At 69.8% G+C, this 47505-nt stretch carries 34 protein-coding genes, 1 tRNA gene and 6 pseudogenes (1 of these 41 running past the window's edge); 22 read left to right on the top strand and 19 right to left on the bottom strand.

Annotated elements, in window-relative coordinates; translation table 11 throughout:
• Nucleotides 1-96: 96 nt before the first annotated feature.
• Nucleotides 97-798: a DUF461 domain-containing protein gene (locus tag AB0O07_RS18200; RefSeq protein ID WP_365633976.1), complete on the bottom strand. Its 702-nt coding sequence runs from the start codon at nucleotides 796-798 to the stop codon at nucleotides 97-99.
• 713 nt (nucleotides 799-1511) lie between these two features.
• Here AB0O07_RS18200 and AB0O07_RS18195 point away from each other — a divergent pair.
• The 7 genes from AB0O07_RS18195 to AB0O07_RS18165 all read left to right on the top strand — a co-directional run bounded on the left by AB0O07_RS18195 (nucleotide 1512) and on the right by AB0O07_RS18165 (nucleotide 8949).
• Complete coding sequence (locus AB0O07_RS18195) at nucleotides 1512-1994, top strand: CarD family transcriptional regulator (protein WP_003953493.1); 483 nt, start codon at nucleotides 1512-1514, stop codon at nucleotides 1992-1994.
• 380 nt (nucleotides 1995-2374) lie between these two features.
• A complete protein-coding gene (gene ispD / locus AB0O07_RS18190; RefSeq protein WP_365633973.1) occupies nucleotides 2375-3121 on the top strand; it encodes a 2-C-methyl-D-erythritol 4-phosphate cytidylyltransferase in 747 nt (248 codons plus the stop codon).
• Nucleotides 3111-3668 carry a 2-C-methyl-D-erythritol 2,4-cyclodiphosphate synthase gene (gene ispF / locus AB0O07_RS18185; protein WP_365633970.1) on the top strand — a complete coding sequence of 186 codons (558 nt, stop codon included), beginning with the start codon at nucleotides 3111-3113 and terminating at the stop codon, nucleotides 3666-3668. Before ispD ends, ispF begins: the two co-directional genes overlap by 11 nt.
• 186 nt (nucleotides 3669-3854) lie before the next feature.
• Nucleotides 3855-4259: a PPOX class F420-dependent oxidoreductase gene (locus AB0O07_RS18180; protein WP_365633967.1), complete on the top strand. Its 405-nt coding sequence runs from the start codon at nucleotides 3855-3857 to the stop codon at nucleotides 4257-4259.
• Between the two features lie 113 nt (nucleotides 4260-4372).
• Nucleotides 4373-5773 carry a cysteine--tRNA ligase gene (gene cysS, locus AB0O07_RS18175; RefSeq protein WP_365633964.1) on the top strand — a complete coding sequence of 467 codons (1401 nt, stop codon included), beginning with the start codon at nucleotides 4373-4375 and terminating at the stop codon, nucleotides 5771-5773.
• Nucleotides 5774-5991: 218 nt separating this feature from the next.
• Nucleotides 5992-6942, top strand: coding sequence for a 23S rRNA (guanosine(2251)-2'-O)-methyltransferase RlmB (gene rlmB, locus AB0O07_RS18170; protein WP_365633961.1), 951 nt, complete (start codon nucleotides 5992-5994; stop codon nucleotides 6940-6942).
• 120 nt (nucleotides 6943-7062) lie between these two features.
• A complete protein-coding gene (locus AB0O07_RS18165) occupies nucleotides 7063-8949 on the top strand; it encodes a DoxX family protein (RefSeq protein ID WP_365633958.1) in 1887 nt (628 codons plus the stop codon).
• A gap of 244 nt (nucleotides 8950-9193) precedes the next feature.
• Here AB0O07_RS18165 and AB0O07_RS18160 read toward each other — a convergent pair whose 3' ends face one another.
• From AB0O07_RS18160 to ugpC, 3 genes are all read right to left on the bottom strand, one after another.
• Nucleotides 9194-9916: a nucleotidyltransferase family protein gene (locus AB0O07_RS18160; protein WP_365633955.1), complete on the bottom strand. Its 723-nt coding sequence runs from the start codon at nucleotides 9914-9916 to the stop codon at nucleotides 9194-9196.
• A 56-nt stretch (nucleotides 9917-9972) separates the two neighbouring features.
• Nucleotides 9973-10395: a hypothetical protein gene (locus AB0O07_RS18155; protein ID WP_365633953.1), complete on the bottom strand. Its 423-nt coding sequence runs from the start codon at nucleotides 10393-10395 to the stop codon at nucleotides 9973-9975.
• Between the two features lie 374 nt (nucleotides 10396-10769).
• Nucleotides 10770-11894: a sn-glycerol-3-phosphate ABC transporter ATP-binding protein UgpC gene (gene ugpC, locus AB0O07_RS18150; protein ID WP_365633950.1), complete on the bottom strand. Its 1125-nt coding sequence runs from the start codon at nucleotides 11892-11894 to the stop codon at nucleotides 10770-10772.
• 203 nt (nucleotides 11895-12097) lie between these two features.
• Between ugpC and AB0O07_RS18145 the strand changes: the two genes are divergently transcribed.
• Nucleotides 12098-12171 (top strand) — tRNA-Thr (locus tag AB0O07_RS18145).
• Nucleotides 12172-12422: 251 nt separating this feature from the next.
• Here AB0O07_RS18145 and AB0O07_RS18140 read toward each other — a convergent pair.
• From AB0O07_RS18140 to AB0O07_RS18125, 4 genes are all read right to left on the bottom strand, one after another.
• Entirely contained in the window at nucleotides 12423-13211 is a 789-nt protein-coding gene (locus AB0O07_RS18140) for a phosphotransferase (protein WP_365633947.1), read from the bottom strand.
• Nucleotides 13212-13575: 364 nt separating this feature from the next.
• The gene (locus AB0O07_RS18135; RefSeq protein ID WP_365633944.1) at nucleotides 13576-13875 is read right to left on the bottom strand and encodes an HAD-IA family hydrolase; all 300 of its coding nucleotides are present in this window, start codon (nucleotides 13873-13875) and stop codon (nucleotides 13576-13578) included.
• A gap of 159 nt (nucleotides 13876-14034) precedes the next feature.
• Nucleotides 14035-14325, bottom strand: a complete 291-nt coding sequence (locus AB0O07_RS18130) for a hypothetical protein (protein WP_365633941.1) — start codon at nucleotides 14323-14325, stop codon at nucleotides 14035-14037.
• Nucleotides 14326-14344: 19 nt separating this feature from the next.
• The gene (locus AB0O07_RS18125) at nucleotides 14345-20470 is read right to left on the bottom strand and encodes a DNRLRE domain-containing protein (protein ID WP_365633939.1); all 6126 of its coding nucleotides are present in this window, start codon (nucleotides 20468-20470) and stop codon (nucleotides 14345-14347) included.
• Nucleotides 20471-20905: 435 nt separating this feature from the next.
• Here AB0O07_RS18125 and AB0O07_RS18120 point away from each other — a divergent pair.
• A pseudogene (locus AB0O07_RS18120) lies at nucleotides 20906-23209 on the top strand (N-acetylmuramoyl-L-alanine amidase).
• A gap of 180 nt (nucleotides 23210-23389) precedes the next feature.
• Here the strand turns inward: AB0O07_RS18120 and AB0O07_RS18115 are convergent.
• On the bottom strand, nucleotides 23390-23617 hold the full coding sequence (locus AB0O07_RS18115; protein ID WP_365634328.1) for a hypothetical protein: 228 nt from the start codon (nucleotides 23615-23617) through the stop codon (nucleotides 23390-23392).
• 198 nt (nucleotides 23618-23815) lie between these two features.
• Here AB0O07_RS18115 and AB0O07_RS18110 point away from each other — a divergent pair, with 198 nt between their 5' ends.
• Nucleotides 23816-24643 carry a glycoside hydrolase domain-containing protein gene (locus AB0O07_RS18110; RefSeq protein ID WP_365633936.1) on the top strand — a complete coding sequence of 276 codons (828 nt, stop codon included), beginning with the start codon at nucleotides 23816-23818 and terminating at the stop codon, nucleotides 24641-24643.
• A 907-nt stretch (nucleotides 24644-25550) separates the two neighbouring features.
• On the opposite strand, the gene AB0O07_RS18105 is transcribed toward AB0O07_RS18110, so the two are convergent.
• Nucleotides 25551-27527 (bottom strand): hypothetical protein, encoded by a 1977-nt coding sequence (locus tag AB0O07_RS18105; RefSeq protein WP_365633933.1) that lies wholly within the window; start codon nucleotides 27525-27527, stop codon nucleotides 25551-25553.
• 232 nt (nucleotides 27528-27759) lie between these two features.
• Between AB0O07_RS18105 and AB0O07_RS18100 the strand changes: the two genes are divergently transcribed.
• The 3 genes from AB0O07_RS18100 to AB0O07_RS18090 all read left to right on the top strand — a co-directional run bounded on the left by AB0O07_RS18100 (nucleotide 27760) and on the right by AB0O07_RS18090 (nucleotide 31420).
• Nucleotides 27760-28788 (top strand): tyrosine-type recombinase/integrase, encoded by a 1029-nt coding sequence (locus AB0O07_RS18100; RefSeq protein WP_365634282.1) that lies wholly within the window; start codon nucleotides 27760-27762, stop codon nucleotides 28786-28788.
• Nucleotides 28785-29108: a helix-turn-helix transcriptional regulator gene (locus AB0O07_RS18095; protein ID WP_365633930.1), complete on the top strand. Its 324-nt coding sequence runs from the start codon at nucleotides 28785-28787 to the stop codon at nucleotides 29106-29108. Before AB0O07_RS18100 ends, AB0O07_RS18095 begins: the two co-directional genes overlap by 4 nt.
• A gap of 878 nt (nucleotides 29109-29986) precedes the next feature.
• Nucleotides 29987-31420: a hypothetical protein gene (locus tag AB0O07_RS18090; protein WP_365633927.1), complete on the top strand. Its 1434-nt coding sequence runs from the start codon at nucleotides 29987-29989 to the stop codon at nucleotides 31418-31420.
• Nucleotides 31421-31595: 175 nt separating this feature from the next.
• On the opposite strand, the gene AB0O07_RS18085 is transcribed toward AB0O07_RS18090, so the two are convergent.
• Nucleotides 31596-32213, bottom strand: a complete 618-nt coding sequence (locus AB0O07_RS18085; protein ID WP_365633924.1) for a TetR/AcrR family transcriptional regulator C-terminal domain-containing protein — start codon at nucleotides 32211-32213, stop codon at nucleotides 31596-31598.
• Between the two features lie 67 nt (nucleotides 32214-32280).
• Between AB0O07_RS18085 and AB0O07_RS18080 the strand changes: the two genes are divergently transcribed.
• The 4 genes and pseudogenes from AB0O07_RS18080 (at nucleotide 32281) to AB0O07_RS18065 (ending at nucleotide 34962) form a co-directional block, all read left to right on the top strand.
• Nucleotides 32281-33543 (top strand): beta-ketoacyl-[acyl-carrier-protein] synthase family protein, encoded by a 1263-nt coding sequence (locus tag AB0O07_RS18080; RefSeq protein ID WP_365633921.1) that lies wholly within the window; start codon nucleotides 32281-32283, stop codon nucleotides 33541-33543.
• Nucleotides 33540-33790 (top strand): annotated as a pseudogene (locus tag AB0O07_RS18075) (hypothetical protein); the annotation flags it as partial. The gene AB0O07_RS18080 and the pseudogene AB0O07_RS18075, both read left to right, overlap by 4 nt.
• A gap of 332 nt (nucleotides 33791-34122) precedes the next feature.
• The gene (locus AB0O07_RS18070) at nucleotides 34123-34410 is read left to right on the top strand and encodes a hypothetical protein (protein ID WP_365633918.1); all 288 of its coding nucleotides are present in this window, start codon (nucleotides 34123-34125) and stop codon (nucleotides 34408-34410) included.
• 123 nt (nucleotides 34411-34533) lie between these two features.
• Nucleotides 34534-34962: a hypothetical protein gene (locus tag AB0O07_RS18065; protein ID WP_365633915.1), complete on the top strand. Its 429-nt coding sequence runs from the start codon at nucleotides 34534-34536 to the stop codon at nucleotides 34960-34962.
• 117 nt (nucleotides 34963-35079) lie between these two features.
• On the opposite strand, the pseudogene AB0O07_RS18060 reads toward AB0O07_RS18065, so the two are convergent.
• The 5 genes and pseudogenes from AB0O07_RS18060 to AB0O07_RS18040 all read right to left on the bottom strand — a co-directional run.
• Nucleotides 35080-35421 (bottom strand): annotated as a pseudogene (locus tag AB0O07_RS18060) (ATP-binding protein); the annotation flags it as partial.
• Between the two features lie 31 nt (nucleotides 35422-35452).
• Nucleotides 35453-35737, bottom strand: a pseudogene (locus AB0O07_RS18055) (DUF6238 family protein); the annotation flags it as partial.
• Nucleotides 35731-36105: pseudogene (locus AB0O07_RS18050) on the bottom strand (SCO6880 family protein); the annotation flags it as partial. The pseudogenes AB0O07_RS18055 and AB0O07_RS18050, both read right to left, overlap by 7 nt.
• Nucleotides 36106-36437: 332 nt before the next feature.
• Nucleotides 36438-36830 carry a hypothetical protein gene (locus AB0O07_RS18045; RefSeq protein ID WP_365633912.1) on the bottom strand — a complete coding sequence of 131 codons (393 nt, stop codon included), beginning with the start codon at nucleotides 36828-36830 and terminating at the stop codon, nucleotides 36438-36440.
• 103 nt (nucleotides 36831-36933) lie between these two features.
• A pseudogene (locus tag AB0O07_RS18040) lies at nucleotides 36934-37206 on the bottom strand (transposase); the annotation flags it as partial.
• 329 nt (nucleotides 37207-37535) lie between these two features.
• Between AB0O07_RS18040 and AB0O07_RS18035 the strand changes: the two are divergent.
• The gene (locus AB0O07_RS18035) at nucleotides 37536-38162 is read left to right on the top strand and encodes a hypothetical protein (protein WP_365633910.1); all 627 of its coding nucleotides are present in this window, start codon (nucleotides 37536-37538) and stop codon (nucleotides 38160-38162) included.
• Nucleotides 38163-38432: 270 nt separating this feature from the next.
• Here the strand turns inward: AB0O07_RS18035 and AB0O07_RS18030 are convergent, their stop codons facing one another.
• Both AB0O07_RS18030 and AB0O07_RS18025 read right to left on the bottom strand, forming a co-directional pair.
• The gene (locus AB0O07_RS18030) at nucleotides 38433-39896 is read right to left on the bottom strand and encodes a HAMP domain-containing sensor histidine kinase (protein WP_365633907.1); all 1464 of its coding nucleotides are present in this window, start codon (nucleotides 39894-39896) and stop codon (nucleotides 38433-38435) included.
• Nucleotides 39897-39931: 35 nt separating this feature from the next.
• Nucleotides 39932-40822, bottom strand: a complete 891-nt coding sequence (locus tag AB0O07_RS18025) for a response regulator transcription factor (protein ID WP_365633904.1) — start codon at nucleotides 40820-40822, stop codon at nucleotides 39932-39934.
• A 247-nt stretch (nucleotides 40823-41069) separates the two neighbouring features.
• On the opposite strand from AB0O07_RS18025, the gene AB0O07_RS18020 reads away from it, so the two are divergent.
• The 3 genes from AB0O07_RS18020 to AB0O07_RS18010 all read left to right on the top strand — a co-directional run bounded on the left by AB0O07_RS18020 (nucleotide 41070) and on the right by AB0O07_RS18010 (nucleotide 43901).
• Nucleotides 41070-42458 carry a ferredoxin reductase family protein gene (locus AB0O07_RS18020; RefSeq protein WP_365633901.1) on the top strand — a complete coding sequence of 463 codons (1389 nt, stop codon included), beginning with the start codon at nucleotides 41070-41072 and terminating at the stop codon, nucleotides 42456-42458.
• A gap of 65 nt (nucleotides 42459-42523) precedes the next feature.
• On the top strand, nucleotides 42524-42973 hold the full coding sequence (locus tag AB0O07_RS18015; RefSeq protein ID WP_365633898.1) for an FMN-binding protein: 450 nt from the start codon (nucleotides 42524-42526) through the stop codon (nucleotides 42971-42973).
• Between the two features lie 178 nt (nucleotides 42974-43151).
• Nucleotides 43152-43901: an FAD:protein FMN transferase gene (locus AB0O07_RS18010; RefSeq protein WP_365634279.1), complete on the top strand. Its 750-nt coding sequence runs from the start codon at nucleotides 43152-43154 to the stop codon at nucleotides 43899-43901.
• 59 nt (nucleotides 43902-43960) lie between these two features.
• Here AB0O07_RS18010 and AB0O07_RS18005 read toward each other — a convergent pair whose 3' ends face one another.
• Nucleotides 43961-45478 (bottom strand): glycoside hydrolase family 76 protein, encoded by a 1518-nt coding sequence (locus tag AB0O07_RS18005; protein ID WP_365633896.1) that lies wholly within the window; start codon nucleotides 45476-45478, stop codon nucleotides 43961-43963.
• 593 nt (nucleotides 45479-46071) lie between these two features.
• Between AB0O07_RS18005 and AB0O07_RS18000 the strand changes: the two genes are divergently transcribed.
• On the top strand, nucleotides 46072-47505 hold the 5' portion of the coding sequence (locus tag AB0O07_RS18000) for an ADP-ribosyltransferase (protein ID WP_365633893.1). The gene runs 1401 nt beyond the window's last position; only the first 1434 of its 2835 coding nucleotides appear in the window; the start codon lies at nucleotides 46072-46074; the stop codon falls past the right edge of the window.

The raw sequence follows: 47505 nt of genomic DNA, 5'->3' as shown, positions 1-47505 counted from the left end.
GTCCCCCCTTCGTCCCGATCGGCGCGGGGGCCCCGGGGGGGGCCGCCCCCCCCCCCCCCCCCGCCCCCCCCCCCAACGCCGTATCCGTGTCCGGCCTCAGTGCGAGGCGGCCTCGCCCGACGCCGAGCCGGACGACGCCGGGGACTCCGGCGTGCCCGTACCCGCGTCCGTACCCGCGTCCGTGCCCTCGCCCGCCGTACCGGCCTCCGGGGAGCCCGAGTCCGACGGGGAGGTGCCGGGCGCGCCGGCCGCCGGGGCCGACGGGGAGGCGGGCGCGGACGGCCGGGAGCTGGGGCCGACGCTCTTGTAGTAGTTGTTCGACGGGAAGACGAACGCGCGCAGCCCGACCTCACCCGTCTTGCTGAACGAGAACACGACCTGCTGCGCGTCGCCGTTCTTCGCCGCCTCGTGGCCGTTCTCCACCACGGCCGAGGCGTTGCCCTCGCCGCCGAGCTGCACGGAGCCCTGCGCGGGCACGGTGATCGGCCCCGAGCCCTTGGCGGGGGAGAGCTTCACCGTGGCATTGGTGCCCGGGAGCTTCACCGAGTCGAGGGTCTGCGGAGCCGTGTCGTTGTTGAAGACGGTGCCGGTGACGACCGCGGGGCCCTCGGCGTCGGCCTCGGGCTGGGTGATCACGGTGATGTTCTGGAGCGTGATCTCGTCGAGGGTGGTGGCGGCGTTGTCCGGCTTGACGCCGAGCGTCTGCGCGTTGTTGCCGGCCCCGCAGGCGGAGAGCGTGGCAAGCGAGAACACGAGGGCAGTGGCGGCGAGGGTGCCGCGTCGAAGGCTGCGGCTCACGGCGGCGGCAACTCCTAGGACGTTCGGACGGAGGAGGGCGGGGCAGGTGGTGCGGGTGGTGCGCGTGCGAGGTGGTGCGAGGTGGTGCGCGTACGAGATGGTGCGAGGTGGTACGTGGTGGTGCGAGGTGGTACGTGGTGGTGCGGGTACGAAGCGATACGTGCCGGATGTCTCGGGACGGGCCAAAGACGCCTCGGCGCCCCCAGGTTACCGAGCCCCCCTCGCCACCCCGCACCCGACCCGCCTCCCGCGCCGTCCGCGCCCCCGGCCCGTCATGTCCCGTGTCGTTTTGCATGCCGTTCACATAAATCGCGTGATCAATTTCCCGCGCCGTCCCGCATTCCTTACGAATACCGTGGGAGTGCGTGCCGGTGATCGAATTCGGATTCCCTCGCACTTCTGTCGTACCGGCGCCACTCTTCTGTTCGTACGGATGATCTACGGTCGAACGCGGTACGGGAAGTTCCGCTCGCCGAATCCGGCAAAACGGGACGTTAGCCCTCGGTTGAGGGGGTCGCCCGGTGCGTAACGTGGGTGTTTCCGTGCCCCCGCGCAGCGGCTCCGACCTGCGAATACCCCCTTCCGGAAGCCGCTCGAAGCACGTTCCTGGCGCTGTTGTCAAGCCCCGAGATGCGCCCTGACCTGCGAAAACGCCATTCAGAAGAAGCCATTCTCGTGTTACCCTGGATAGCCACGGAAGGGGTACCTGTCACATGACGTTCAAGGTTGGCGACACCGTGGTCTATCCCCATCACGGGGCCGCGCTGATCGAGGCCATCGAAACTCGCCAGATCAAAGGCGTGGACAAGACCTACTTGGTGCTCAAGGTCGCCCAGGGCGACTTGACGGTGCGTGTACCGGCGGACAATGCGGAGTTCGTCGGCGTACGCGATGTGGTTGGTCAGGACGGGCTGGACCGGGTCTTCGAGGTGCTCAGGGCGCCGTACGCGGAAGAGCCGACGAACTGGTCCCGTCGCTACAAGGCAAATCTGGAGAAGCTCGCCTCCGGTGACGTCATCAAGGTCGCCGAAGTGGTCCGTGACCTGTGGCGCCGGGAGCGCGAGCGTGGACTCTCCGCAGGTGAGAAGCGCATGCTCGCCAAGGCGCGGCAGATTCTCGTCAGCGAGCTGGCCCTCGCGGAGAACACGAACGAAGACAAGGCCGAGGCTCTGCTCGACGAGGTCCTCGCGTCCTGAACGCACGTAGTCACGTAGACACGTAGAACGCACGTGGACACGGTGGAAACGCACGCACGTGGCGCCCACGTGAAGCGTGGAGCACACGTGAAGCGTGAAGCAGTGAGCTGTGAATGCCGTGGTGCCCGTTGGCCGGCTTCGGGGGAGAGCCGAGCCGTCGGGCGCTGCGGCATGTCGCGTGTCCGGGGCGGTGCCGGTGCCGGGATGCCCCGGTGTGCCCGGATCGGGGTGTCCGGGGCCGGTGCGCCGACTGCCTCGACCATGGTCACGGAAGGGTCCGGTCAAGGCATCGCGCCCGGCTTCTGAGCCCCTACCCATGTCGGCCGCGGAAACAAACCTGCCGGAACCAAGCCCGAACAAACCCGCCGGAGTGCAGAGCGATGTCTGAGGAACCCCGCCCCCACCGCACCGCTGCGGTGATCCCCGCCGCAGGCCGGGGCGTACGGCTCGGTCCGGGCGCCCCCAAAGCGCTCCGCGCGCTGGGCGGCACGCCGATGCTGGTGCACGCCATCCGCGCCATGGCCGCCTCCCGCGCCGTCTCCCTGGTCGTCGTGGTCGCCCCGCCGGACGGTGCCGCCGAGGTGAAGAACCTCCTCGACGCCCATGCCCTGCCCGAGCGCACCGACTACCTCGTCGTCCCCGGCGGCGAGACCCGCCAGGAGTCCGTACGGCTCGGCCTCGACGCCCTTCCCGAGGCCGTGACCAGCGTGCTCGTCCATGACGCCGCCCGCCCGCTGGTCCCCGTCGAGACCGTCGACGCGGTCGCCGAAGCGGTACGGGACGGGGCGCCCGCCGTCGTACCCGCCCTGCCGCTCGCCGACACCGTCAAGCAGGTCGAGCCGCGTGCGAAGGGCGAGCCGGAGCCGGTCGTCGCCACGCCCGAGCGGGCGCTGCTCCGCGCCGTACAGACCCCGCAGGGCTTCGATCGCGCCACGCTGGAGCGGGCCCACCGGACCGTCGAGCAGGTGGGCGAGGGGGCCACGGACTGCGCCGGTATGGTCGAGCGGCTCGGCGCGCCCGTGGTGGTCGTGCCAGGACACGAGGAGGCGTTCAAGGTGACCAGGCCGCTGGATCTGGTGCTGGCCGAGGCGGTTCTCGCCCGCAGGAGGCTCACCGATGGCTTCTGAGCGCCTCTCCGGGGGGCCGGGGGAGCCGTCCCCGTCGTCCCCGTCACCCCTGCCCCCGTCGTCCCCGTACCCGCTTCCGCAGGTGGGCATCGGCACCGACATCCACGCCTTCGAGGAGGGCCGCGAGCTGTGGTGCGCCGGCCTGCTCTGGGAGGGCGAGGGGCCGGGGCTCGCGGGCCACTCCGACGCGGATGTCGTCGCGCACGCCGCCTGCAACGCGCTCTTCTCCGCCGCGGGCCTCGGCGACCTCGGCGCCCACTTCGGCACCGGCCGCCCCGAGTGGTCGGGCGCGCCCGGCATCACCCTCCTCAAAGAGGCGGCGAGGATCGTCCGCGCCGAGGGGTTCACCATCGGCAATGTCGCGGTCCAGGTCGTCGGCAACCGCCCGAAGATCGGCAAGCGCCGGGACGAGGCCCAGCGGGTCCTCTCCGAGGCGGCCGGCGCCCCGGTGGCGGTCTCCGCCGCCACCTCCGACGCCCTCGGCTTCACGGGCCGCGGGGAGGGCCTGGCGGCCATCGCCACGGCGCTGGTGGTCCGTACGGGGTGAGGTGGGCCGGGTCCGTCCGGGCCGGGTCCTGTCCGCGCCGGGTCCCGTCCGGGCCCCGGTCCTGTCCGCGCCGGGTCCCGTCCGTACGGGCCGGACGCCGGCGCGGCGGGCCGGGCCCGGTTGCGCGATCATCGTCGGGTATCAGCCGGTAACAGTCCGCTGACGGCCGCAGCAGGAGGCAGAGCCATGACCGCCGTACTCTCCGATGCCATCAAGCAGCTCCTCGACACCCCCGTCTTCGTCACCCTCGCCACCATCCAGCCCGACGGCAGCCCCCAGGTTTCACCCGTGTGGGTGAAGAGGGACGGGAACGACGTCCTGATCTCCACCATTGAGGGCCGCCGCAAGACGCTCAACCTCCACCGCGACCCCCGGGTCAGCGTCGTCGCCCAGCCCGCCGGTGACCCGTACCTCTACGCCGAGATCCGGGGCACCGCGACGCTCACCACCGAGGGCGGCCAGGAACTGATCGACGAACTGTCGCGGAAGTACACGGGGAAGCCGTACGCCGAGTTCAACCCCGGTTCGGTGACGGAGGCCGAGCGGGTCGTCGTCCGGATCACCCCGGACCGGGTCGTCGGCCGGCTCTGAGCACCACCATGGGCGGTCCCCGCGTCACCCCGAGCCCATGAATTGTCACGCTTCTGTGTCCCCGTGGCCCAAAGGGTCGCGGGGCACTGCCCCGGGCGCACTACCCTTGTCGAGTGACTATTCGGCTGTACGACACCGGCGCCCGGCAGATCCGTGACTTCACCCCGCTCGTCCCGGGCTGCGTCTCGATCTACCTGTGCGGCGCCACCGTGCAGGCGGCCCCGCACATCGGCCACATCAGGTCGGGCCTGAACTTCGACATCATGCGCCGCTGGTTCGAGTACCGCGGCTACGACGTGACGTTCATCCGCAATGTCACGGACATCGACGACAAGATCATCGCCAAGTCGGCGGACCAGGGCCGCCCGTGGTGGTCCATCGGTTACGAGAACGAGCGCGCCTTCAACTCCGGTTACGACGTGCTCGGTTGCCTGCCGCCCAGCTACGAGCCGCGCGCGACCGGTCATATCACCGAGATGATCGAAATGATGCGCGGTCTGATCGAGCGCGGTCACGCGTATGCGGCGGACGGCAATGTCTACTTCGACGTGCGCTCCTTCCCCGGCTATCTGGAGCTCTCCAACCAGGACCTGGACGACCTGCGCCAGCCCTCCGGCGAGGGCGAGACCGGCAAGCGCGACCCGCGCGACTTCGCGATGTGGAAGGCCGCCAAGCCCGGCGAGCCCTCCTGGGAGACGCCCTGGGGCCGCGGCAGGCCCGGCTGGCACCTGGAGTGCTCGGCGATGGCCCACAAGTACCTGGGCCCCGCCTTCGACATCCACGGCGGCGGCCTCGATCTGATCTTCCCGCACCACGAGAACGAGATCGCCCAGGCCAAGGGGTACGGCGACGAGTTCGCCCGGTACTGGGTGCACAACGCGTGGGTCACCATGAGCGGCGAGAAGATGTCGAAGTCGCTCGGCAACTCGGTGCTGGTCTCCGAGATGGTCAAGCACTGGCGCCCCATCGTGCTCCGCTACTACCTCGGCACCCCGCACTACCGCTCGATGATCGAGTACAGCGAGGAGGCCCTGCGCGAGGCCGAGTCGGCGTTCGCGCGCATCGAGGGCTTCGTCCAGCGGGTCACCGAGAAGGCGGGCAAGACGGTCGCCGCCGCCGACGAGGTGCCGCCCGCCTTCGCCGAGGCCATGGACGACGACCTGGGCGTCCCGCAGGCCCTCGCGATCGTCCACACCGCCGTCCGCCAGGGCAACTCCGCGCTCGCCGCCGACGACAAGGAGACGGCCGTCGCCCGGCTCGCCGAGGTACGGGCCATGCTGGGTGTCCTCGGCCTCGACCCGCTCGACCCGCACTGGGCGGGCGAGAGCGACCGGGGCGCGGATCTCCACGGGGTGGTCGATACGCTCGTACGACTGGTCCTGGAGCAGCGTGAGTCGGCGCGGGCCCGCAAGGACTGGGCCACGGCGGACGCGATCCGCGACCAGCTCCAGCAGACCGGGCTGGTCGTCGAGGACGGGGCCTCGGGGCCCCGGTGGACGCTGGGACCGCGCTGACCCGCTGAAGGGTGCCGCCCGGAGATCCGGGCGGCACACGTGCGTACCCTGACACAAAACGCAGGAACACAAAACGCCGGAACACATGCGTGGACCAGCGCAGGAACACATGCGTGGACACATGCATGGACGAAACGCAGAACAGACGCATGAGCACATGCGTGAAGACGAGCGCGCCAACGGGCGCGTGCATGAGCGCGTGAGGAAACCGATAGGTCATGGCCGGGAACAGCCAGCGCAGGAACCGCCGTACGTCCAACAAGAAGGGCGCGCAGGTCGGCAGCGGTGGCAAGCGGCGCCGCGGCCTGGAGGGGAAGGGCCCGACGCCGCCCGCTTCCGCGCGCAAGGGCCATGTCAAGAACCGCGTCGCCAACGCCAAGGCCAAGCAGACGGCCCGGCGCCAGGTCGCCCGGCGCGGCGGCAAGGGCTCCAGCGAGATGGTCGTCGGCCGTAACCCGGTCTTCGAGGCGCTGCGGGACGGCGTGCCCGCCACGACCCTCTACGTACAGCAGTTCATCGACAACGACGAGCGGGTCCGCGAGGCGCTCCAGCTCGCGGCGGACCGGGGCGGCATCCACCTCATGGAGGCCCCCAAGCCCGAGCTGGACCGGCTCACCAACGGCCTCAACCACCAGGGGCTCGTCCTCCAGGTGCCGCCGTACGAGTACGCGCACCCCGACGACCTCGCCGCCGCCGCCTTCGACGAGGGCGAGGAGCCGCTGATCGTCGCGCTCGACGGGGTGACCGACCCGCGGAACCTGGGCGCCGTCGTCCGCTCCGTCTCCGCCTTCGGCGGCCACGGCGTGGTCGTACCGGAGCGCCGCGCCGCCGGGATGACGGCCGGGGCGTGGAAGTCCTCGGCGGGCACGGCGGCCCGTACGCCCGTGGCCCGCTGCACCAACCTCACCCGCACGCTGGAGGCGTACCAGAAGGCGGGGCTGACGGTCGTCGGCCTCGCGGCGGACGGCGAGGCGGAGGTCGGCGACCTCGACGCGCTCGGCGGCCCGGTGGTGATCGTGGTCGGCAGCGAGGGCAAGGGCCTCTCCCGGCTGGTCGGCGAGACCTGCGACTTCCGGGTGCGGATCCCGATGCCGGGCGGCGCGGAGTCGCTGAACGCGGGGGTCGCGGCCGGTGTGGTGCTCTACGAGGCGTCGCGCCGCCGGGTCTGAGGGCGCGGTCCTGGGGAGGGCTGTCCGGAGGCCCCGGACGGCCCCGCCCGATGATCTTGACGGGTCTCGGACACATCGCGGGCGTCAAGGCAGTGTCCTAAACACAAGTCACTCGGTTAGATGAGTGTGGACACCAGAACGCCCCGGCCCGGGTTCGACGATCAGCCCCCGCTGAGCATGCTCAAGGTGGACTGCGATCCCGCGCAGGTCATCGTGAACCACGCCAGCTTCCGGGTGAAGCTCGCAACGCCCCAGCGCCCCAGCCCCCTCCGCATCCCCGCCCGGTCCGGTGGACGCGGCGCCCCTGGACCCGCCGGCGGCCTCGCCGGTGCCGGCGGCCTCGGCGCCGTCGGCGGGGCCGGGGGCGCGGGCGGCGCCGGGGGTCGGCCGGTGGGTGCCCGGGCGCCCCGGCGGCGCGCCCCCGTCGTCTGGAGCGGCAAGTCGGCGCCGGGCGACCCCGGTGCGACCGGGCTCCTCCAGGCCGTACGGAACTCCGCCCTGGCCCCGCCGCCGGTACGGTACGAGGCGGGCGCGACGCAGGTCATCCCCCGGCTCGGCGGCGGCGTCGCCGACACCGAGACGACGCTGCCCACCCCCGTCGTCGGCGCCCCCCGTACCGCCGCCGACACCGCCCCCGGGCCGTACGCGACGACCGCGACGCCGCTGCTGCCCCCCATGCGGCAGGCGGTCGGCGCGTACGACCTGCCGGAGCGCGGCGGGGCGCGGGGCGGCCCGTACGACGGCGGGGACGGCTACGGCGGCCACCCGGGCGGGGCCCCGGAGAACGACCTCGGCTACGACCCCGACGGCTACGACGACCGCGAGGGCCCCGACGGCCTCGACGACTTCGAAGGGCGCGTCGGCCCCGACGGCCGCCCGCGCGAGCGGCGCAGCGGCAACGACGCCGTGCGGCACGCCTACTACCCCGGCCGCCGGATGAACCTCGGGGTGGTGCTGCTGCCGCTCCGGGTCTTCCTCGGCTTCATCACCATCTACGCGGGCATGGGCAAGCTCTGCGACCCCGTCTACTTCGACGGCGGCGAGCGCGGCTCCATGGTCAAGTGGCTCAGCTCGCTCCACCCGTGGGCGCTGGCGGAGCCGCTGCGGGACTTCGCGCTCTCGCACCCGGTCGGGGCGGGGCTCAGCGTCGCCTTCCTCCAGATCGTGGTCGGCGTCCTGACCGTGCTCGGCCTCTGGCAGCGGCTCGCCGCCTCGGTCGGGACGCTGCTGTCGGCGGCGCTCCTGCTGACGGTGAGCTGGCGGACCGTACCGGCGTACGACGCGCCCGACATCATCTACCTGGCCGCCTGGTCCCCGCTGATCATCGCGGGCGCCCCGGTCTACTCCGTCGACGGGCGGCTGGCGAGCGACGCGTGGCGCACGCTGGGGCCGCGCTCGGAACTCTGGGAGCTGCGGCGGCGCGTGCTGCGCAGGGGCACGATCGTGGCGACCGTCGTCATCGGGCTGACGCTGCTCATCGGCTCCATGCTCGGCGGCGCGGTGCGCTCCTCGGAGCTGGTGCGGGTGCCGGGCCCGGGCGTCGACCCGGTCAACCAGCTCCCCGGCATGCCGCTGCCGCGCCACCGGAGCGGCGGCCCGGACGGCGCCTCCGGGAGCCCGTCCAGTGCGGGCGCCACCAGCGGTACGTCCTCGGCGCCCTCCGCGACCAGCTCGGGCTCCCCGTCGGCCCGGCAGTCGGCCCCGGTCGGCGGCACGACCCCGTCGAGCGGCGGCGCGTCCACCGGGTCGGCCGGTACGGGCCCCGGCGCGGGCCAGTCGCAGCAACAGCAGCAGGCGCCCAGCCAGACCCAGGGCACCGTCCAGCAGCCGCCCCAGCAGGCCGAACAGGCCCCGCCGCCCGCGCCGTCCTCCAGCGGGGGCGCGGGGGACGGCAGCGGCGGAGGCGGCGGAGGCGGCGGCACGGGCGCGGCGGACGGCGGCGCCCCGGCCACATCCGGCACCTCGGGCGGCGGGAACCGCAACCCGCTGGGCGGCCTGCTGGGCTGACCGCCCGGCCCGTACGACACCTGCCGTACGACCCGCCGCGTACGACTCCTGCCCTACGGACGACCCTGCCCTACGACACCTGCTCACGCGTGAGGGGCGCTCCCCGGAGACCGGGGGCGCCCCTCACGCCGTACGTCCTCGACCGGTAGTCCCGCCGTACGGCCTCGACCGGTAGTGCCGTACGGCCTCGACCGGTAGTGCCGTACGGCCTCGACCGGTTGTGCCGTACGTCCTCGACCGGTTCTCAGCGCGGGAGGGCTCCGCCGGCCAGTTCCTTCGCGGCCTCCGTGAGGTCCTTCGCGGTGTCGATGGCGCGCCAGTAGGCCCCCTGGGGCAGCGGGAAGCCCGCCAGGCGGCGTTCGCGGGCGAGCCGGGGGAAGGTGGTCCGCTCATGGTCGCCGCGGTCCGGGAGCAGCCCGTGGAAGCCCGCGGAGAAGACGTACACCCCCGCGTTGATCAGATAGGGCGACGGCGGGGACTCGATGAAGTCGAGGACATGCCCGAACTCGTCGGTCTCGACGGCCCCCCAGGGGATCCGGGGCCGGGCGAGGGCGAGGGTGGCGGTGGCGTCGCGCTCGAAGTGGAAGGCGGCCATCTCGCGGAGCGAGAAGCGCGTCCAGATGTCGCCGTTGGTGGCGTACCAGGGCTGCCCGGGGTCGGGCAGCGCGGCGGCGGCGTGCTTGAGCCCGCCGCCGCGCCCGAGGGGCTCCTCCTCCACCACGGTGGTGACCCGCAGGGGGAGTTCGGCCGCGTCCAGCCACTCCTGGAGGACCTCGGCGAGATGGCCGCAGGACACGACGGCGTCGGTCACGCCCTCGGCGGCGAGCCAGGAGAGCTGATGGCCGATGATCGGGGTCCCCGTTCCGGGGATCTCGACCATCGGCTTGGGGCGGTCGTCGGTGTACGGCCGCAGCCGCGACCCCTGGCCGCCCGCGAGTACCACGGCCTGTGTCGGAAACGTATGCATACCGTGCACGATAGGCGGGCGGGGTAGGCGTGGACGGCCGTGGGGTGGCCGGTGGGTCAGCTTCCGGTGGCCTGCTCGGAGACGCCGTACGCGAAGGACGTGTCGCACACCGGCCGGGAGAACGACTGCGCGCGGCTCGGGCCGTACACGGCGACCGCCGCGCGCCCCAGCGAGCGGGCGATCTCCATGCAGTGGCGCGCGAGCGAGGGGCGCTCCTCGACCTGCCGCTGGAGGTGCGTCAGGGCGATCCCGGGATCCTTCTCCTGGAGTTCCCGCAGCAGTTGGTCGCGGAGCACGTCCTGAGGCGCGCGGGGCGTGGCGCGTTCGGAGGCGGTGTCCGAGGAGGCCGTCAGGACCTGCGACTCGGTGGAACCGGTCGCCCACGGAACACGGGCGACCGCGAGGGTCCCGGAGAGCACCAGGACGACGGGCAGTACGAAGGCGAGAGTTCGGCCGATACGGCGGGCTGTGTGGGTCACGCAGGCGAGCGTAGCGGTCAGTGATGATTTGGCGACATTTAGTCACTCACTTGAGGGACGGTTCGATCGGTTTTTTCGAATCGAAGGTTGACGGTCGCCGCCCCAAATGGCAGGGATGGAAGGAAACTTACCGCAGCCGGCCCCGGGACGCGCCGGACATGCCCGAAGGCCCCGTAAGACCCACAAGGAAGCCCGCGAGGCCGACAGGGCCGCAAGGAAGACCCGTAAGGCCCGCAGGGAGACCCGCGAGGAAGCCCGCAAGGCCGATAAGTCCGACAAGGCCCCGTACCGCGCTGGTACGGGGCCTTACGGATAGCACTCTGACCGGTGGCTTCGTGCCGGTGCCGGTGCCGGTGCCGGTGCCCGTGCCGGTGTCAGTCGGTGAGGCGTTCGCCCGTGGAGGTGGAGAAGACGTGCGTCTCGCCCGCGCGCGGTACGACGTGGAGCGTGGCGCCCTTGTCCGGTACGGAGCGGCCGTTGACGCGGACGACGATCTCCTTGGACTCGCCGCCGACCTCGGCGGTGCCGTACACGTAGCCGTCGGCGCCGAGTTCCTCGACGACGTTGACGCTGACGGCGAGACCGGCGGGGGTGTCCTTGGCGAGCTTCTCCGCCTTGCCGCCCTCCTCGACGATGTCGAAGTGCTCGGGCCGGACGCCGACCGTGACGGTCTTGTCGCCCTTCTCCGACGCGGCGGAGAGCGCCTCGCGGGAGACCGGGACGACGCTGTTGCCGAACTTGACGCCGCCGTCGGTGATCGGCACCTCGACCAGGTTCATGGCGGGGGAGCCGATGAAGCCGGCGACGAAGAGGTTGTTGGGCCGGTCGTACATGTTGCGCGGCGAGTCGACCTGCTGGAGCAGCCCGTCCTTGAGCACGGCGACGCGGTCGCCCATGGTCATGGCCTCGACCTGGTCGTGGGTGACGTACACGGTGGTGATGCCCAGGCGCCGCTGGAGCGAGGCGATCTGCGTACGCGTCGACACACGGAGCTTGGCGTCGAGGTTGGACAGCGGCTCGTCCATGAGGAAGACCTGCGGCTCACGCACGATCGCGCGCCCCATCGCGACACGCTGCCGCTGACCACCGGAGAGCGCCTTCGGCTTGCGGTCCAGGTAGTCGGTGAGGTCGAGGATCTTCGCGGCCTCCTCGACCTTCTTGCGGATGTCCGCCTTGTTCACGCCCGCGATCTTGAGGGCGAAGCCCATGTTGTCGGCGACCGTCATGTGCGGGTAGAGCGCGTAGTTCTGGAACACCATCGCGATGTCCCGGTCCTTGGGCGGCAGGTGCGTGACGTCCCGGTCCCCGATGCGGATGGCGCCGCCGTTGACGTCCTCCAGACCCGCGAGCATGCGCAGCGAGGTCGACTTGCCGCAGCCGGAGGGGCCGACGAGGACGAGGAACTCGCCGTCCTCGATCTCGATCTCCAGCTGGTCGACGGCGGGCTTCGTGGAGCCCGGGTAGACGCGGGTCGCCTTGTCGAATGTGACGGTAGCCATGGCGGTGTATCCCTTCACCGGCAGGAACGTGCCGGACGATCCGAGTAAAGGAGTGGTTCTCCCGCCGGCCGGCGGGAGATGGGTCTAGTCCACCTGGGTGAACTGAGCCGACGCTACCTTCCCGTTCCCGCTCTGTCAGCACTCCGGCCGCCACCAAATTTCCGGCGGACGGGTGATCGGCTCCGGTTACACTTCTCGGACACGCCTCCTTAGCTCAGTTGGCCAGAGCAACGCACTTGTAATGCGTAGGTCGTCGGTTCGAATCCGACAGGGGGCTCCGGTGAACCCCAGGTCACATAGCCCGTGACCTGGGGTTTTTCCTTTCTGTGGCTTTAGATTTGTCGGTGTGTCCGGAGGCTCCGGAACATGGTCTGCGGTGGCCGACCGGTGGCCACGCGTGCAAACGGCGTGCAGCGGCGGTGGCCGAGAGCGTTACCGGGGGCGGATGGACGGCGGTCTGGTTGTTGTTCCATCTCTACAACCGGTCAGATATCGGCGGTCGATGCATCCGCCCGGGCTCCGACGTCGTCAAGGCCGAAGGCGGTAGCCGACGAGTGCGAGACCAGCAGCCGCCGCACGGTGCTGGTAGGCGCGCAGTCCGGGGGCGCCAGGTGGCGCGGGCCGGCGGGCGTTGCGGTGCCAGTGGCCGGTGAGCGCGACGAGGAACGCTGTGGTGGTCTCAGGGCTGTCGGCGGTGGCGGGATGCTCTTGGAGCAGGCGGGCGACGTCTGCGGGTGTGTGTCCGGCGAGGATGAGCTGCGGGGCGAGAGAGGCCGCGTCGATGCAGGCCGGCCCGGTGGTGGCGTGGGCCCAGTCGACGAAGGTGACGCCGAGGGTGTGATCGCGGACCATGTTGTCGGCCCGCAGGTCGCCGTGGACGATGCGGTCGCCGTGGGCGAGGGCGGGCCAGGCGGCTTCCAGTTCGGCGAGCTGCGGCAGGTGGGCACGGGCGCTGGGGTCGAGGTCGGCCGACGGGTCGGCGGCGAGGTCGGTCCAGCCGTGCAGGGTGGCCGCCGTGGACGGCGTGGTGCTGACCGCCGTGGTGTACGCCGGAGGTGCGGGGCTGGAGGTGAGCTTGTCCAGCAGGGCCCAGGTCTGCCCGGCGTCGCCGGAGACCGGGGAGAGGTCGGGGTGGGGGCCGTCGAGGTGGGCGATGACGACGGCGGTCCAGTCGGCCGCGCGGTGGATGCCCAGGAGGTCCGGGGCCGGGGCAGTGGGCGGCAGCGAGCCGAGGACGGTGGCCTCGCGGAGGTTGGCGTCGGTCAGCGGGTCGTCGTCGGCAGCGGCCTTGACGAAGACCCGTCGGCCGTCGTCCATGGTGAGCGCGGCGGCGAGCTGGTGGCCGAAGGCCGCCGCTGGGGGTGACGGCGGCGGTGACGGCCGCGTCGAGGGCGTCTTCGAGGCGGGTGCGCAGTGGCGCGGGGACGTCGGTCCATCGCAGACGGCCGCTGGTGGGGAGTACAGGCATTGGGGCAGCTCTCAGAGGTCCGGGAAACGGGTGGCGAGGGTGATGTGCGCGCCGAGCCGGACCGCGAGTCGGGGCTGAGGAACGGTCCTCAGTGCTCCAGCTCGGCGCTGGGCGCTCGTCGCGGCATCACGTGCATTCGCCTGTGTCCTCTGAGTGCAGATGTGCAAAGGGGCGCCCGCAGGGGCGCCCCTCCACTGTAGTGGCGGCGTGGGGTCACGCGCCGTCGATTAGGGACAGGTGGCGCAGCAGGGTCGGCCCGATGCTGCTGGAGGTGTGCAGGAGGTGATCGGCTCCAGCCGCGCGCAGGGCGCCGGGAGGGTGCCAGCCCCAGACCGCTCCGAGGGCGACGACGCCGGCGGCGCGGGCCGCGGTCATGTCGGAGGGGCTGTCGCCGATGAACACTGCACGCTCAGGGGTGACGTTTACCCGGCTCAGGGCCAGGTGCAGCCCGTCGGGAGCCGGTTTCGGCGGAGCGTCCTGCCGGGTGACGACGACGTCCAGCAGTTCGGCCACGGCAGGGGCGGGCAGCGCCTCTGAGCTGGCGGGGATCAATGGGGCATGACGGTCCAAGGTGCTCTGCCCGGGGTGTAAGGGCCGCCCTCTCTGTAAGCCTGCAGTGGGACGGGAGACGGCCTGCCAGGCAGTCCTGGCAGGCCGTCACTGAGCGACAGATCAGTCCGTTATATAGCCTTCAGTCCATTCGTCCTTGTCCACCACTGATTCGTCTACGTAGAAACAGTTCGGCTCCTCACGGAAGCCGGACAGTTTCCGGGCTCGTTCGATACGATCCCGGGCCGCCTCCCGGCTTGAGTAGGTACCGAGCAGTTTCACGTCGTCTCCGGCCTCTTCATCGGCCCAGAAGTCATCGGGCTCCACGAAGTGCCTGACCTCCGCGCCTTCCACGGCTCGGTGGTGGACATGCCAAAGCAAGTAGACCTTCGGCGGTTCGGCCATGTCGGTCATCGGTCCCTTCTTGAACTTCCTAGTTGCGCGAAAGGTACTTCCGGACCTTGTTGTAGATGGAGCCGGGACCCTTTTTGTACGGCGGCCGGTAGCCGCCGCCCTTCATGACCCGGTCCGTCGCCTTGTCCAAGGATTCGCCGGAGTGCCTGCGTTGCCCTTTGGCGAAGTTTGGAACGTCGTTTCCCTTGGCCTTGCCGGATTTCCTGGCTTCCCTCCACAGGGTCTTGACCTTGCGTATGGCCCAGCTCTTCCCGTACCACCAGATGAGGCCGATGATGGCCACCACAGCGGCGACGCCGATGATGGCCAGCACTGTGCCGGCACTCACTCCAAGTCCTGCGGCACCGACGAGGGCCAGGGCGGTCATGCGTCCGTCGAGGTCGAGCATATTGACGGGATCCGCGCACACGTAGTCATAACTGTTGCAGCTGCCACCACGGACGGGGTCGACGGACAGGAAGCGTCCCTTGGTGGAATCGTACAGGCGGACGCCCATTAGAGTGAGGCCCGTAACCGTCTCACCGGATCGCTGGTGGCCTCCCAGCCAGTCGTAGCGGGCTTCCACCTGAGCTTCCCTGGGGTTGCCGTACTCGTCGGCATCCAGAGCCGTGGGTGCGACGCTGGTGTCCAGAGGGAGGAGGAGGCTGACGTCACCACGGATGTTGGTGAGCTGGAGGATCGTTCCGCCGGTCTTGGCGGTGGTAGCGGCGAGGCGGCCGTCGAGCCCGCTGACATTGCGCGTCAGCGCGCCGGTGGCGGTGTCCTCGGTTATCCAGCGAGGGCTGTCGCCGTCGCCGTCGTAATGGTTGACCTTGGATCCGGTCTGGGTCCAGGTGGAGCCGCTGCCGGTCTCGGTCTTCCACGACCGGAATCGCAGGTCCGCGTCGAGCTGCCACGTCTGGCGCTTGCCGTTCGCGGTCTGCTGGTAGGCGAGGTCGTTGGCGTAGTAGTCGATCGTGCCGTTGCCCGGGGCCGCGGTGGTGCGGCCGAACGCGTCGTAGGTGTAGCCGGTGTCGACGATGCGGTCGGCGCTGTCGTAGGTGTGGCTGGTGGTGGTGCCTCCGGTGGTTGGGCAGTCCCCGCCGGGGGTGCTGGCGGCAGTGGTCAGGGACTTGCGGTTGCTGCGCGCGTCGAAGGCGTATGTGCGCTTGGCGCAGACTGTGTCGGCGGTGTCCTCGGCCACGGCAAGGCGCCCCGCCCGGTCGTACGTGTAGGACTGGTCGGACCAACCGGCGTGGGTGGTCACCTGCCCGAGAACCGAGCGGGTAACCGTGTCGGTCATGACACTGACCCCATCGCTGTCACGGATGTACGTGCGCCCGGTCGGCACGCCGGTGGTGTCCACCGTCTGCTGAAGGGTGTAGCCGCCGGGCAGCTTCTGGGAGCTGACGGAACCATCGGCGTCGTAGTCGGCCTGGAAGACGCCTGCGACGGAGTCGGTGGTCCTGGTCGCCATGCCGCGCGGCTCGACCGTGTGGTCGTATGTGTAAGTGACGGTCGAGGGCGAGTTGTCGGTGGTTTTGACCGGGCGGTCGAGCAGGTCGTACTCGGTTGTGGTGACACCACCGTCGGCGTCCGTGTACGAGATCTGGCGGCCGAGTTTGTCGTACGCCTTGCTGACGGTGCCGCCGGTCGGGGAGGTCACCCTGAGAGGCTGGCCCGTGGCCTGGTCATATTCCGTGGTCGACACAGGGACCGACTGGCCGACGCCGCCGGTGACGGCGGTCGTGGTGGGCCGGCCGGCCGCGTCGTACTGGACGGTGGTGGTACGGGTGCTGCCGTTCGCTGTGTCGAGTACCTTGGCCGGGTGGCCCCACCAGTTGTACTCGGTGGTGGTCGTCGGCATCTGAGCAGGGTTGGAGCCACCACCGGTGACGGCGCCAGCCGGACCGGTCGAGCACACGAGGTCAGCCCACTCCGGGCGGCCCTGGCAAGTGCCGGTGCCTGTGGCGGACCAATAGACGGTCACCCGGGTCGCGGCATCCGAGCCGGTCGCGCCGGGCAGGAGCTGCTTGGTCACCCGACCGTCGGCGTCGTACTCCGTCGTCGTGGTGATGGCCAGACCACCGGGGTCCTGGACGGTCCTGACGGGCAGGCCCTTGGCCCAGTCGAAGAAGATCTGGGATGTGCGGGCCTCACCCTGGATCCCGGGGTGCTCACGGACCTCGGCACCGGCGGTACTCCGGGTGACCTGGTCCTTGATCTTGGCGGTGCCGTCCGTGGGCCGACCCGCGTCGTACTCGTTGACGACCCAGCTGCGCGCGGTCACCGAAGTACCGGCAGCGGCCAGGGTGGTGGTGCCCGACTTCAGGTCGGCGGTCAGATCGATCCGGCGAAGCGGGCCGGACTTCTCCAGCTCCCGAGTGCCGGTCTCGCTGTAGACCGAGGTGGTGGACAGCAGGTTCGCCCGCTCGGCACTCGACAACCGCGCGATACCCAGGTCGGCCTGGACGGCCCGGTCGGCGGCACTGGTACCGAGGGCGACGGCCCGGTTGGCGGCCGACAGCTCACGAACCGTGTTGCCGAAGCGGTCGTACTCAGTGGTGGTGATGTAACCGCCCGGAGCCCCCGCATTGACCGAGCGCCCGGAGACACCCATGTACGTGACGTCGGCGCGAGTGTAGGAGGACGCAGCCAGTGTGTCACCGGAATGCGCGGACGGCACGGCATCCGCGGGGAAGACCGCGGTCGCGTCGGTCGGTGCGTCCGTCTGGCCCCATACCCTCACATCCGCCGCACCCATCTTGTACGGGGCATTGGTGCCGGTCAGCGGCACGTCGTAGACAACCGACGTGGACGCGGTGCCTTCCTGCACATCGGCCGTGCCCTGCTTCAGGCTGGAGCGGGATGCCTTCAGCAGCATGCCGTCCCCGGCGGTGGCGGCGTTACCGGCCTTGCCGTAGGTGAACGTCCAGGGCAGCTCTCCGGCCGAGGTCTGGCCGGTGACACGGCCCGTCGCGTCGTACGCGTAGTCGGTGAACAGGGACGGTGTGATCTGCGGGTGCCAGGCGCGACGCAGTCGGCCGCTGTCGTCGTACTGGTACAGCTGCACCGACTTCGGGGTCGATGAAGCGGCACCCGGCTCGGTGGACCACATCCGGATCTCCTTCACCTGGCCGGTGAAGTCGCCGAAGGTGGAGCCGGAGGCGGTGGTGGAGGTCGCGTAGACGAACTCCAGCGCCCGGCAGCCCTTGGTTGCCGGTGTCGCCGTGCAGGTGGCGGCACTGGCGGCAGAGGTCGGCGCGATGACCCGCTTGGGCCGGGCAAGCTTCTTGCTGTCGACGGTGACGGTCTCGGAGACCACCGTGGTGGTGGAGTTCGCAAGGCCGTCCAGCAGGGTGCTGAAGACTTGCCAGGTGGCAACAGCCGGGTCGGGCTTGGTGAACTCCGTGACCGTACCCTCGGTGTCGGAGAGGGTGAAGGAACCGGTGACGCTGCCTGTGAGAGTCAGGTCTTCCGAACCCGGCTCCGGGACCCAGCCGGTCTTCGCCGCGTTGGCGGTGAAGTGGATCGCGTCGCCCTCAGCCGTTACCACGTCGACCGCGTTGTCGGAGATCCTCTGAATGTGGCTGTAATCGGATTCGGTGACCTCGGCGACGGTGCCCGACACCCACTCTTTACCGAAGATCGCCGCCTGGCCCTCCTGCCCGGCGGCCTTCTGCGGGTCGCGCGAGGAAGCGGTACGGGACAGCGACAGACCCAGGGCGGAGACGTCGGTGGCCGAAAGGGTGTAGTCACCCGTCAGCAGGTTCACCGAACCCGGACCCACATCCTCGGTTGCCGCACCGCTCGCGTTGCGGTCGACGACGACGGTCAGTGGGGCAGTACTGCCCGAAGCCGAGTTCGGGCCGCTGAAATCGGCCTTGATCTGGATGGTGCCGTCCGGGTCGACGGTGGCTGTGGTGTTCCACACGAGGGGGGTGTTCTTGCCACCGGTCATCGCCACCGGCCAGCCGGTGAGCGCAACGCCGCCGGAAGTGACATCGGCGACGGGGATCTGAACCCACGGATCGGCCTCCGAGCGGCGCCAGGAGAAGAACACGTTGTTGTACTTGCTGCCGTCGGCCTCCGCGACCAGCGGCAGGCGGCGTGCGGTGCGCTCACTCTCGGAGGGCTGGATGAAGCCACCAGGGCCCGCGTGGAAGGTGTACTCGATGGCCTCGGACTTGTTGTCTGCCTTGTCGACCGTCCGTACCTGGATGGTGTGGGTGCCGTTCTTCGGCGGGGTGACGGAGATGGCCTTGGCTCCGGCGGCGCCGCCGGTTGCGACCTTGGCCCAGGTCACTCCGTCCAGCGACCACTCCAGCCACTGGTGGTCGGTGGCCGGTGGGGTGACGGTGAAGGTGCCGGCCTGGCCAGCGCCCTTGACCCAGGCGGTCGACGGGTAGTCCGTCGAGGTGATCGCCGTCGGTGCGGAGGGGGCCGTGGTGTCGACCGTGAAGGTCTTCTCCGCTGACCAGCCCACGTTGTAGTGCGCACCGTCGTACGGGGAGGTACGGAAGCGGTAGGTCTTGCCGTTGGCCAGTACCCCGGCGGGGACAGTCACGGAGGCGACCTGTCCAGACGGCACGAACGGCGAGACGATGACATCGCCGACCTGGGCGTTGGTGGCGTTGTCGAAGATCTGGAAGGTGCCGTTGACCTTGTCGCCGTTGGCGTCGACGAAGGTGTCGCGCAGTGTCGGGGTCAGTGTGTTGACGGTGTAGGCGCCGCTGTAGGAGAAGTACGGCGGGCCGGCTTCCTGCTTGGTGCCGGTGCGCGGGCGGTAGTTGTAGTTCACGACCAGTTTCGGCGGGTTGGACGCCGCGTTGGCGGAGTTGACCCGTTTCCACTGCGCGACGATGCTGTCGTCCGAGGCACGCAGACCCATGTGGCCGCGGGTGGCCTTGGCCGAGGCCCATTCCTGTACGAGGGCTGTCACATTGGCGTTGATCCAGCCGTCCGGCTGGCTGGTGCAAGCGGTGTTGCCGCGTGTTTCGGTGGAGGTGGCCTTCTTCGCCGTCATGGTGGGCCGGTTGGTCCACCGGCTGGATGTGGAGGCGGCGCCTGAGGACCAGACCTCCCACGGATAGGCCTTGCAGTCGACATTGTTGCCGGAGTGGAAGTTCCACAGGCTCAGCTTGGCGTCGAGGACGAGCGCGTCCTGGACGGGCGAGGTGTTCCACGAGATGTAGGACTGCGCTATGCGTGGTGTGCCGTCGCCGTTGATGGTGCCGGGGTTGCCGAGGTCGAGTTCGACATCGCTGGACCAGTCGACGGTCTCGCCCTGCTGGACGTAGGTGTCGAAGACGTTGCCCAGGGTGGAGGTCGAGGGGTCGACCGTCACGGGGTACTTGGTCTTCGGGTCGGCGAGGAAGTCGGCGTCCGGGGTGACCACCAGGTTGATGGTCGAGCCCTTCTGCTCGGCCTTCATCGCCACCTTCACGCGTCGGGTGTGTTCGCCGGAGACCGGGTCGACGTTGGCGTCCCACATGACCGGGGCCGGCATGACGGCCTTGGTCTTGTTCTTCTTGTCCGTGAACAGGACGCTGCCGTCCGGCTGTTGTTTGGCCTTCAGCCCCTTAGCCTTGAGCGGCAGTGTGTAGGAGTAACGTTTCTCCAGGGGGCGTTGCTTGATCTCCACGTACTGCTCGAAGCCGGTTCGGGTGGCTTCGACGACCACGTCCGCGCCGGGCACGGCATTGACGTACTCGGCGCGTGCCTTGTCCAGCTTCGGCTCGGGCAGACTGCCCTTCCACTGCAGGGTGATCTGCTCGTCGCCCGTGCCGAGCGTGACCAGGTCGACGGCTCCGGATGCCTGAGCGGCCTTGAGGGAGGCCGCAGGGCCACCGCCGGATCTGGCCGCCAGTTTCAGACCGCGGGGGTGCGCTTTGGGCTCGACAGTGCCGTCCGTGCTGACAAGGTCGAGGTCGACGTCGCGCCAGGTGCCACTGGCTGGGTCTTCGAAACGGACAGGGCCCGCAGCCAGTTCGGTGGTGAGGGAGCCGTTTTTGTTGACCCAGGTCGTGGAGGTCTCGGTGCGCTCCGAGAGGGCTTCGACGCGCTTGCCGGACAGTCTCGCCGCCACGCGGGCGGACGGGATGTCGGCAGCCTGGGTCGGTGCCTGCTTGTTCGTCGCGGTGGGTGCCTGGGGTGCGTCGGCCATGGCGATGCTGGTGGCGTCGAGCAGAGTTATAGCCAGAGTCAGGGCGAGACCGCCAGCTATGTAGCGCAGGCTCTCCCCGGACCACGACCGCCCCCGTTTGTAGGGCGCAGGTCTATGAAGTTTCATGAATCCTCTGTCTCTTCAGTCCATGCAAGCGACACATCTGTGGCGCTTACGTGAACGTAGCGAGCACCAAAAGACCACGAACTTCCACACAGGGTGCAGTCGGTGCATTACTTTCTGTAACGCGCGCGTGATATTGATCACGTTTGCCCGGTAAACCTGTGTGTCTACCCGACTTTGCTTGAAGCATGTCTACTTGCAGTCGATCCACGTGAAGGATTGGGCTGTTGGCTGTGTACGTTCCCGCTGGGGGTATTCACAGGAGACGCGTCGAGCGTCTCCTTTCGGGCTGTTGTCGGCGTGAAACTGAAAATGGGGTGGGTCTGCGTGACGCGGCGTCGGATATGGCCCGCGGCGGCGACAGCCGTGGCGGGCCTGGCCGGAGTGCTGGTACTGCAAGGGGTGACCGGCAGCGACGAGAACGCCGCAGCCGTCGGCGGCAAGCCCGACCCGGTGAAGGTGCTGGCGAAGACAGCGGAGTTGACGCCGGACGACGGCGGGCGCGGTGCGTCGCTCGCGCAGCGGGACACCAGCCCGTTCAGCATGCTGGGGGTGACCTGGACCGACCCCGGCGCTCATGTGACCGGAACTGTCGAGGCTCGTACCCGCGCAAGCGGCTCAGGGGAGTGGTCACCGTGGCTCCGGCTGGACGGCGACAGCGGCCAGGGTGAATCCGGAGCCGCACGCGGCGGTACGGAACCGGCCTGGGTCGGGCCGTCCAATGGGGTTGAGGTGCGGATGCGCTCTCGTACGGAGACCTTCGCGTCGTTGCCCGCCGGTCTGCGCCTGGACATGGTGGACCCCGGGACTGGCAAGGTCAGCGGCATGGAGCCCGCCGCTTTCTCCGTCGAGGAGAGCGAACTGCCCACGCCCACCGAAGCACCCACCGAGACGGTGTCGGGGCCCAGTGACCCGTCACAGCCCACGTCTTCCCCCGAAGAGACGGTGAGCGAATCACCGACCACGCCGCCACCGCCACCGGCTGACGAGTCACCGTCCGCTTCTCCGACGGGCAGTGGCACACCGTCGCCTTCGGCCTCGGCGTCGGTCAGTCCTTCGGCGACGGTAACGGTTCCTCCCGCGCCGCGCTCGACCGCGCCGAAGCCGCCGATCGTCTCCCGCGCGGGCTGAGGAGCGGACAAGTCGATCAGCACCGAGGAGCCTGGTTACCTTCCTGATGGCAAAATCAAGGCCGTCGTCGTGCACCACACCGCCGAGTCCAACACGTACACCTGCGAGCAGGGACCCGCTGTCGTCCGGGGTATTTACGCGTATCACGTTCAGCAACTGGGCTGGAAGGACATCGGCTACAACTTCCCCGTCGACAAGTGCGGCACGGTCTATGAAGGCCGCAAGGGCGGAGTGGACCGCCCGGTGATGGGTGCGCACGCCTACGGTTTCAATGCCGAGACGACCGGTATTTCCGTTCTCGGTACGTACACCGACACCGCTCCGCCGCAGGCCGCGATGGTCTCGGTGGCGCGTGTCGCCGCGTGGAAGCTCGGACAGTACGGTGTCGACCCCACCGGCACCACCACCCTCACGGCCGGTGACAGTGGCCGTAGTTACACGGGCAAGACCTGGGCCAAGGGCGCTCAGTTGTCGTTCCCCACGATCCATGGTCACCGGGACGGCTACAACACGCAGTGCCCGGGCGACGCCTTCTACAACCAGCTCTCCACGATCCGCTCCTGGGCCGGCGGACCCGTCACTGGGCTGACACTGAAGTCCGTCACCGGCGCGGGGGTCTCCGGGACGACCCACTACACCAAGTCCGCGATCACCGTGAGCTGGTCCGCCACCACGCCCGCCGCGCTGGTCAAGCAGTACGAGCTGCTCGTCGACGCCAAGGTCGCCGCCACCGCCGCGGGCAGTGCCACCTCCGCCAAGGCGAACCTTGCCATCGGGAGCCACAAGGTCGCCGTACGGGCGGTCCACCAGTCCGGCAGGACCAGCACCACGGCGACAGCGACCGTCGTGGCGGAGACGACCGCCCCCACCTTCACCGCAAAGCCGGCTCTCGCCTTGAAGACGCGAACCGTCAACACCACCGCGGTGCCCGTGACATTGAGCTGGAAGGTGACGGACACCGCCGCTCTGAAGGAGGTACGGCTCACGGCGCCGGTGGCCAAGACGTACGGCCCCACCACCTACAGTGCCGGGCACACCGCCAAATCCGGTGCGGTGACCGCTTGGAGCATGAGTGCGTACGACCGGGCCGGGAACTCGGCCACCGCCTCCGCAACAGTGACACCGGTCATCCTTGAGGAGACGTCGGCGGTCCGGAGCGGGACATGGACGGCGAAGTCCTCCAGCAGCTACCTCGGCGGCAAGTCCTACTCCAGCTCCTCCAAGTAGGCGAGCCTGACCTGGACGTTCACCGGGAAGTCCGCGGCCTGGGTCGTCTCCCGTGCGGCCAGGTCCGGGCAGGCATACGTATACGTGGACGGAGTCAAGGTCGCGACGGTCGACTTGAAGTCCACCACCACCAAGTACCGCGACGCGATCTGGACCAAGACCTGGTCCGCGAGCGCCAAACACACCGTCAAGATCGTCGTGGTCGGCACCACCGGCCGCCCGGCCATCACCACGGACGGACTCGTCTACCTCAAGTAGCCGACCCAGCACCAGACAGAGACAACGTTTGAGCGAGGAAACAGACGCAGATCTCGCTCGGCCACAAAGGGAGAGCGCCGGAGACCATCACCGGCATGGATCAGGCATGAGTAGGAGGCCCGGACATGGGATGACGCTGTTGGTCAATTCGGGCCCAGATTATTTCGCCCCGTCGAGTTGTTACTTGGCGGGGCGAAGTGCCGCGAAGTGGCGGGTGCGGGCCCGGGGCGTGTCGGTGGGGTGGGCGTCTACGCGGATGAGGTCGGTCGCGGCACCGGTGAGCTGGTGCTGCAGAGCTGTCTTGGCGAGGCCCCGGTAGCGGGATCTGCGAGGCCCGGTAGCGGGATCTGCGCAGGCCGCAGCATCGCCCGCCTCGCACAGGCAGAGCGACTTCGAAGCGATCGGCATGCACCATTGTCAATCACCTTGCGGGTGTCAGCCCATGCTGGAAGAGATAATAGAATGCGGTGCGGTGCATGCACGGAGTGGTGTTACCGTGCTGCCCTGTGCGGAGATGAGTGGTGCATTTATACCTCGATGCCGCACCCGTGCCCTGCTGGTGTGTCAACAGCGCTCAGGGCTCTTTGAAATCAGAATGGGGTGGGAATGTCCCAACACCGGCTGTCCAAAAAGGGCCGCTACATTGCCTGGGCGGTGGCGGGTGTCGCCGTCGTCGGGGGTGCCGGAATTGCGGCGCAGACGTCGATGGCTGCCGCCACGCTGCCCGCGCAGAAAACGTACACCGGGCGGGCGTTCGACGCCTGCACGGCGCCTTCACTGGCAGCCATGAAAGCCTGGCGCGGAGGGCTGTACGGTGCCGTCGCGGTCTACATCGGGGGAAAGAACCGCGGTTGCGCGCAGCCGAACCTGACGGCCTCCTGGGTGAAGTCGGTCAACGCCTCCGGCTGGAAGCTCATCCCGCTCTACGTGGGCGCCCAGCCGCCCTGCCAGACGAGTAAAAACCCGGAAAAGTTCACTTCCGCCACCGCGGCATCCCTCGGTGCGAGCAATGCCAACGACGCGATCACCAAAGCAGCGGCGCTCGGCATGAAGGCCGGCAGCCCGGTCTACCTGGACATGGAGCCGTATGACATTGCCAACAAGGCGTGCAATGACGCGGTACTGACCTACGTCCGCTCCTTCACCAAGACACTGCGCGCCAAGAACTACCGCGCCGGTTTCTACGGCTTCAGCAGCTCCAGCGCCAAGGCGATCGCCACCGCCACGAATAAAACCGACCTGCCGGGCAACCTGTGGTACGCCCTGTGGGACAAGAACAACACCACGACCGCCGACTGGCCGTGGGACCCCGCACAGTTCACCAACCACAGCCGCGGCCACCAGTACATGGTCAACAGCAAAGAGACTCGCGGTGGTTACACCATCACCGTCGACCGCAATGCGTGGGACGCCCCGGTCGCGATTATCGGCTGAGAGCGGCGCAACTCGGCGAACCTGATCGTTGGTCAAGCCGCTTGAGGTCGGAACGTCCGCATGAAGGTCTGTAGAGGGCCGACAACCGCCGTGATCTGGCTCTCTGTCACCCGCGAGTCCGCCTTGGTGGCCGGATGCCTTTGGCCGGTTCGGTACGAGGCGGCACGTTGCAACCCGGTGGACCTTTTCTGACCAGCAAGAACATCACTCGACAGCATGGCCCGGCACCACGCGACATGAACGCTGACGGTCTTGTAATGCGTAGGTCGTCGGTTCGAATCCGACAGGGGGCTCAGCCGAAGGCCAGGTCAGACCCCATCTGACCTGGCCTTTCCTCTTCCTTCCTGCCTTTTCTGGCGGCTCCCCCTCGGCGGGAACGCGGCTGCTCGCTCCCGCTGGCGGGCGAGCGGTGGACGAGCGTGCGGGACGCGTGCAGACCGGTGGACGGGGAGAGGTACGGACGGTGGCCGGCCCGGCATGGGGTTCGTGGCAGATGAGGCTGCGGCGCCGACGGGGGTGCATCTGTTCGAGCTGATGGTCGAAGCGGTAGAAGAACATTTCGAGGATCCCGGTGTTGTTCGGGCCCTGTAGTCGTACTCGCACGCTGGTTGCTTCGGGGGCGCGCTGTTGGCCTTGAGTCGGGTGTGGGGTGAGGGGGAGGCCGAAGACGGGGTCGGTCAGTGCCCCGAGCCTCCCAGCCCCCTGGAACCGCCCGTCACCATGACCCGGCGGCCCGCGAATCCGCCGGACCGCCGGGCGGATCGCCTACCCTGCTCCGTGCTGTCTGCCATGCGTACAGCCTCCGGCCAACCATGCCAACGCGCCTGTCCAAAGCCATCCTTCGCGCGTCCTAACGGTGGAGTCGGGTATTGGAACTGCCCGAATGCCTCCCGCTGTGCCTGCTGGATCATGAGTTCCATTCGCCGCAGTACTCGATGTGGATCTCTCGCGCGTCGTCGCCGAGGATGCCGTCGTTGGAGTGGAGCTCTGTGCAGAAGTACGGGTAGTTCGGGTGGATGGGGACGTAGCCGGGCCCCTTGCGAGCGACGTCGAGGAAGTGCCGGGCCGTCTCCCTGAACACCTTGGCGCTGCCGGTCATGAACAGGGTCTCGGCGTGGAGGTGCTGGTGAAACAGGTCCCGGTTCTCCTGGTAGTGCCGTGCCTCGTAGTCGACCACGGCATCGCTTTCGGGTCCTGAGTCGGGCAGCGTCGCGGTTCGCGGACGGCCTGGGCCGAGACGGCTGCGGATCTCCTTCCAGCGTGCCGGCGCGAACTGCAGCGAGTGATGTACCAGCACGAGATCAAGTCGGCGTGTCGCGTCCTCCGGCAGTTCGCGGGAGGGGGGCTGGTTACCGCGCATCGGCAGGTGAATCAGCGCGCGTGGTGACGTGGCGGCGAGTACCCATAGGCCGCCGATCTGGCGCGCGGCGTCCGCGTCAAGGTAGGCGTCCAGGTGCCGGTCGTGATCGATGAGCACCGCGTGGGGCAGGGGCCGGGCAGGGCGGATGACCTTGAACTCCGTTGCTCCGAGGCGTGCGTGATGAATGCTGATGGGCAGTCTCATTGCTTCTCCGAGACACGTTGGCTGACGTCGGCGGCGTAGGCGGCCCAGTCCCCGCCTGATGCCTGTTGCCACTGGACGGCGACTTTGATGTGGACCCCGAGCATCCGGGCGAGGATCGCGGCGGGGACTTCGGTGGCGAGGGTGAACAGTGCGGTGGAGCGGTCCTGCCTGGGCCGGATCCCGATCTTGTGGAGGCGCTGGCCGATCCGGTCGTCGCCGAGGGGGTCCCGGCTGGCCTCCGGGGAAAAGCCAGGAGGCGTCTTCCGGGGTGCCGATCTTGGCCTTGCCGCGGCGGGTCGCGACGAGTTCGCGGACCAGGGTGGCCAACGGAGCGGGGAGGACGACCGGCACGGTGCCGAACGTGATGGAGACGGTGTCGCCGTCGAAGTGAACGTCATCGACGGTGAGTTGGCTGATGGTGGCAATCTTCTGTGCGTAGAGGATCAGCAGCAGTTCCGCGACACGGTCCGGGGTTGGCAGCGTGTCGTCGTTGAGGAGGCGGCGGGCGTCGGCCCAGCGTTTCTCGCTGTCGATGGTGCTGAGCGGGCCGGTCCAGCTGACGGTGCCGTAGGTCAGGTCGCGGGCATGCCGGTGCTGTACCGACCAGCGGACGAAGTGGCCGGTCTCGTCGCGGTAGCTGACCGAGGAGTCGGCCATCCAGCGTTCCAGGTCCGTCTGGGTGCAGGTCCCCAGGGTGAGCGCTTCGCCGCCGAGCCAGTCGAGGAAGTTGTTGGCCGCGGTGACGTGGCAGCGCACGTTCAGATCCTGGAGCCGGGTGGTGTGGTCATCACCGAGGCGGCGCCGGAGCCGGCGCATGTGGTGCCAGACCGCGTAGCCGTGCAGGATCCGGCGCTCGGCGAGGTCGGTGCGGGCCTGAACGGTTGTGCTGATCCATTTCTCCAGGGCGACCAGCCGTTCGTCGCGGGGCGGCAGGGCACCGGTCGCGACCAGGACACTGCGCAGATGGGCCAGGACCTTGCCCGGGGGCAGTTCGTCGAGGACCTCGTGAGTGACGGGCCGTTCGTCGCGGCCTATGCGTTCTAGGAGGTCACGGGCCTTGGAACGGGAGACCCAGGCGAAGGCGACATCGGGACGCTCGGCGCTGGTCAACGCCTCCTGGAACGGGGCGAGTTCGGGGCGGATGGCCCCGGTGGTGTCGCCGAGGAGGTCACGTACTTGCTGGTCGAGGACGCATCGCTGGCAGGGGCGGGTGCTGAGCTGCCAAGTGATGGTGCAGACCGGGCAGCGGCCCCAGAAGTCCGGGTCGGGGTTGGTGCACCTCGCGCACAACGGCTCCTCCCCAAACGGGATGAATTGCATCTGATGCAACACTCCGCACGGTGCCCGAAGAGGCGTTTTGGCTGGTCAGCGAGGCAGGCTCCAAAGAGGGCCGTCTCGCTGATCAAGCTCTGACCTGCACACTAGCATATGGATTCATCAATGTTGCGTTTGATACAACAGGTGGGTGAGTGCGCAAGCACCCGGTTCAGCGCACCTTGTCCTGGCCCGCAACGTCATCCATCTCGACCCGGCGCCAGCGGTGTTCGACGCGATGAAGGAGGGCTGGGCGAGGCAGCAGTCGGCCCGGTTCCTGAAGTCCTCGACGATCGACCCGCGGGTGCGTCTGATCGAGCGGTTGGAAGAGTTCACCGGCCAGTACCCCTGGCAGTGGACGCCGGCGGACGGCGAGGCGTTCATCGCCCACCTGCGAAGCGGCAGCAAGCCGATCCGGATGTCGACGGCTCGCAGCTACGAGGTGACGATCGGCCTGTTCCTGGAGTACCTCCTCGACGCTCGGTACGGCTGGGTGCATGCCTGCTCGGAGCGGTTCGGGGAGGTACCGCAGCAGGTCTTCCACGAGGGCAACTCGGTTCTGCGCACCGTCGAGTACGAGGGCGACCCGCGCCGCCGGCCGCTGGACTACGACGAGATCCAGGCCCTCTTCGACGCCGCCGATGCCCGGCCCGGCAAGATCCGTGGCCAGGGCCGCAAGGGTGCCCTGTGCGCTCTGCGGGACGCCGCCGTGCTCAAGGCGATCTGCGCCTACGGGACGCGCCGCACCGAGTCCTCCCGACTCGACCTGGTCGACCTGCGGCGCAACCGGAAGGCCCCGCAGTTCCGCGGCTATGGCAGCGCGATGGTCCGCTTCGGGAAGTCCCAGAAGGGCTCGCCGCCCAAGCGGCGGACGGTACTGACCGTTCCGGAGATGGACTGGTGCGTCGACGTGCTGGACCAGTGGGTGACCGAGATACGCCCGCAATTCTCACCCGGGCGTCACCCCGCGCTCTGGGTGACGGAGCGGTGCGGGCGCCTGTCGCCCCGGTCGATCAACGAGGCGTTCGTCGCTGCCCGCGAGGCGGCCGGCCTCGACGAGGACCTCGACCTGCACTGCCTGCGCCACAGCTACATCACACATTTGACCGAATTTGGATATCCTGCCCGATTCGTTCAAGAACAAGTCGGACATTCCCACGCCTCCACCACGGCCATCTACATGGGGGTCTCGAACGAGTACCGCAACAAGCTGCTGGAAGCATCGATGAGGAATCGACTGGGCGACGACTGGGACGTGACGGCGTGATCAAGAAGATGGGCTACCAGTGGCGGCTGCGGCAGTTGATGGCCGAGAAGGAGATGTTCCAGACCTCTGACCTGGTGCCGCTGTTGGCCGAGCGAGGCGTCACCCTCTCGCGCGAACAGGTCTACCGGTTGGTGACTCAGCCGCCCCAGCGGATGAGCATGGACACTCTCGTTGCGCTCTGCGACATCCTCCAGTGCACCCCGAACGACCTGATCAAGCCGGAGGTCGTCAACACCCAGCTCCGCAAGGCCGTCGGCGACGCCGACCCGACCCCGATCACACCGCGGCGAGCCGTCGTTCGCCGTCCCGGGAAGCCGTGAACCAGAAGCAGAGAAATCGGCGGGACCTCGCGGAGGCCAGGATCAGCATCGTCGGTCACGTCCGGCAACGGATTCCGGGGCTGACCGAGCAGGCGGCCCAGTCGGTCCTTGAGCGAGCGAAGGCATGGGGTCCGATACCCGCACGCGAGCTGGCCCGGCACTTCGCCGAACGGGGCGACGCGCTCACCGCCCCGTCGCCCCACTGCCCGGCCGTACTGGTCCGGCTCCTGCGTCAGCTGAAGGCCGACGGGTTCGGGGAGACGGTCACTCAGTTGTCCTGCGCCATCTGCGGCCGCAGCGACCGGGAGCTTCCCCGCCCGACTCCCCAGGGCCGCTGCTGCATGTGGTGTGTTTACCGCATCGAGCTGCGGAAGTGCGCCCGCTGCGGACAGGACGGCCTCATCGCCTGCCGACTTGAGGAGGGGCCGATCTGCAGGCGTTGTTACAGCAGGGATCCTTCCCTGTCCTGGCAGGAGTGCGCCGGCTGCGGGCAGCGCAAACTACCGAAAAGCCGGCACGATGACGGCAAGGCACTGTGCCAGTCCTGCACTCCCAGGCCGGAGCGGAAGTGCATCCGGTGCGGAAAACTTCGACCGGCCCACGCCAACACTGAGGACGGACCGGTCTGCAACAGCTGCTATGCGCCCCCGCCCCGACTCTGCGGAGGCTGCGGCAACCTCCGGCGGATCAGAGTCCGTGCCGCTGACGGGCAGCCCGAGCTCTGCCGGAACTGCAACACGGGGCCGCTTGGGGTGTGCAGCGTCTGCGACCGGCAGGCGCGTGTCTACCGCGTGAGGGAGCGAGGAGGCGCCCTCCACTGTGACCGCTGCCGGCCGCGCACGCTCGCTCAGTGCGCCGACTGCGGCCGTGAGCGTGACGTGCGGGCCAACTGGCCCATCGGCCCGGTCTGCGACACCTGCTTCAATCGGCGCCGGCGGAACCCCGCGCCTTGCTCTCGATGCCAGACCACCCATGTCCTGATCGGCCGCGCTGACGACGGAGGCGATCTCTGCGGGCCCTGCTGCGGCACGGACATCACCTACAGCTGCAGCCGCTGCGGTTTTCCCGGCGACATCTACGACGCCGGACTCTGCACCCGATGCGCGGTCGGTGACCGCGTGCGCCAACTCCTTGCGCAAGGGGACGGCCCCGTCCCGCCGGCACTCCGTCCGCTGGCGGACGCGCTCGCCTCGGCCGACCATCCACGGTCCGTGCTGACCTGGCTTCGGACCAGTTCCGGCCCGAAGATCCTCGCCGAGCTCGTGTCCCAGAACGCGGAGATCACCCACGCGTCTCTGGACGCCCTGTCCCAGGACTACAACACGACCCATCACTTCCGGAAGCTCCTGGTGGCGACCGGCGTCCTGCCGGAGCGAAACGAGAACCTCGCCCGTCTGGAACTGTGGTCTGCCGATGTCCTGGCACGGCTTCCGCAGCATCAGATGAAGATCATCCGTCCCTTCGCCGAGTGGCACATCATCCGCGACGCACGACGCCGGTCATCCCGCGGCCGGTACACCACCAACGCCGCCACCAGCGATCGCAGGGACATCCGTGCCGCGATCGACTTCCTGAACTGGCTCGATGAGAAGCAACTCGACCTGGCCGCAGCCGGCCAGGAGGACCTGGACCTCTGGCTCACCACTCATGCCACACGCCGAAGGTCGATCGGAGCCTTCATCCGATGGGCCGGTGCCCGACGACTTACCAGCACGATGGCCCTTACGGCAGAGCGAACCGGTCTCCCAACCCAGTTCATCACCGAAACTGCGCTGAACGAGCAACTGAAACGCTGTCTGAACGACGACCAACTCCCCCTCGACGTCCGCATCGCGGGTGGGCCGATCGGGCTCTACGGCTTGCCCGTCGTCCGGCTGGTCGAACTGACCACTGACCGGTTCGAATGCACTGGGGACGACGCCTACCTCACCATCGAACGGAACCCCGTCCTCCTGCCGCCCAAGCTGGCACTGCTCATCGAGGAACAGATCGCACGACCGGCGGTCCGTTCCATGCTCCGGCCACCGCAAGACGGTCGCCCCACCTACTTGTTTCCGGGGGTGCCCGCCCACCGTCCGATCACGGCGCGGAGGATGGTGAACAAGCTGCGGCAACATGGCCTGGAAGTCATCAGCGCGCGCAATACCGCCATGCTCGAAGCTGTTGCCGACCTTCCTCCGATCGTGATCAGTGACCTCTTCGGCGTCAGCGCTTCCAGCGCCCACAGATGGGCTCGGTTCGCCCAGGACAGCTGGACGGACTACCTCGCTGCCTGCAGGAAAGACGACGCCGGTCCGCCGGAGAGATCTTGAAGATCACTGAAAGGTGCCTCACAAGCACATAGGTGTTGCTGGCAAGCAGGTTCTTGAAGCCTTGCTCTAACCGCACCAGCGGAGTTGCCTCGGCGACGGCAGACACGCCGACCGCGACAAGGCCACCGTCATGCGGGGACCGCGCACGTCCCCGCCGCAGGCCCGTTCGACTGAGCTAGCCACGCTCGGGTTCGTCATGGATGGTCAATGCTCCGGCGAGGTCGAGGTCGGCGACAGTGCCGTGTGCTCCGGCGCGGACGAGCAGCACTGCGCCGAGCGCGGTGCTCCAGAACGTCCTGGCCTCCACCCTGAGCGGTCGACGGGTCCTCCAGCCGCGACTGTCGATGAGCTGGCTCACGAAGCGCTCGGATTGCCGGAACAGCAACTGGAGGTGCTGGTCGACCACGGGGGCGAGTTCGGGCTTGGAGATCCCTGCGGCGAGTGCTCGCGCGACCGATGGGAGCGAGGGCATGGCCAGTACGGCGCGGGCGATGTTGCGCCGAAATGCCGCCGCATCGGGGGCTTGGCGACCGATGCGCTCGATCCGTCGGGCGTCGTGCAGCAAGCCGAGAAAGGCGGCGTGCACAAGCAGCGAGTCCTTGGAGCCGAAGTAGTAGGTGACCTGATTGGGGAAGACGCCTGCCGCGTTCGCGATCTCCGCGACGCTCACCTCAGCGCCGGGCCGCTCCTTGCAGAGCCGTGCAGTTGCCTCAATCAGCCGGCGCCTCGTCGCGCGACCGCGGTCCCGCGACCGAGCCGACGTTGATCGAGCTTCGGTCCGCTTCTTCTCCACACCCAAATTGTATGTGATACAACAAGGCTTCGTTAGTTTGTATCGCATACAAGAAAGGTCCAGGGGCATGCACCGGACTGAAGTCGTCGTGACCGGACTCGGCGCGATCACGCCACTCGGTGGAGACGTGGAGTCCACCTGGGACGCCCTGCTTGCCGGCGAGTCCGGCATCCGCGACGGCGTCCTGCCAGGCCACGAGGACACCGGCCTTCCCAACACCGTCGCGGGCACTATGGCGATCGACCCCGCCGAGCTGCTGCTGCCGGTGCAGGCCAGGCGGCTCGACCGCTCGCAGCAGGCGGCCTTCGCTGCGGCGGCCGAAGCCTGGGCCGACGCCGGCGCCCCGGAGGTGGACCCGGACCGGCTCGCATCGGCGATCGGCACGGGCATCGGTGGCGTGCGGACGCTGCTGAAGGAAGACGACGTACTGGAGGCGGCCGGGCCCCGGCGCGTCTCGCCACGCACGGTCCCGATGCTCATGCCCAATGCAGCGGCAGCGTTGATCAGTATCGAATACGGCGCGCGGGCCGGGGTCTACACACCCGTCTCGGCGTGCTCCTCCGGCGCCGAGGCGATCGCCCTGGGGGCCAGGCTCATCCGTGCTGGCGAGGCGGACGTGGTCATCGCGGGCGGGACCGAGGCCGCGATCACCCCGATCACCGTCGCCGGCTTCGCCCAGGCACAAGCACTCTCGCGATACACCGCCGGACCCGCCTCAGCGTCCCGGCCGTTCGCCGCGGACCGCAGCGGATTCGTCCTCAGTGAAGGCGCGGCTGTCGTGGTGCTCGAAAGCGCCGAGCATGCCGGCGCCCGAGGCGCGCGCGTCCACGCAGCACTCGCGGGCGCCGGCATCGCCGCCGACGCTCACCACATCACGGCGCCCGCTCCCGACGGCTCCGGGCAGATCGCGGCCATGCGGAAAGCCCTCGCGCAAGCCGGCTTGGCTCCCGAGCAGATCAGCCACATCAACGCCCATGCCACCGGAACTCCGGTCGGTGACGTCGCCGAGGCACACGCGATCGGGGAGGTCTTCGGCCGCGCCACCGTGACAGCCCCCAAGGCGGCGCTCGGCCATCTCTTTGGCGCCGCCGGCGCAATCGAAGCGCTCATTGCCGTCCTCAGCGTGGAGCACGGTGTCATCCCGCCTACCCGCAACCTCACCACGGCCGGCGTCGGTCCCGACATCGACCTCGATGTCGTCGCAGAGCGACGAGACGTCCCCCAAGAGGCCGTGCTCAGCAACTCCTTCGGCTTCGGTGGGCAGAACGTCTCACTCATCGTCACCAGCGCATGGCACCACGCGTCCCGAACAGCCTCGACCACACCATGACCCACACGAACGCACCATTGTCCGTTGAGGGTCGCCGCCGATTGATCGAGCGTTGCAAGACTCTTCCGATCGCGCATGTCGCCGCAGAGATGGGGAGTGGTCGGCCACTCGCATCGCCCAGGAGGTCGCCGTCGACGGGATTCTGATCTCGCGCCGTGCAGTCACCCGCCACCTGACCGCCCTCGGTCTGAACCGACGGGAGTTCATCGACCCCAACGGCAACACCAACCGAGAGCCGCAAACGATCACTCTCGACGGCCCGGCCACATACCGCGAACTGCACAACCGGATCTGCCGATGGTCGCCCGACCATCGGCAGATCCGGTAGACGCGGATCCCGGCGCAGTACCCCGAATAGGGCCACACCCGGGGCTGCCGGAGATGTTACGGCGAGGCCAGCACCCAGAAGCCAGGCCACTGCGTGACTCGAGTGGCGGCGCCTGCTGACCCAACGACTGAATAGTGCAGGGTCGGAACACCGCCTCTTCACCAGTCTGCTCCAAGTGGTGCCCCGGCAAGCGGACTCGCCAGATCGCCGGCGTGGTGAGCGCGGTGTCAGGCGGTGGATTCCTCCGCAGCATGGCGATCAAGGCCGACACATGCTACATCGCGAAGAGGCCGGTCAAGAACAGCATCAACACCAAGCGCGGCTACCGCGTCGATGTCCGGGGAAAGAAGCCTCACTACAATAAGTGGGGTGCTCGGCCCAAGGGCAAGGGACTGGGTGCGAGGTGGCGCCAGGTCCGCTACAAGAACAAGCACATGGGATTTCCGCACGTGCAGTACTACCGGGGCGGCAAGAGGTACGGAAAGTGGGCCTACCGGCCCGGTCTTCGGCATATCTACGGCGCCTGGCGATCCCTGTGACGCTCGGCCCGGAACCGAGAACTGACAACATCTGACAAGAGACTTGGGGAGCGCGGGGCAGGAGGGGCAGGACCTCTCCCACCCCGCGCTCCCCGAGCACTGTGAAGAGAAAGGGCTGTACCCATGTGGCTTGGCTGCACACCGGTCCTCGACGACGAGACCGGCCCGGCCGGGCGGGAGATCTCGGGGTGGCGGGTTCCCGGCATCGGTGAGATCGACGTCGAATCCGAAGGCTTTCGCCTGTCTGTGCTGCCCACCGGCGAGACGCTGCGCGTGGAACTGGCCTTCGCCGCCACGTACACCGAGTCGGAGACAGAACCGTACCGCCTTCTGGGACCCGCGACTTTGACGCTCGACGACGTACGGTCCATCGCGCTGCACACGCCGGGAGCACCCTCCGATCCCCTGTGGAAGAGGGTTCTTCACGGGGACCCGCACGACGAGGTCCTGCGCATGACATGGGACGAGGATGACGACGTCCTGCACATACGGGACGGCGGTGTCGTCCTGTCCTGCCGAGGTGGAACCTGGCGCTGGGCGACCGCCGCGTAGGCGCGAAGAGTCTCGGGCCGTCACGACGCATTGGGGCTGAAGTCCTGGCGAACGCAGGACAGTTGACCTCGACCGCTCCAGGGACCCTGGCAGAACCACGCTGAGCCCGAAAAGGGCGTACCAGAACGCCGCCTCGGCGTGCACGTTCCTTCCGATGAAGATCCCTTCGGCACCCAGGCCGCCCTCCGTGAGGAACGGGTAGGCGCCGCTGACGGTGGCTGTGGTCATGCGGTGGGTGGACAGGGTGAGCTTGCCGCCCCGCGCCGAGGAGGAGCCGGGGCGTCCGGACGGTGGGTAGGTCGGGCGCAGTTCCGGGTCGGAGGTCTCCTCGGCGCGACGTCGCGGCGGGGTTCCGGCGAGGCGGGCCTCGGCGAAACTGGCATGGGCGGCGCGCTGTTGGGCGTGTGATGTCTTGCGGGGGATGAACAGGTGGGTGGCGCTGGCGCGGGTGCGAGCCATGAACGTCTCTCCGGACAGGGCCGCGGCGAATTCAGCGGCGGACGAGGCCGGTGAACGGCGCGTGCAGGTCGGCCGGGGTGGTGCGACGGCGCACCAGGTGCGCGGTGCGCTGGTGGCGCTGGCAGACGGTCAGCTCCGGCGCCCCTTCGGGCAGACCGGCCTGGCACGCCTCGAGTTCGGGCACCTCGCCGGAGTCCGGCCGGGGTGCGGCGTGGTACGCGGCGTGGACATGGTCGGCGGCCTGCCAGATCCGGATGCGTACGGCGCGGAGGTGCTCGCCCTCGACCGGGACGAGCCGGCCGGTGCGGGCGGCATGGTGGCGGCGGTGAACGCTTCGGCCTGCTGCCAGGTGAGCGGCCGGAGGTCGCACTGGGCGCCGACGGCCGCGGTCTCCACGACCGCGCAGGCGGAGCGAAGTTCCTCCTCGGAGTCGGCCGAGACGGTCAGCAGGCCGGTCAGGGCGACATCCGCGTGGCCCGCGATGAGCCGGCGCTCCCGGGATTTGACGTCCTGGTACTCGATCGAGTCCGCCTCGGAGTCGACCCGCCCCCGTCGGGCTCGCTCGGCGGCGTCGGCGATCACGCTGGCCCTCCTGCGCTGGACGTCGCGGAGGGTCGCGTCCAGTCCCTTCGGCTCGTACGACAGCGACAGCGTGCGCCGGACCCCGGCGGTGAACAGGAGCTGGTCACCCTGGGTGCAGAAGCCATCTCGATTGTCAGACCGGGGTGCCATGCTTCCTGGATGGCCGGCAAAAACAGGGGGCGGCGAGGACCGGTTCGTCCCGCCGCGCTCGCGCGGAGAAGTGAACCGAACAGTGGACCAGCCGGATTGCTGTGGGCGACGACGCGTTCGGGGGCGCGGGCCGGTCGTGGGTTTCATTACCAGGATGCTGTCGGAGCGTGGCTGTGCGGACGCGTGCTGTCCGGTGCCCTCGGCGTCGATCGCATCGTCCCGGAAGGGCTGGAGGACCTCTCGTGTGCTTGCCCAACTTCCTGGCATGTACAAGTGAAGTCACGTCAGGAACGAGTCGGTGACTTTACGGCCGCGGGCGTGGCCGCACATCTCGTCACCGTGGTCGAGGCGCACGAGAAGCGTGAACAGGCCGCCGTGCCCGGGCGGTTGGCGACCGCCGCTCGGTGGCGGAGGGCGAGGCCGAGGGTGGTGTCACGGTAGGGACCCGTGGGGGAGCTGTGGAGCAGGGCTGTCGCCTCGTCGAGTACGGACGGATCGCCACGCTCCTCTGCGTCCAGCACCAGGTCGCTGGCGTGGTCCACAGGGTCCTGCCACAGGTCATGGCCGGTCTCCTCGGTGAGCCGGGACCAAAGTTCGCGCGGTACGCGCCGGTGATCGACCAGATATAGGAGGCCGAAGACATGCATTGCCCTGTTGAAGTCGGCCTCCGGCAGCATGGCGTCACCGTGGGCGAGAGATCGTGCTCAGTGGTACGCGGCGACCGTGTGCAGGACGCCGGTATCCACCGCCTCCTGCTCGTCTAGGAGTTGTCTTCAAATGTCACGCCCACATCAGGAGCGATGCCAAGGCGAGGGCTGCTTGGTAGGACTCGGCGGTCTTCTCGTAGCGGGTGGCGATGCCTCGCCATTGCTTCAGCCGGTTGAAGCACCGTTCCACCACGTTGCGGCGCTTGTAGATCCCGCGGTCGAAGGCGGGCGGGCGTCCGCCCCGGCTGCCCCGGCGGGCCCGGTTGCGGATCTGGTCGGCCCGTTCCGGAATGGTGTGGGCAATGCCCCGGCATCGCAGCCAGGTGCGGATTGCCTTCGAGCTGTATTCCTCAGTCACAGTGGCAGGACGCTATCTCGCCCGAGCGAATGGGCCGGTGCCAATGAGCGGCCAATCTGCAGGGCGAGTTCGCGCTCGCCGTCGACTGCCTGATTTGTCACCGCTGTTGCATCGGGCTGGGTTGAGCAGCTCTGTACCTCTGCCGCAGCGCCACTTCACCGAATCGAGAGGTTCTGGCCCGTTGCCGGCCCCGATGTACCCGGCGGCTACGAGCAGCGATCGCACTGCCTACGCGTCGCTGCCGCCCCAGTGTCTGCGGGCCTGCCGCTGATCGAAATTCCCGTTCGCAAGTCGAGAGGTCTGGCTACTCTCGCCAGGTGAGCTTCAACAACATTGCGCGGAAGGTTCGCGATGAGGCGCTTCCTCATGGGCTCCGCGTGGCGCAGCTCCGGTCTTGCGTGCAGTTGTACCGGCCGATCGGTTTTCACGCAACGCTGAGCTTTCTTGAAGCCAAGGCGGGTCCCTACAGCAGAGACGAGGGTGCTTTGCTCCGCGCGTTGGGTGTGCTGGAGGCCAGCCGGGACGCGTGGCACATGGAGCTGCGGGCGTTCGACGGGATGCGAAGGCTCGCCAAGGGGCAGGGGGCACGCCAACCGCGTCAGGCTGAGCGGAATCCGTATCGGGAGATGCGGTGGTCGGGAGCGCCACGGGAAGGGGCCCTGCATGCCCTGTCATTCCTGCGCGACCGGCAACGGATCCCGATGGTCGCCGGTGACCCTGTTGCTGCGGACCTGCACCGTTGTGTCATCGCCTGCATTGAATCCGGTGGGGCGTTGGCGCCGGAAGAGCGCCTTTTGCTGGCGGAGTGCGTCCGCAGACTCGGGGAACAACGGAACCCTGCCGCCTGGGAGGACGACAGGATGGGCTATTTCCGGACCCTCGATCTGCTCCGGGCCGCCCGTCACGTGGAGGTCGCAGCGGCTGGATGCGTGAGCGATGCGTGAGCGGACGCGTTGGGATGACGCGGCCAGATCTGGACTGGCCGTCAAGCAGTAGCTTTCTGAGCAGGCTGTTCCGGACTGGAGAGGTATGCGGCGGAACCGCCGGCAGGACCCTGCCGGGACTTGTAATGCGTAGGTCGTCGGTTCGAATCCGACAGGGGGCTCTGTCCAGCCCCAGGTCACCCACTCGGTGAGCTGGGGTTTTGTGCTCAGCGGATGCGGCGTCGGCGGCGGTGCTGTGCTGTGCGGTTGTCCGTGGTCCCAGTTCTGGTCTCAGTCGTGGGGCGGGTGCGGTGGTGCCGGGAGGGTCAGGGTGAACTCGGTGTGGCCGGGGGTGCTTTTGGCGGTGATCGTGCCGTTGTGGGCGGTGATTACGGCGTGGGTGATGGCGAGGCCCAGGCCGGTGCTGCCGGTTGTCCGGGAGCGGCTGTGGTCGGCTCGTACGAAGCGGCCGAAGATCTCGGGCAGGACGTCCCGGGGGATGCCGGGGCCGTTGTCCGTCACGGTCAGGGTGGCGGTGTCCGGGCCGGCCGTCAGCCGTACGCGGACCTCGGTGCCGGGCGGGGTGTGGGTGCGGGCGTTGGCGAGGAGGTTGGCGACGGCCTGGTGGAGGCGGTGTTCGTCGCCCCGTACGCGTACCGCCTTCGCCGGCAGGTCGAGCAGCCACCGGTGAGCGGGGCCGGCGGCGCGGGCGTCGTCCGTCGCGTCCAGGACCAGCCGGGTCAGGTCGACCGGGGTGCGGCCCAGGGCCCGGCCCGCGTCGATGCGGGCGAGCAGCAGCAGGTCGTCCACGAGCCGGGTCATCCGCTCCGACTCGGCCTGGATCCGCTCCAGCGCCCGCCCCACCTCGAGGGGTACGGGGCCCCGGTGGCGCAGGGCGAGTTCGGCGTGGCCCCGGATGTTCGCCACCGGGGTGCGCAGTTCGTGGCTGGCGTCGGCGGCGAAGTGGCGCAGCCGTTCCTCGCTGGCCTGGCGGCGCGCGAGGGCGTCGCCGACATGGCCGATCATCCGGTTGACGGCGGTGCCGACCTGGCCCACCTCCGTACCCGGGTCGGTGACGGTGACCGGTTCGGGCATGGCGATCTCGCCGCTGGCCAGCGGGAGTTCGGCGACGCTCGCCGCGGTGGCGGTCACCCGGCGCAGCGGGCGCAGGGAGAGCCGTACCCAGAGCGCGCCGGCCGCGCCGGTCACCCCGAGCGCGACGCCGAAGACCGCCGCCTCGACCCCTTCGAGCCGGTGCACCGTCTCCTCCACCGGCCGCAGCGGCAACCCCGTGACCAGGATGTCCTGGTCGTCCCCGGCCACGGCGGAGAGCCGGTACGCGCCGAGCGCCGAGAGCCGCAGCGAGCGCCCCTTCCGGTCGGCGGGCAGCGCGGCCAGGGCCCGCCGGTCCCCGGCGGTGAGCGGCACCGCGACATCCGCCTCGTCCTTGACGACGGCCGCCCGGGTGACCGTGCCGCCGAGCAGCCGCGCCCCGAACGTCCCCTCCGACTGGCCCCGGGTGTCCGGCTGGTTGTCGGCGTCCGGCCGGGCCTCGTGCTCCAGACTCGCCGCGAACCGTCCGCCGGAGGCGGAGAGCTGCTGGTCGAGACGGCGTACGAGGAACCCTTCGAGGGCTACGACCGTGGTGACGCCCACGGCGAGGCATGCCGCGGCGAGCAGCGCCACCAGTCCGGCCGTGAGCTGGCCGCGCAGGGTGCGGGGGAGGAGGCGGCGGGGGAGGGGGTGGCGTCTCACCGGGGCTCCGGGCTCCGGGACGCGCGTCGGGCGTCTCACCGGGGCTCCGGTTTCAGTACGTAGCCCATGCCTCGGACCGTGTGGATCATCGGGGGGCGCCCGGCGTCGATCTTCTTGCGCAGGTAGCTGATGTACAGCTCCACGACATGGGCCCGGCCGCCGAAGTCGTACGACCAGACCCGGTCGAGGATCAGTGCCTTGGAGAGCACCCGGCGCGGGTTGCGCATCAGGAAGCGGAGCAGTTCGAACTCGGTCCGCGACAGGTCGACGAGTTCCCCGCCCCGGGTCACCTCCCTGGCCTCCTCGTCCATCACCAGGTCGCCCACCACCAGCGGGTCACCGGCGGGCCCGCGCGCCACGCCCGCGCGGCGCAGCAGGCCGCGCAGCCTGGCCAGCACCTCTTCCAGGCTGAACGGCTTGGTCACGTAGTCGTCCCCGCCCGCCGTGATGCCCGCGATCCGGTCCTCGACGGAGTCGCGGGCGGTCAGGAACAGGACGCAGACGTTCCCCAGCTCGGCGCGGAGCGCGCGCAGCAGGCGCAGGCCGTCCGTGTCCGGCAGCATCCAGTCGAGGACGACGGCGTGCGGGCGGAAGGCGTCGGCCTCGGCGAGCGCGGAGGCGCCGTCGGCGGCGGTACGGACCTGCCAGCCCTCGGCGGTCAGGACGCCGGAGAGGACCTCGGTGAGGTCGGGCTCGTCGTCCACGACGAGGACCCGTACGGGGCCGCCGCCGTCACTGGGGATTCGTGCGGGGCCGCCGCCGTCACTGGGGATTCGTGCGGGGTCGCTGCCGTCTCCGGGGGCTCGTGCGGGACCGCTGCCGTCCCCGAGGGCTCGTGCGGGGCCGCCGTCTCCGCCGGGTGGGCGGGGCGGGGAGCGGTGGTTCTCCGGGGAGGGGTGGTTCTCCGGAGCGGGGTGGTTCTCCATGGTGCCCATGGTGCGGCCATCGTTCCCCGGCGGGCGCCCGGTCCGGCGCCCGGTTTGCTCTGAGTTTCCTCTGAATCCGCTCGGGCGGCCCGTCCGGGGCCGCTGTTCCAGGCCCCTCGCGGGCCCCATGCGCCGCCCCATGCGCAGCCCCATGCCGGCTCCTTCCACGGCCGCTTCCCGCCCTCTTCAGAGGGAACGCAGAGGTTGCCCTGCGACGCTGGTGGCCCACCGGCGAGAAAGGCGCCCCATGACGCCCCCCACCAGCACCGCGACCCCCGTACGGCACGGTACGGAACGTACTCCGTTCCGCCGTTCCGGGCTCCGTTCCGGGCTCCGTTCCGCCGTCCCTCTGCTGGTCGCCACCGCCGTCTGGGGCGGCGCCGCAGGGGTTCTCGCCCTCTGGTGGATCGATACGGCGGCGGTCGTCGGCGCCGCCGGGTGGCTGACGGACGCCGGGCGGATCACCGGGCTGCTGGCGGGGTACGGGTGCGCCGTCCTCGTGGTGCTGATGGCCCGCGTCCCGCTCCTCGACCACCACATCGGCAGCGACCGGCTGGCCCGCTGGCACGCGCGCGGCGGGCGGTACACGATCTCCCTGGTGGCCGCGCACACCCTGCTGATCATCTGGGGGTACGCCCTCACCGCGCACACCGGTGTGGCCGAGCAGACGGCCACGCTCGTCCTGACCTTCCCCGACATGCTGAAGGCCGCCGCCGGCACCCTGCTGCTCATCGGCACGGCGGCCGTGTCGGCGCGGGCGGCCCGCCGCAGGCTGCGGTACGAGACCTGGCACTTCCTGCATCTCGCGACCTATCTCGCGGTGTTCCTCGCCTTCTTCCACCAGCTCAGCAACGGCGCGGACCTCGTGGGCAGCCGGGCTGCCGAGTTCGCCTGGTACGTGCTCTACCTCGGCGCCGCCGCGCTGATCCTCTGGTACCGCTTCCTGGTTCCCGTACGGCGGAACCTGCGCCACCGGCTGCGGGTCGCCCGGGTCGTCCCGGAGGCTCCCGGCGTGGTCTCCGTCCACCTCACCGGCGACCGCCTCGGCGAACTGGGCGCCCTGCCCGGCCAGTTCTTCCGCTGGCGCTTCCTCGCCCCGGGCCTGTGGACGAGCGCCAACCCGTACTCGCTCTCCGCGCCGCCCGGGGAGCGGCTGCTCCGTATCACCGTGAAGGAGGCGGGCGACCACAGCGCGGCGCTGGCCCGGCTGGAGCCCGGCACCCGGGTCTGGGCGGAGGGCCCGTACGGTGCCTTCACCGAGGCGCGCCGCCGGAGGCCGAAGGTGCTGCTGCTGGCGGGCGGGGTCGGGATCACCCCGTTGCGGGCCCTGTTCGAGACCCTGCCCGGCGAGGTGACCCTGGTTCATCTGGCCCGCAGGCCCGAGGAGTTGGCGCTGCGCGGGGAACTCGACGCGATAGCCGCGGCGCGCGGCTCCACCGTCCACTGCTTCGTCAGCGAGCCCGCCGGTTACGCGCTGCCGCTGACCGCCCGTGCGCTGAGTGCCCTGATACCGGATCTCGGCTCGCACGAGGTCTATCTCTGCGGCCCGCCCGGGATGACGGCGGCGGCGGTACGGGCTCTGCGGCGGGCGGGGGTCCGGCGGAGGCACCTCCACCACGAGTCGTTCGAGTTCTGAATGTCCTGAGAGCCCTGAGAGCCCTGAGAGCCCTGAGAGTCCTGAGAGTTACGAGGAGACCTTCCGTGCGCCGAGCCGTTCTCGCCGCCGCGTCGACCACCAGCCTGGTCGTCCTGCTGCTCGCCCTCAAGCCCCACCACACCGGCGCCCCGGCCGCGACGGCCCCCGCGCCGGGCACTTCCGCGCCCTCCGCCGCCCCCTCTTCCGGGGCTCCTTCCGGGGCCACTGGCGCCCACGGCGACGGTACGTACACCGGTGACCCGGTGGACACGCCGTACGGCGCCGTCCAGGTCTCCGCCACGGTACGGGCGGGCAGGCTCACCGCCGTACGGGTGGACCAGGTTCCCTCCCGGGACGGGCACAGTCAGCGGATCGCCGACTACGCCGTGCCCCGCCTCACCCAGGAGGCGCTGGCCGCGCACAGCGCGCACATCGACGCCGTCTCCGGGGCCAGCTACACCAGCCAGGGGTACATCGGCTCCCTCCAGAGCGCATTGGACAAGGCCGGTGGCTGACCAGGAGGCCCGCCCGGCAGCCGGCCGGGGAGCCGGGCACGAGACCGGTGCCGGGCAGGGACGTGATGCCGGGCAGGGACCCGGTGCCGGGCAGGGACGTGGTGCCGGGCAGGGACGTGGTGCCGGTCAGGAACCCGGTGCCGGGCAGGAGCGGGGCCTGCGCCATGTCGAGCAGGTGATGGGCACCGTCGTCTCCTTCGACATCCGGGACCCGCGCACCGCCGCGATCCACCAGGCGCTGCGCGACGCGGTCTACTGGCTCCACCACGTCGACCGGACCTACTCCCCCTACCGCCCGGACAGCGCGGTCAGCCGCCTGGCGCGCGGTGAACTGACCCCCGCCCGCTGCTCCCCGGAGGTACGCGAGGTCCTCGCCCTGTGCGACGACGCCGTACGGGTCACCGACGGCTGGTTCGACCCGCTGGCGGGCGGGGCGTTCGACCCGTCGGGCCTGGTCAAGGGGTGGTCCGTGGAACGCGCCTGCCAACTCCTCCACGCGGCCGGAGCGCGCTCCTTCTCCGTCAACGGGGGCGGTGACATCCAGTCGTACGGCGAGCCGGCGCCCGGCGTCCCCTGGCGCTTCGGCGTCGCGGACCCGCTGCGCCGCCCCGGCGCCCTCAGCACCGTCGTGACCGGCCGCGACCTCGCGGTGGCCACCTCCGGTACGGCGGAACGCGGCACCCACATCATCGACCCGCGCAGCGGCGCGCCCGTCCAGGGCCCCGGGTCCGTCACCGTGACCGGCCCCCGGCTCACCCTGGCCGACGTCTACGCCACCGCCGCCTTCGCCATGGGCGGCGCGGCCCGCCGGTGGCTGGAGGACCTCGACGGGTACGAGGGCTTCGCGGTCACCGCTGACGGCTTCACCTGGCAGACCAGCGGTTTCCCCGGGCCCGGCGGCGCGCCCCCGGCCGTCGCGCGGGGCTGAGGGCGGCCGGAGGCGGAGGCTGAGCCGGGCTCGGCCGGGGGCGGAGCCGGGCGGGCCGCTCAGGGGGCCGCGTTCAGCAGGTCGAGGGCGCTCTGCTGGCGGGCGGCGTCCGTGGTGTCGAGGGGGCCGTTCCAGCGCAGACCGTACTGGTCGAGCGGGTTGCGGTCGCGGGCGTACGCGGCGTCCGCCTGCCGGGAGAGGTAGGCCGTGTAGGGGTGGTCGGGGAGCGCGGCGTTGAGTCTGCCCAGGCCGCGTACGTGCGCGCCCTTGAAGGACGGGCCGTCGGCCCCGCAGTCGCCGCCCTCGCAGGGGTCGCGCAGGATGCCGTCGGTGTTGAGGGACGAGGAGGTGGTGGCCGCGTCGGCGATCTGGCGGGCCGTGGTGAGGAGGGCGGGGTCCTGGGTGGCCCGGTTCAGCTCGGTGAGCGCGCCGAGCAGGACGCCCTGGTTGTACGACCAGACGGCGGCGCCGTTGTTGCGGCAGGTGGAGAGGTCGATGCCGTCGTTCACCAGGTGCGAGCCGTTGACCATGGCGGTCCCCTGGAACCAGGACCAGCCGGCGCGGGCCCGGTCCAGGTAGGCGGTGTCGCCGGTGATGCGGTTGTGCAGGGCCGCGTTGAGGTGGATGTAGAGCGAGTTGGCGATGGCGTTCTTGTAGGTCTTCGCGGTGCTCCACCACACCCCGCCGCCGCAGACCCCGTCCCAGTAGGCGGCCATGTGGTCGGCGTCCGCGCGGGCGGTGTTCAGGTAGCGGCTGTCGCCGGTCAGGTCGTACGCGGCGATCCAGGCCAGCCCCCACCACCCGGTGTCGTCGATGTACTCGTTACGGAACTGGCCGCCCTGCGCGTTGAGCTGGTGGTCGTAGGTGTTGGCGATGGCATAGCGGTAGCTGGGCATGCCCGAGACGCGGATGTTGTCGATGACCGCGGTGAGGGCGTTGGCCGAGTTCCACCAGCCGGTGGTGGCGAAGAGCCCGGTGCCGTTGTCGTAGAACTGCATCTGCGCCGTGGCCGCGGCCGTTCTGCGGTCCCACGCGTTCCAGGTCGTACGCGCCCAGGGGGTGCAGGCGATCTCCGTACGGTCGCCGGCCTTGCCGCAGGCGCGCAGGGCGCCGACCCCGTTGGTGTTCCAGTCGTCCACGTTGTACATGAGGGTGCGCCAGCCGCGCTGCCCCGTCGGCACGGCGGTGGCCCCGAGGCGGCTGCCGGAGCTCCAGGTGCGCCCGCCGTCGAAGGACCGGTCGAGCCAGACCTCGTCACCGGGGTTGCCGTTCTCGGTCGAGGCCCAGCCCATCGCGTCCTGGTCGTCGAAGTGGAGGACGATCGAACGGGAGAAGAGGGTGGTGGAGACGGGGGCACGGTCCTGCGGCGAGAGCCCGGGGTCGCGGGCGTCGCAGTACTTGTTGCAGATGGTCGCGGCGGGGGCGGCGTCGGCGGCCGGGGTGGCCGGGGTGGCGGTCGGGGCGGCCGGGGTGGCTGCCGCCGGGGCGGCTGCGGCCTGGGGGGTCAGGGCGGCCAGCAGCGCCACGGCGACCGGTGCCACCAGATGACGTATCCGGACGGACAACGATGTCCACATGGGTGACTCCGCGATCGAGGGGGCGGGGGGATGGGGAGACGGGGGATGGCGGGACGGGGGGATGGGGAGACGGGGGACGGGGAGCGGAGGAGAGCGCTTTCAGAACGTAGGGGTGCTGGCGTGGGCACGTCAATGCGCTCGGTGTCCCCCTCTCGGGCGGGAGGCCGGAGCGCGCCCTGCGTCGGTTCTGTGACGCCCCGGGCCGGCCGGGTCCTTGCCCGGCTCCTTGCCCGGGTCCTGCCTGGGTCCTGCCCGGGTCCGGCCAGGGCCCGTTCTGGGCCCGTTCTGGGCCCGTCTTGGGCCCGGCTTCGGCCCGAAGTGGGCCCAGGGGCCCTGTGGTTGGGGCCGGGGCGTACCTAGTGTGCCGGTACGCGCCACGGTGGGGGGACTGGGCCGAGATCATCAGCGATTCGGCGAGAGGTACTCCGTTGTCGGACTCCAACGGCCCCGCGCTTCCGGCCACTGCGCCCGCGCCCGCAGCCGCGCCGGCGCCCTCATCCCCATCCACATCCCCATCCGCGACGGCGAGTTCGGCGGCGAGTTCGGCGGCGCGTGCTTCCGCGCACCGCCGGGAGCTGCCGCGCGCGCTCGCCGTGACGCGGCTGCTGCTGCATCTGATGTTCGGCCTCACCCTGCTCGGCGGCGTCGGCGTACTGACCTCGCTGCTGGAACTGGGCACCCGGATCACCCCCGGGCTCTCCCTGGCGGCGCTGTACGCCATGACCCCGGGCATCGTCGCGGTGATCCTGGCACGGTGGCTGTGGACCGGTGGCATCGCGGTGCGGTACGCGCTGATCGGCCTCCAGGTGTGGCTGCTGATCGGCGGTGTCGTCAATCTCTACCTGGGGTCGGCACGCGGCCTCAGCCAACTGCTGCTGCCGGGCGCCCTGCTCGCCCTGGTCGGCATCGGCGCCGGCCGCTCCTGGTTCGAACTGCCCCCGGACCGGCGGGCCGTACGGCCGCGCTGGACGTGGGAACGGTTCCGGCGGGAGGCGATCCCGTCCGTACCGCACCTGATCCGGTGGCGCCGGAGCCGTGGCCAGACGGCGATCGAGTACGTGGGCCTGCTCACCGTGGTCGTCCTGGTCGTCGGCGCGCTGGTGCTCGGCGGGGTGGGAGGCAGCGTCACGGACCGGCTCCAGACGGCGGTCTGCGCGCTCGGGGGCGGGGAGTGCTCCGATGGTTCGGGTACGGGGGGTTCCGGGCGCGCCGGGGGTACCGACGGGGAAGGTGACGGCGAGGGCGACGGCGACGGTGTCGCTGACAGTGGGGGGACCACTGGGGGCGTTACCGGGGGTGTTGTCGGTGGCGCCGGTGGCAGTGGTGCCGGTGGGGCCAATGGTGCCAGTGGTGACGGTGACAACGGCGGTGCCGGCAGCGGGGGCGCTGTCGGGAGCGGTGGCAATGGGAACGGCAGTAGCGGGAGTGGTAACAGCGGGGGCAGTGGCTCGGGTGGCGCTACGGGCGGGAATTCGGGCGGGAACTCGGGGGGTAATTCGGGGGGCAACTCGGGTGGTGACTCGGGGGGTAGTTCCAGCGGTGGTGCTTCGGGGGGTGCGTCCGGCGGCAGTTCGGGCGGTGCGGTCGGTGGGAACTCCGGTGGGAGCTCCTCCAGTGGTGCTTCTTCCGGCGGTGCTTCTTCTGGGGGCAGCGGCTCCGGCTCCGGTGGAAACGATGACGACGACGATGACGACGGAGTCGCTGTTGTAGGCGGTGCCTCGGGCGGCTCCCGGGGAGGAAGTGCCGCCTCCGGCGGGAGTGGTGGCAGCGGCGGGAACAGTGGGGGGAACGGCGCCAGCGGCGGCGCTGCTGCGGGCGGTGCCTCGGGTGGTTCCGGCTCCGGCGGTTCGGGTTCGGGTGGTTCGGGTGGTTCGGGTTCGGGTGGTTCCGGTTCCGGGGGTGCCGGCGGCAGCAGCGGTAGTGGAAGCGGATCCGGTTCCGGCTCCGGGGGAGCCTCCGGTGGCAGCAGCGGCAGTGGCGGAGCCGGCGGTAGCAGCGGCTCCGGTTCGGGCGGCGCGTCGGGTGGT

The organism is Streptomyces sp. NPDC093085 (assembly GCF_040683935.1).
Taxonomy (GTDB): Bacteria; Actinomycetota; Actinomycetes; order Streptomycetales; family Streptomycetaceae; genus Streptomyces.
Note: the sequence above shows the minus strand (reverse complement) of the source record. Positions and strands in the feature narration are given on the sequence as shown.

Excerpts from the sequence above, each read along its gene's own strand:
- AB0O07_RS18005 (WP_365633896.1), bottom strand. The coding sequence starts at position 45,478 with ATGTGGACATCGTTGTCCGTCCGGATACGTCATCTGGTGGCACCGGTC.
- AB0O07_RS18140 (WP_365633947.1), bottom strand. The coding sequence starts at position 13,211 with ATGGACGACGGCCGACGGGTCTTCGTCAAGGCCGCTGCCGACGACGAC.
- AB0O07_RS18110 (WP_365633936.1), top strand. The coding sequence starts at position 23,816 with ATGTCCCAACACCGGCTGTCCAAAAAGGGCCGCTACATTGCCTGGGCG.
- AB0O07_RS18045 (WP_365633912.1), bottom strand. The coding sequence starts at position 36,830 with ATGCTGCCGGAGGCCGACTTCAACAGGGCAATGCATGTCTTCGGCCTC.
- AB0O07_RS18010 (WP_365634279.1), top strand. The coding sequence starts at position 43,152 with ATGGGCACCGTCGTCTCCTTCGACATCCGGGACCCGCGCACCGCCGCG.
- AB0O07_RS18160 (WP_365633955.1), bottom strand. The coding sequence starts at position 9,916 with ATGCATACGTTTCCGACACAGGCCGTGGTACTCGCGGGCGGCCAGGGG.
- ugpC (WP_365633950.1), bottom strand. The coding sequence starts at position 11,894 with ATGGCTACCGTCACATTCGACAAGGCGACCCGCGTCTACCCGGGCTCC.
- ispF (WP_365633970.1), top strand. The coding sequence starts at position 3,111 with ATGGCTTCTGAGCGCCTCTCCGGGGGGCCGGGGGAGCCGTCCCCGTCG.
- rlmB (WP_365633961.1), top strand. The coding sequence starts at position 5,992 with ATGGCCGGGAACAGCCAGCGCAGGAACCGCCGTACGTCCAACAAGAAG.
- AB0O07_RS18020 (WP_365633901.1), top strand. The coding sequence starts at position 41,070 with ATGACGCCCCCCACCAGCACCGCGACCCCCGTACGGCACGGTACGGAA.
- AB0O07_RS18100 (WP_365634282.1), top strand. The coding sequence starts at position 27,760 with ATGAAGGAGGGCTGGGCGAGGCAGCAGTCGGCCCGGTTCCTGAAGTCC.
- AB0O07_RS18125 (WP_365633939.1), bottom strand. The coding sequence starts at position 20,470 with ATGGCCGACGCACCCCAGGCACCCACCGCGACGAACAAGCAGGCACCG.
- AB0O07_RS18195 (WP_003953493.1), top strand. The coding sequence starts at position 1,512 with ATGACGTTCAAGGTTGGCGACACCGTGGTCTATCCCCATCACGGGGCC.
- AB0O07_RS18115 (WP_365634328.1), bottom strand. The coding sequence starts at position 23,617 with ATGCCGATCGCTTCGAAGTCGCTCTGCCTGTGCGAGGCGGGCGATGCT.
- AB0O07_RS18070 (WP_365633918.1), top strand. The coding sequence starts at position 34,123 with ATGGCGATCAAGGCCGACACATGCTACATCGCGAAGAGGCCGGTCAAG.
- AB0O07_RS18025 (WP_365633904.1), bottom strand. The coding sequence starts at position 40,822 with ATGGAGAACCACCCCGCTCCGGAGAACCACCCCTCCCCGGAGAACCAC.
- AB0O07_RS18105 (WP_365633933.1), bottom strand. The coding sequence starts at position 27,527 with ATGCAATTCATCCCGTTTGGGGAGGAGCCGTTGTGCGCGAGGTGCACC.
- AB0O07_RS18165 (WP_365633958.1), top strand. The coding sequence starts at position 7,063 with ATGAGTGTGGACACCAGAACGCCCCGGCCCGGGTTCGACGATCAGCCC.
- AB0O07_RS18130 (WP_365633941.1), bottom strand. The coding sequence starts at position 14,325 with ATGACCGACATGGCCGAACCGCCGAAGGTCTACTTGCTTTGGCATGTC.
- AB0O07_RS18080 (WP_365633921.1), top strand. The coding sequence starts at position 32,281 with ATGCACCGGACTGAAGTCGTCGTGACCGGACTCGGCGCGATCACGCCA.
- ispD (WP_365633973.1), top strand. The coding sequence starts at position 2,375 with ATGTCTGAGGAACCCCGCCCCCACCGCACCGCTGCGGTGATCCCCGCC.
- AB0O07_RS18065 (WP_365633915.1), top strand. The coding sequence starts at position 34,534 with ATGTGGCTTGGCTGCACACCGGTCCTCGACGACGAGACCGGCCCGGCC.
- AB0O07_RS18180 (WP_365633967.1), top strand. The coding sequence starts at position 3,855 with ATGACCGCCGTACTCTCCGATGCCATCAAGCAGCTCCTCGACACCCCC.